The 57,671-nt window shown below is 72.5% G+C and carries 48 protein-coding genes (2 of these 48 cut by a window edge); 23 read left to right on the top strand and 25 right to left on the bottom strand.

Annotated elements, in window-relative coordinates; all coding sequences use genetic code 11:
* On the top strand, positions 1-205 hold the 3' end of the coding sequence (locus Vau01_RS40995; protein WP_204005238.1) for an SRPBCC domain-containing protein. It extends 236 nt beyond the left edge of the window; only the last 205 of its 441 coding nucleotides appear in the window; its start codon lies beyond the left edge, outside the window; it ends in the stop codon at positions 203-205.
* Here the strand turns inward: Vau01_RS40995 and Vau01_RS41000 are convergent.
* Together Vau01_RS41000 and Vau01_RS41005 are read right to left on the bottom strand one after the other, a co-directional pair.
* Complete coding sequence (locus Vau01_RS41000; protein WP_204005239.1) at positions 180-1,265, bottom strand: acyl-CoA dehydrogenase family protein; 1,086 nt, start codon at positions 1,263-1,265, stop codon at positions 180-182. The genes Vau01_RS40995 and Vau01_RS41000 overlap by 26 nt on opposite strands.
* A 9-nt stretch (positions 1,266-1,274) precedes the next feature.
* Positions 1,275-2,438, bottom strand: a complete 1,164-nt coding sequence (locus tag Vau01_RS41005; protein ID WP_204005241.1) for an acyl-CoA dehydrogenase family protein — start codon at positions 2,436-2,438, stop codon at positions 1,275-1,277.
* Positions 2,439-2,545: 107 nt separating this feature from the next.
* On the opposite strand from Vau01_RS41005, the gene Vau01_RS41010 reads away from it, so the two are divergent.
* Positions 2,546-4,054, top strand: coding sequence for an aldehyde dehydrogenase family protein (locus Vau01_RS41010; protein ID WP_204005243.1), 1,509 nt, complete (start codon positions 2,546-2,548; stop codon positions 4,052-4,054).
* Positions 4,055-4,060: 6 nt separating this feature from the next.
* Here the strand turns inward: Vau01_RS41010 and Vau01_RS41015 are convergent, their stop codons facing one another.
* From Vau01_RS41015 to Vau01_RS41025, 3 genes are read right to left on the bottom strand one after another with little or no spacing between them, the layout of a single operon-like run.
* Positions 4,061-5,101 carry an LLM class F420-dependent oxidoreductase gene (locus tag Vau01_RS41015; protein ID WP_204005245.1) on the bottom strand — a complete coding sequence of 347 codons (1,041 nt, stop codon included), beginning with the start codon at positions 5,099-5,101 and terminating at the stop codon, positions 4,061-4,063.
* 8 nt (positions 5,102-5,109) lie between these two features.
* Positions 5,110-6,198: a porin PorA family protein gene (locus tag Vau01_RS41020; RefSeq protein WP_204005247.1), complete on the bottom strand. Its 1,089-nt coding sequence runs from the start codon at positions 6,196-6,198 to the stop codon at positions 5,110-5,112.
* 16 nt (positions 6,199-6,214) lie between these two features.
* Entirely contained in the window at positions 6,215-7,303 is a 1,089-nt protein-coding gene (locus tag Vau01_RS41025) for a Zn-dependent alcohol dehydrogenase (RefSeq protein ID WP_204005249.1), read from the bottom strand.
* Between the two features lie 103 nt (positions 7,304-7,406).
* On the opposite strand from Vau01_RS41025, the gene Vau01_RS41030 reads away from it, so the two are divergent.
* From Vau01_RS41030 to Vau01_RS41040, 3 genes are read left to right on the top strand one after another with little or no spacing between them, the layout of a single operon-like run.
* Positions 7,407-8,168, top strand: coding sequence for a glucose 1-dehydrogenase (locus Vau01_RS41030; RefSeq protein ID WP_204005251.1), 762 nt, complete (start codon positions 7,407-7,409; stop codon positions 8,166-8,168).
* Positions 8,169-8,179: 11 nt separating this feature from the next.
* Positions 8,180-9,103: an SDR family NAD(P)-dependent oxidoreductase gene (locus tag Vau01_RS41035; RefSeq protein WP_204005253.1), complete on the top strand. Its 924-nt coding sequence runs from the start codon at positions 8,180-8,182 to the stop codon at positions 9,101-9,103.
* Complete coding sequence (locus Vau01_RS41040) at positions 9,100-9,564, top strand: pyridoxamine 5'-phosphate oxidase family protein (protein ID WP_373320377.1); 465 nt, start codon at positions 9,100-9,102, stop codon at positions 9,562-9,564. Before Vau01_RS41035 ends, Vau01_RS41040 begins: the two co-directional genes overlap by 4 nt.
* Here the strand turns inward: Vau01_RS41040 and Vau01_RS41045 are convergent.
* The gene (locus tag Vau01_RS41045; protein WP_204005255.1) at positions 9,533-10,474 is read right to left on the bottom strand and encodes an ROK family protein; all 942 of its coding nucleotides are present in this window, start codon (positions 10,472-10,474) and stop codon (positions 9,533-9,535) included. The genes Vau01_RS41040 and Vau01_RS41045 overlap by 32 nt on opposite strands.
* Between Vau01_RS41045 and Vau01_RS41050 the strand changes: the two genes are divergently transcribed.
* The 9 genes from Vau01_RS41050 (at position 10,466) to Vau01_RS41090 (ending at position 20,480) form a co-directional block, all read left to right on the top strand.
* Entirely contained in the window at positions 10,466-10,834 is a 369-nt protein-coding gene (locus Vau01_RS41050) for a DUF1905 domain-containing protein (protein WP_373320378.1), read from the top strand. The two genes, Vau01_RS41045 and Vau01_RS41050, sit on opposite strands and share 9 nt — an antisense overlap.
* Positions 10,835-11,737: a serine hydrolase domain-containing protein gene (locus Vau01_RS41055; RefSeq protein WP_204005258.1), complete on the top strand. Its 903-nt coding sequence runs from the start codon at positions 10,835-10,837 to the stop codon at positions 11,735-11,737.
* Between the two features lie 10 nt (positions 11,738-11,747).
* Complete coding sequence (locus Vau01_RS41060) at positions 11,748-12,467, top strand: histidine phosphatase family protein (RefSeq protein WP_204005259.1); 720 nt, start codon at positions 11,748-11,750, stop codon at positions 12,465-12,467.
* A gap of 146 nt (positions 12,468-12,613) precedes the next feature.
* Positions 12,614-13,066, top strand: a complete 453-nt coding sequence (locus Vau01_RS41065) for a hypothetical protein (protein WP_204005260.1) — start codon at positions 12,614-12,616, stop codon at positions 13,064-13,066.
* Between the two features lie 65 nt (positions 13,067-13,131).
* On the top strand, positions 13,132-13,524 hold the full coding sequence (locus Vau01_RS41070; RefSeq protein WP_239152256.1) for a hypothetical protein: 393 nt from the start codon (positions 13,132-13,134) through the stop codon (positions 13,522-13,524).
* The gene (locus Vau01_RS41075; RefSeq protein ID WP_239152257.1) at positions 13,524-16,001 is read left to right on the top strand and encodes a DUF4132 domain-containing protein; all 2,478 of its coding nucleotides are present in this window, start codon (positions 13,524-13,526) and stop codon (positions 15,999-16,001) included. Before Vau01_RS41070 ends, Vau01_RS41075 begins: the two co-directional genes overlap by 1 nt.
* Positions 16,002-16,028: 27 nt before the next feature.
* Positions 16,029-18,056 carry an ATP-binding protein gene (locus tag Vau01_RS41080; RefSeq protein ID WP_204005261.1) on the top strand — a complete coding sequence of 676 codons (2,028 nt, stop codon included), beginning with the start codon at positions 16,029-16,031 and terminating at the stop codon, positions 18,054-18,056.
* 49 nt (positions 18,057-18,105) lie between these two features.
* Positions 18,106-19,482, top strand: a complete 1,377-nt coding sequence (locus Vau01_RS41085; RefSeq protein WP_204005262.1) for an FAD-dependent oxidoreductase — start codon at positions 18,106-18,108, stop codon at positions 19,480-19,482.
* 41 nt (positions 19,483-19,523) lie between these two features.
* Positions 19,524-20,480: an NAD(P)H-binding protein gene (locus Vau01_RS41090; RefSeq protein ID WP_204005263.1), complete on the top strand. Its 957-nt coding sequence runs from the start codon at positions 19,524-19,526 to the stop codon at positions 20,478-20,480.
* A 13-nt stretch (positions 20,481-20,493) separates the two neighbouring features.
* On the opposite strand, the gene Vau01_RS41095 is transcribed toward Vau01_RS41090, so the two are convergent.
* The gene (locus tag Vau01_RS41095; RefSeq protein ID WP_204005264.1) at positions 20,494-21,879 is read right to left on the bottom strand and encodes a pyridoxal phosphate-dependent decarboxylase family protein; all 1,386 of its coding nucleotides are present in this window, start codon (positions 21,877-21,879) and stop codon (positions 20,494-20,496) included.
* Positions 21,880-22,002: 123 nt separating this feature from the next.
* Between Vau01_RS41095 and Vau01_RS41100 the strand changes: the two genes are divergently transcribed.
* The 3 genes from Vau01_RS41100 (at position 22,003) to Vau01_RS41110 (ending at position 25,584) form a co-directional block, all read left to right on the top strand.
* Positions 22,003-22,419 (top strand): nuclear transport factor 2 family protein, encoded by a 417-nt coding sequence (locus Vau01_RS41100; RefSeq protein WP_204005265.1) that lies wholly within the window; start codon positions 22,003-22,005, stop codon positions 22,417-22,419.
* A gap of 178 nt (positions 22,420-22,597) precedes the next feature.
* Positions 22,598-24,346, top strand: coding sequence for a polysaccharide lyase family protein (locus Vau01_RS41105; protein WP_204005267.1), 1,749 nt, complete (start codon positions 22,598-22,600; stop codon positions 24,344-24,346).
* Positions 24,343-25,584: an alpha-L-fucosidase gene (locus Vau01_RS41110; protein WP_204005269.1), complete on the top strand. Its 1,242-nt coding sequence runs from the start codon at positions 24,343-24,345 to the stop codon at positions 25,582-25,584. Before Vau01_RS41105 ends, Vau01_RS41110 begins: the two co-directional genes overlap by 4 nt.
* Positions 25,585-25,604: 20 nt before the next feature.
* On the opposite strand, the gene Vau01_RS41115 is transcribed toward Vau01_RS41110, so the two are convergent.
* From Vau01_RS41115 to Vau01_RS41150, 8 genes are all read right to left on the bottom strand, one after another.
* A complete protein-coding gene (locus Vau01_RS41115) occupies positions 25,605-28,355 on the bottom strand; it encodes an FtsX-like permease family protein (protein ID WP_204005271.1) in 2,751 nt (916 codons plus the stop codon).
* On the bottom strand, positions 28,352-31,468 hold the full coding sequence (locus Vau01_RS41120) for an FtsX-like permease family protein (RefSeq protein WP_239152258.1): 3,117 nt from the start codon (positions 31,466-31,468) through the stop codon (positions 28,352-28,354). Before Vau01_RS41120 ends, Vau01_RS41115 begins: the two co-directional genes overlap by 4 nt.
* Positions 31,469-31,559: 91 nt before the next feature.
* Positions 31,560-32,213, bottom strand: a complete 654-nt coding sequence (locus Vau01_RS41125) for an ABC transporter ATP-binding protein (RefSeq protein ID WP_204005273.1) — start codon at positions 32,211-32,213, stop codon at positions 31,560-31,562.
* Positions 32,210-33,076: an ABC transporter ATP-binding protein gene (locus Vau01_RS41130; RefSeq protein ID WP_204005274.1), complete on the bottom strand. Its 867-nt coding sequence runs from the start codon at positions 33,074-33,076 to the stop codon at positions 32,210-32,212. The genes Vau01_RS41125 and Vau01_RS41130 overlap by 4 nt, the downstream gene beginning before the upstream one ends.
* A gap of 9 nt (positions 33,077-33,085) precedes the next feature.
* Positions 33,086-34,285: a DUF1444 domain-containing protein gene (locus Vau01_RS41135; RefSeq protein WP_204005275.1), complete on the bottom strand. Its 1,200-nt coding sequence runs from the start codon at positions 34,283-34,285 to the stop codon at positions 33,086-33,088.
* 19 nt (positions 34,286-34,304) lie between these two features.
* The gene (locus Vau01_RS41140; RefSeq protein ID WP_204005276.1) at positions 34,305-35,093 is read right to left on the bottom strand and encodes a carbonic anhydrase family protein; all 789 of its coding nucleotides are present in this window, start codon (positions 35,091-35,093) and stop codon (positions 34,305-34,307) included.
* 37 nt (positions 35,094-35,130) lie between these two features.
* Positions 35,131-36,909, bottom strand: coding sequence for a glycosyltransferase family protein (locus tag Vau01_RS41145; RefSeq protein WP_204005277.1), 1,779 nt, complete (start codon positions 36,907-36,909; stop codon positions 35,131-35,133).
* 91 nt (positions 36,910-37,000) lie between these two features.
* The gene (locus Vau01_RS41150; protein WP_204005328.1) at positions 37,001-38,323 is read right to left on the bottom strand and encodes a hypothetical protein; all 1,323 of its coding nucleotides are present in this window, start codon (positions 38,321-38,323) and stop codon (positions 37,001-37,003) included.
* A gap of 221 nt (positions 38,324-38,544) precedes the next feature.
* Between Vau01_RS41150 and Vau01_RS41155 the strand changes: the two genes are divergently transcribed.
* The 3 genes from Vau01_RS41155 to fdhA all read left to right on the top strand — a co-directional run bounded on the left by Vau01_RS41155 (position 38,545) and on the right by fdhA (position 41,211).
* On the top strand, positions 38,545-38,682 hold the full coding sequence (locus Vau01_RS41155) for a hypothetical protein (protein WP_204005278.1): 138 nt from the start codon (positions 38,545-38,547) through the stop codon (positions 38,680-38,682).
* Between the two features lie 100 nt (positions 38,683-38,782).
* Complete coding sequence (locus Vau01_RS41160) at positions 38,783-39,775, top strand: ADP-ribosylglycohydrolase family protein (RefSeq protein WP_204005320.1); 993 nt, start codon at positions 38,783-38,785, stop codon at positions 39,773-39,775.
* Between the two features lie 218 nt (positions 39,776-39,993).
* Positions 39,994-41,211, top strand: coding sequence for a formaldehyde dehydrogenase, glutathione-independent (gene fdhA / locus Vau01_RS41165; RefSeq protein ID WP_204005279.1), 1,218 nt, complete (start codon positions 39,994-39,996; stop codon positions 41,209-41,211).
* 43 nt (positions 41,212-41,254) lie between these two features.
* Here the strand turns inward: fdhA and Vau01_RS41170 are convergent, their stop codons facing one another.
* From Vau01_RS41170 to Vau01_RS41210, 9 genes are all read right to left on the bottom strand, one after another.
* Positions 41,255-43,732 (bottom strand): DNA gyrase/topoisomerase IV subunit A, encoded by a 2,478-nt coding sequence (locus Vau01_RS41170; protein WP_204005280.1) that lies wholly within the window; start codon positions 43,730-43,732, stop codon positions 41,255-41,257.
* A 13-nt stretch (positions 43,733-43,745) separates the two neighbouring features.
* Positions 43,746-47,234: an ATP-binding protein gene (locus Vau01_RS65785; protein ID WP_239152264.1), complete on the bottom strand. Its 3,489-nt coding sequence runs from the start codon at positions 47,232-47,234 to the stop codon at positions 43,746-43,748.
* A gap of 205 nt (positions 47,235-47,439) precedes the next feature.
* Complete coding sequence (locus Vau01_RS41180) at positions 47,440-48,144, bottom strand: hypothetical protein (RefSeq protein ID WP_204005282.1); 705 nt, start codon at positions 48,142-48,144, stop codon at positions 47,440-47,442.
* 81 nt (positions 48,145-48,225) lie between these two features.
* Positions 48,226-49,140 (bottom strand): hypothetical protein, encoded by a 915-nt coding sequence (locus Vau01_RS41185; RefSeq protein ID WP_204005284.1) that lies wholly within the window; start codon positions 49,138-49,140, stop codon positions 48,226-48,228.
* Between the two features lie 93 nt (positions 49,141-49,233).
* On the bottom strand, positions 49,234-49,695 hold the full coding sequence (locus tag Vau01_RS41190; protein WP_204005286.1) for a DUF427 domain-containing protein: 462 nt from the start codon (positions 49,693-49,695) through the stop codon (positions 49,234-49,236).
* Positions 49,696-49,702: 7 nt separating this feature from the next.
* Positions 49,703-50,899 (bottom strand): hypothetical protein, encoded by a 1,197-nt coding sequence (locus Vau01_RS41195; protein ID WP_204005287.1) that lies wholly within the window; start codon positions 50,897-50,899, stop codon positions 49,703-49,705.
* A gap of 53 nt (positions 50,900-50,952) precedes the next feature.
* Positions 50,953-52,155 (bottom strand): hypothetical protein, encoded by a 1,203-nt coding sequence (locus Vau01_RS41200; RefSeq protein WP_204005289.1) that lies wholly within the window; start codon positions 52,153-52,155, stop codon positions 50,953-50,955.
* A complete protein-coding gene (locus tag Vau01_RS41205) occupies positions 52,152-52,670 on the bottom strand; it encodes a SigE family RNA polymerase sigma factor (protein WP_204005291.1) in 519 nt (172 codons plus the stop codon). Before Vau01_RS41205 ends, Vau01_RS41200 begins: the two co-directional genes overlap by 4 nt.
* Before the next feature lie 84 nt (positions 52,671-52,754).
* Positions 52,755-53,582, bottom strand: coding sequence for a helix-turn-helix domain-containing protein (locus tag Vau01_RS41210; RefSeq protein WP_239152265.1), 828 nt, complete (start codon positions 53,580-53,582; stop codon positions 52,755-52,757).
* A gap of 91 nt (positions 53,583-53,673) precedes the next feature.
* On the opposite strand from Vau01_RS41210, the gene Vau01_RS41215 reads away from it, so the two are divergent.
* Positions 53,674-54,030 (top strand): VOC family protein, encoded by a 357-nt coding sequence (locus Vau01_RS41215; RefSeq protein WP_204005294.1) that lies wholly within the window; start codon positions 53,674-53,676, stop codon positions 54,028-54,030.
* Here Vau01_RS41215 and Vau01_RS41220 read toward each other — a convergent pair.
* Complete coding sequence (locus Vau01_RS41220) at positions 54,017-54,748, bottom strand: alpha/beta fold hydrolase (protein WP_239152259.1); 732 nt, start codon at positions 54,746-54,748, stop codon at positions 54,017-54,019. The two genes, Vau01_RS41215 and Vau01_RS41220, sit on opposite strands and share 14 nt — an antisense overlap.
* A gap of 21 nt (positions 54,749-54,769) precedes the next feature.
* Between Vau01_RS41220 and Vau01_RS41225 the strand changes: the two genes are divergently transcribed.
* Both Vau01_RS41225 and Vau01_RS41230 read left to right on the top strand, forming a co-directional pair.
* On the top strand, positions 54,770-56,611 hold the full coding sequence (locus Vau01_RS41225) for a GMC oxidoreductase (protein WP_204005296.1): 1,842 nt from the start codon (positions 54,770-54,772) through the stop codon (positions 56,609-56,611).
* An 84-nt stretch (positions 56,612-56,695) separates the two neighbouring features.
* Positions 56,696-57,671, top strand: the 5' portion of a protein-coding gene (locus Vau01_RS41230) for a sensor histidine kinase (RefSeq protein WP_204005298.1). Its footprint extends 200 nt past the window's final position; only the first 976 of its 1,176 coding nucleotides appear in the window; the start codon lies at positions 56,696-56,698; its stop codon lies off the right edge, out of view.

Consider the following 57,671-nt stretch of genomic DNA (forward strand, 5'->3'; position numbering starts at 1 on the left):
GTACGGGTACACCGGCTGGCTGCACGACACCGGCCTGATCCGCGGCAGCCGCATCCAGCGGTTGTCGCCGGCCGCCGGCGGCGCCACCCGGTACCACACCGAGGAGCGGCTCCGCGGCCCGCTCACGTTCCTGATCGACCGGGCGGTGGCGGACGGCTTCCGCCGCCACGCCGCCGCGCTCAAGGAGTTCGTGGAGTCCCGCTAGCCAGCGCGGCGCCGATCTGTCGCAACTGGACGGTGGCGCCGCCGAGGGCGAACTCGTGGTGCTTCGCCGCGAGGAAGTAGCGGTGCAGGGTGTGGTCGACGTCGATGCCGACGCCGCCGTGGACGTGCACCGCCGTGTGGGCGACCCGGTGCCCGGCGTCGGCGGCCCAGAACTTGGCCGTCGCGACCTCGGTGGAGCAGGGCAGGCCCTCCTGGACGCGCCACGCCGCCTGCCACAGCGTCAACCGGATCGCCTCGACGTCGATGTACGCGTCGGCCAGCCGCTGCGCGACCGCCTGGAACGTGCCGATCGGCTTGCCGAACTGCACCCGCGTGCGGGCGTACTCGGCGGTCTGTTCCAGCATCCGCTCGGTGACGCCCAACTGCAGCGCGCACAGCCCGACCGTCGCCCGCGTGCGCAGCCATCCGGCGACATCGTCGCCCGTGAGCAACCGGTCGGCCGGAAGCTCCACATCGGACAGTTCCAGCCAGCCGGCGCCCTCGCCGCCGGTGACCCGCTGCGGCTCGACCTCGACGCCGGTGTCGGACGGCGCGACCAGGAACACGCCGGCGTCGGTCGGTACGAGAACGAGGTCGGCGTACGGCGCGGCGGGCACGACCGGTACCGCGCCGTTGAGCGTCCAGGAATCGCCGGCGCGGGCGGCGGTGACCCGGCCCTCGTCGCTCAGCGCGGCGGTCAGCACGAGGTCGCCGCGTGCGGCGGGGACGGCCCAGCGGGCGACCTGGTCGGCGTCGCCGAACCGGGCCACCCCGGCCGCGGCGGTGACGATCGTCGACAGGTACGGCACCGGCGCGACGGCGCGGCCGAGTTCGATCAGCACGGCGCACTGTTCGAGCAGGCCGTAGCCGTCGCCGCCGGCCTCCGCCGGCAGGGCGGCGGCGAGCACGCCCGCCTTCGCCAGGTCGGTCCACAGTGGCCGGTCGAACGGCTGGTCCCCGGTCTCGATCTCGCGGAGCCGGTCGGGGGTGACGCGGTCGGCGAGGATGCCGCGGGTGAGCGCGGAGAGGTCGTGGAACGCCTCGGGCAACGCGAAGTCCACAGTGGCTCCTTAACGACGGGCGGCGGGGAGGCCGAGGCCGGCGAACGCGATGATGTCGCGCTGGACCTCGTTGGTGCCGCCGCCGAACGTGAGGATCAGCGCGGCGCGGTGCATGCGTTCGATCCGGCCGTGCAGCAGCGCGCCCCGCGAGCCGTGACGCACCGCGGCGTTGGCGCCCAGCACCTCCATCAGCAGCCGGTAGGCCTCGATGGCGAACTCGGTGCCGTAGACCTTGGTGGCCGAGGCGGCGGCCGGACCCGGCGAACCCTGCGGGTCGGACGCGAGCCGCCAGTTGAACAGCTTGAGGAACTCGGCCTTCGCGTGCACGCGGGCCAGGTGCGTCCGCACCCACTCGTGCTCGATGGCGCCGGTCTCGTGCGCCCACTCCGTCACCGACGCCAGCGCCGTGATGACCGGCGCGGCCGAGGTGAGCGCGACCCGTTCGTGGTTGAGCTGGTTGGTGATCAGCGGCCAGCCCTGGTTCTCGGTGCCGATCAGCGCGTCAGCGGGTACCCGGACGTCGGTGTAGTACGTGGCGCTGGTGCTGGGACCGGCGACGGTGCGCACCGGTGTCCACGAGAACCCGGGTGTGTCGGTGGGCACGACGAGGATCGACAGGCCCTTGTGCTTCGGCGCGTCGGGGTCGGTGCGGCAGGCGAGCCAGACGTAGTCGGCGTGCTGGATGAGGCTCGTCCACATCTTCTGGCCGTTGATGAGGTACCCGTCGCCGTCGCGGACGGCGCGGGTGCGCAACGAGGCGAGGTCGGTGCCGGCCTCCGGTTCCGAGTAGCCGATCGAGAAATGGATCTCGCCCGCCGCGATCCGGGGCAGGTAGAACGCGCGTTGCTCCGGCGTGCCGAACCGCATGATGGTCGGCCCGATCGTGTTGAGCGTCAGGAACGGGACGGGGACGCCGGCGGCCGCCGCCTCGTCGGTGAAGATGAGCTGGTCGACCGCCGATCGTCCGCCGCCGCCGAACTCCGTTGGCCAGCCGAGCGTCAGCCAGCCGTCGGCGCCGAGCTTCCGCACGACGTCGCGGTAGGCCGTGCCGTCGCCGTATTCGCCATCGACCGGATTGAGCTCCGCGCGCAGCGATGGGGTCATCAGGCCGGCGAAGTACGCCCGTAGTTCCTCGCGGAGGTGCTCCTGCGCGGGCGTGTAGCCGATGTGCACGTGCGCCTCCCGAACGGCGACAGCAAGTAGAACTTGTTCTAGAACTATAGCGAAGTTCGGCGTAATCTCGTCCCGGTAGAACGCGTTCTATTCGCTTGGGGTGCCGGATGTCTCTCTCGATCAAGACGGCGCGCGATGCCGTCGGACTCACCGCCGGACAGCTTTTCGTCGACGGGCAATGGGGTCCCGCGGCCGACGGGCGCACCTGGAGCCACCTGCACCCGGCGACCGGCGAGGAGGTGGGCGAGTTCGCGGTGGCCGGAGTCGAGGACGTCGACCGCGCGGTGCGCGCCGCCCGCACGGCGTTCGACGAGGGACCGTGGCCGCGCACCCGCGCCAAGGAACGCATCCGCGTGCTGCGCCGCGCCGCCGACCTGATCCGCGAGCACTCCGACGAGCTGCTGCGGCTGCAGGCGCTCGACAACAGCGTCCCGTTGTCGTTCGGGTTCGTCTACGCGATGTCGGCGGAGTGCGCGGCCGACATCTTCGACCACCACGCGGGGTGGATCGACAAGCTCGGCGGCACCACGCTCCCCGCGTACCAGGGCGGCGACCACCTGACGATGACGCTGCGCGAACCCGTCGGCGTGGTGGCGGCGGTGATCCCCTGGAACGGTCCGCTGCTGCTGGCCGCGCAGAAGCTCGCGCCGGCGCTGGCGTCCGGGTGCACGGTGGTGCTCAAGCCGTCGGAGTACGCGACGTTCGCCGCGCTGCGCCTGGTACGCCTGCTCGAGGAGGCGGGTGTGCCGGCGGGCGTGCTCAACGTCGTCACCGGGCCCGGCGAACCGACCGGCGACGCGCTCATCAACCACCCGATGGTCGACAAGATCACGTTCACCGGCAGCCGCGCGGTCGGCCACCGGGTGATGCAGGCAGCCGCGACGAGCTTCAAGCGGGTGAGCCTGGAACTCGGCGGCAAGAGCCCGGCGCTCGTCTTCGGCGACGCCGACGTGTACTCCGCCGCGGCCACCACGATGGGCACCGTGACGCTGGGCCTGTCCGGACAGGTGTGCCTGGCACAGACCCGCGCGCTGGTGCACCGTGACGTCTACGACCAGTTCCTCGGGATCGCCGAGGGAATGACCGCGATGGTGAACTACGGCGACCCGTTCGATCCCGCCACCACCGCGTCACCGCTCATCAACCCGCGGCAGCTCGACCGCGTGCTCGGCTACATCGCCCGCGGCCAGGAGGAGGGCGCCCGCCTGGTGTGCGGCGGCCAGCGCGGCGACGGCGACCTGGCGGCTGGCAACTTCGTCACGCCGACGCTCTTCGCCGACGCGACCAACGACATGACGATCGCCCGCGAGGAGATCTTCGGACCCGTGCTCGTCGCCGTGCCGTTCACCGACGAGGACGAGGCCGTCCGCCTCGCCAACGACACCCAGTACGGCCTCGCCGCGACCGTGTGGACCACCGACGTCAAGCGCGCCATGCGGATGGCGAAGGCGGTGCGCGCCGGCACGGTGGGCATCAACGGCTACCAGCTGGAGCCGCACGCCGAGTTCGGCGGCTTCCGCCAGTCCGGAATGGGCCGCGAGGGTGGCCGCACCGCGTTCGAGGCCTACACCGAGGTAAAGACGGTCCTGGTCCCGACGACCGAAGAGATGATGTAGCGCGTTCTACAGGAGGTCGCGGAGGCGGCTCACGGCCGCCACGCGTTCCGACGGGGTTTCCGCGAGTGGGGACACCAGCAGGGTCGTCACGCCGGCGGCCGCGTATGCCGCCAGGCGGTCCTTCACCCAGACGGCGGGGCCGACCAGCGCGGTCGACCGGATGAGGTCGTCGGGGACGGCGGCCATCGCCTCGGCGCGGCGGCCGCTCAGGAACAGGTCCTGGATCAGCGTAGCCTCGCGTTCGTAGCCGTAGCGGCGCACCAGTTCGTTGGAGAAGTTGCGCTCGCGCGCGCCCATCCCGCCGATGTAGAGGGCGAGTTGGGCGCGGTGACCGTCCAACATGGACCATGGGTCGTCGGTGATGGCGAACGGGACCGTGGCCAGCACGTCGAGCGGGCCCAGCGACGGGTCGCGCCGGCGGGTGCCGTCGGCGAGCGGTTCGGCCCACACCGACGCGGCCCGGTCGGGGTGGAAGAACAGGGTCCACCACCCCTCCGCGATCTCGGCGGTCATCGCCACGCTGCGCGGGCCGACGGCCGCGAGGATCACCGGGATCCGTTCCCGCACCGGGTGGTTGATGAGCTTCAACGGCTTGCCCAGCCCGGTTCCGCGGTCGGGCGGCAGCGGCAGCTGGTAGTGCCGTCCATTGTGGACGAGCGGTTCCCGGCGCCAGACCTTCCGGCAGATCTCGACCGTCTCGCGCGTGCGGGCCAGCGGCGCGTCGTACGGCACGCCGTGGAAGCCCTCGACCACCTGCGGGCCCGACGCGCCGAGCCCGAGCGAGAACCGGCCGCCGGACACGTAGTCGAGCCCGGCGGCCGTCATCGCCGTGAGCGTGGGCGTGCGCGAGTACAGCTGCACGATGCCCGACGTGAGCTCCATCCGCGTGGTGCGCGCGGCGACGAACCCGAGTTGGCTGACCGCGTCGAAGCTGTAGGCCTCCGGTACGGCGACGATCTCGGCGCCGGCGCGTTCGTGGTCGACGAGTTCGTCGACCGCGGCGGCGAAGCCGGCGCCGCTGTAGCCCAGCATGATCCCGAGGCGCACGCGCGCCCTCAGCCTTCGTCGGCGGCGCCGACGGCCGTCTTGTCGGCGGCGGACGGCGGGGGCGCGGCGGTCGGTCCGGTCACCGTCTCCGGTGGACGCGGTGCGCGCCGCCGCCTCCGCCGCGCCAGAAACACCGGCAGGAGCACCAGCACGATCGCCAGCACGACGAGCAGGAGCGGGATCACCAGCGAGATGAGCGTGAGCCCGCGGGCCGCCTCCGACGCGTCGTCGGTGATGGACTGCACGGTGTCGGGCGCGAACCGCAGGTCGAGCGAGAACACCGACGCCAGCGGGACCACGATCGGACCCACCGCCATGCTCACGTCGACCTTCTGCTTGCGGGCGACGTCGACGACGTAGCCGGTCGCGATGTCGACCCAGAACGTGTTCTCGCCCTCCGCGGAGTAGCTCAGCGGCAACTGGTCGGGCAGCAGCGACTCGTACTGCTTCAGTTGCTGCTGCTGGTCGGGCGGCAGCGTCGGCGCGAACGCGAGCAGCACCGACTTCGGCAGCGCGGTGGGCAGGTCGCCGACGACGGTGGGGTCGCGCAGCGGCCCGGCGGCCTTCATCTCGTACACGTAGGTGTCGCGGCCGGCGTGCTGCTCGGTGCGCACGTACGCGGCGGTGGCGCCGGTGGCCGTCGGGTAGTCCCAGTAGGTGTAGTCGTTCGGCTCGGGCGGGATCGGGAAGCCGACGGTGAGACCCTCGTGCGGTTCCACGGTGACGCCCGCCGGCGCGGGCGCCGCGGCGAGGCTCTTCCGGTCCACCGCGAACGTGTGCTTCGTGGTCGACAGCTTCGCGTTGTCGGGCCCGGTCAACTGGGTCTCGTCGGTGACCACGACGGTCTGCCCGTGCGAGGAGACGACCCGCACGCGCTGCTCCAGGTTCACCGGCACGCCGGTCTTGAACCCGTTGGCCATGTCGCCCTTCAACAGGGCGGCCTGGTCGAGGATGTCGGCCTTGCCGGTGTAGTGCAGCGTGGTGTCGAGGTCGTCGGGAAGCTGCTGGAGACCCGGCACGATCACGAACCGCAGCGTCGCCGCGAAGGCGAGCACGACGACGGCTCCACCCACGAGAAGAACGGTTGATTTACGCACGACTCTTCCCTCCCGATCAGTCTGTGCCGTGGATGACGACCTGGCGGATGACGTCGCCCCGCCCGAGCGCGCCGAGCGCGTCGGCGAGGTCGTCGAGCACCAGCCGGTGTGTGATCATGCCTTCGAGGTCGAGGCGGCCGGCCCGCCACAGGTCGAGCAGGCGCGGGAAGTCGCGCGGCACGTCGGCGGAACCGAACAGCGACGAGAGGATCCGCTTGCCCTCGAACAGCAGCTCGAACGGGCTGAACTCGACCTGGTGCTCGGCCCGGCCGGCGCCCACCACGACCACCGCGCCGCCGCGGCGCGCGGCCGACCAGGCGGTGCGCAGCGTCTGCGGGATCGCGACGACGTCGAAGGCATAGTCGTACCCCTCGCCACCGGTGACCTCGGTGGTGAGGTCGCTGAGGCCGTCCGGGGTCACGGCGTGGGTGGCGCCGAACCGCTTGGCGACCTCGAGCTTGGCCTCCACCGTGTCGACCGCGACGATCGTCGACGCACCGGACAGGCGCGCGCCCTGGATCGCCGAGATGCCCACGCCGCCGCACCCGATGACCACGACCGAGTCGCCGGGCTTCACCTGCGCGGTGTTGATGACCGCGCCGACGCCCGTCATCACCCCGCAGCCGACGAGCGCGGCCACCTCGTACGGCACGTCGTCGCCGATCTTCACCGCGCCCACGCGGGGAACGACGATCTCCTCGGCGAACGCGCCGACGCCGGCCATCCCGAACACGGGGGTGTCGCCGACCATGAAGCGCGGCTGGACGTAGCCCATCATCACGTGCGCCATGCACAGGAACGGCTCGCCGCGCACGCACGACGGGCAGGAGCCGCACGCCGGCAGCCAGTTGGCGATGACGCGGTCGCCGACGGCCAGGTCGTCGACCCCGTCGCCGACCTCGACGACGTCGCCGGCGGCCTCGTGCCCGAGCACCGCGGGTACGGGTTGGGGGAGCCCGCCGTCGCGGGCGGACTGGTCCGAGTGGCACACACCGGTCGCCCGCAACCGGATCCGGACCTCGCCCGGCGCCGGCCCGATGACCGTCACGTCGTCCCGGATCTCGAACTTGTCGGCTCCGATGGATTGGAGTATGGCCGCGCGCATGCGTCTACCTCCAGAATTGAAACTTGTTCTACTCTAGGGTTCCCCCGTATAACCAAGCAAGCGCTACATTTACTGGAACCTGTTGCCACCCGGGAGGAGTCCGATGGGCCGGCTCGACGGGAAGGTCGCTCTGATCACGGGTGGGGCCCGCGGCATGGGCAAGTCGCACGCCCGGCACTTCGTCGCCGAGGGCGCGCGGGTCGTGATCGGCGACGTGCTCGACGACAAGGGCGAGTTCGTCGCGGGCAAGCTCGGCCCCGACCTCTGCCGGTACGTGCATCACGACGTCACCAGCGAGACGGAGTGGGCCGCCGCCGTCGCGGCGACCGTCGACGCGTTCGGGCGCCTCGACATCCTCGTCAACAACGCCGGTGTGCTGACGCACGCGACCATCGCCGAGACGACGCTGGAGGAGTTCCGCCGGGTGCTCGACATCAACCTCGTCGGCTGCTTCCTCGGCGTGAAGGCGGCGATCGCGCCGATGACGGCCGCCGGCGGCGGGTCGATCGTCAACATCTCCTCGATCGAGGGCTTCGCCGGCGCGGCCGGCCTGTCGGCGTACAGCGCGAGCAAGTTCGGGATCCGGGGCGTCACCCGGGCGGCGGCGCAGGAGTTGGGGCACCTCGGCATCCGGGTCAACTCGGTGCACCCGGGCGGTGTGATGACCCGGATGGTGATGGAGTCGGCGAAGTCGTTCACCGGCGTCGATCCGGAACAGTTCATCAAGAACATGCCGATCCCGCGGTTCGCCGAGCCGGTCGAGATCTCGCGGCTGGTCGCGTTCCTCGCCTCCGACGAGGCGTCGTACACCACCGGGGCGGAGTTCGTCGCCGACGGCGGAATCCTCAGCGGCCCGGGCTACTGAGGGAGTACACAGTGGACGATCCGTTCGGCCTCGACGGCAGCGTCGCGGTGGTCACCGGCGCGGGTGCCGGCCTCGGGCGCGCGGAGGCGCTGGGCCTGGCCGCCGCCGGCGCCCGGCTCGTGCTCAACGACCTGCCCGGAGACGCGGTGAACGCCGTCGCGGCGGAGATCGCGGCGGCCGGCGGCGCGGCCGTCGTCTGCGCCGGTGACATCGGCGAGTGGACGACGGGAGAAGCGCTCCTCGCCGCGGCGCTCGACGCGTACGGGCGCCTCGACGTCGTCGTCAACAACGCCGGCGTGCTCCGCGACCGCATGGTGTTCTCGATGTCGGCGGACGACTGGGACCTCGTGCTGCGGGTGCACCTGCGCGGGCACTTCGTCACCACGCGGATCGCCACGGCGCACTGGCGCGAGCGTAGCAAGCAGACCGGCGCGCCGGTGGCCGGTCGGATCGTCAACACGTCGTCGGAGGCGTTCCTGCTCGGCCCGCCCGGCCAGCCGAACTACGCGGCCGCGAAGGCGGGCATCGTGGCGCTCACCGCGTCGACGGCGCGCGGCTGCGCCCGGTACGGCGTGCGGGCCAACGCGATCTGCCCGCGCGCCCGCACGGCGATGACCGCCGACCTGATGGGCCCGGCGCCCGACGCCGGGTACGACCCGTTCGCGCCGGAGCACGTGGCCCCGCTGGTGACCTACCTCGCCGGCCCGGCCGCGCGGCGGATCAACGGCGAGGTGTTCGTGGTGCACGGCGGGATGGTGGCGGTTCTCGCGCCGCCGACCGTGCGGGCCGCCTTCCACACCGACGGCGGTCGCTCGTGGACGCCGGCCGCGCTGAACGGCGTCCTGGAAAAGCTTTTTCCGAACGACGATCCAGCCGTTGGTTTCGTGTGCGAGGAAACGCTGCCGCTGGCGGCGGAACCGGTGCGAGAACAGTGAGCGACCGGGCCCGGGCCGCGATGACGGCCGACGAGACGATGGAACTGCTGGCGTCCGCCCGCAAGACGCACCTGGCGACCATCAACCGCGACGGCACGCCGCACGTCGTCACGATGTTCTACGCCCTGCGCTCCGAGGCAGGTGGGGAGCGGATCACGTTCTGGACGTACCGCGCCTCGCAGAAGGCGCGCAACCTCGCCCGCGACCCCCGCCTCACCTGCCTGGTGGAGGACGGCGAGGACTACTTCTCGCTGCGGGGCGTGCAGGTGAACGGGATCGCGCACCTCATCGAGGACCCGGCGGGGGTGGCCGCCGTCGGCCGGCTGGTCGCCGAGGGGCCGCTCGGTGTCGCCGGTGACGTGGTCGACGGCTACATCGAGCATGCGGCCCGCAAGCGGGTCGCGTACGTCGTCGAGCCGTTGCGCGTCATCAGTTGGGACCACCGGAAACTGGGCGGCTGATCCCGGTCGCGGCTTGCCGGGCCGCGGCGTGCCAGGCCGCGCCGAGCAGGGGAGCGTCGTGGGCGTTCCGGGCCCGGACGAGGGTCGGCAGGTCCGTGCCGCCGCTCGCGGTGAGCCCGGCGGCGAGCGGCGGCTCGACCAGGTCCCACGCGCCCGACATTCCGCCGCCGACCACGAGCACGGTCGGCCGGAACGCGGTGACCCACGGCGCGAGCGCGCGGCCGAGCGTGTGGAACGCCCGCCGGATCACCCGCGCCTCGGCGGGGGCGCCCGCGCGGGCCAGCCGGGCGAGGTCGCTGACGTCGCCGGTGGCGCCGGGAACCGCGACCCGCCACTCGCGGAGCAGCGCCCGCCGGGACACGGAGTCCTCGACCGGGGCGCCGTCCACAGTGGTCAGATCGATGCGGCCCTCCGGCGGCACCAGCGGGCCGTCGTCGACCATCCCGCCGTCGGCGAGGAACGCCGAGCCGACGCCGGTGCCGAGCGTGACGCCCATCGCCCGCGCGTGCCCGACCGCGTTGCCGGCGATCGCCTCGCCGCGGAGGAACGCCTGCGCGTCCGGAACGAAGCCGATCGGCCCGCACACGCCCCGCGACAGCAGCGCGGCGCCGACGTCGACGCCGTTGAGCGCGTCGAACTTGGCGACGCCCTGGTAGCGCGCGATGCCGCGGGCGTAGTCGAACGGCGCCGGCAGGGCGATCGCGATCGGGATGCCGGCGCCGACCGCCTTCACGCAGTCGGCGATGCCGTCGAGCAGTTCCGGGGCGCCGCCGTCGGCGGACAGCGACCGGTCGGCCTCCGTGCCCGACACCGGACGCCAGCCGGTCGTGTCGACCAGAACGCCCCGTATGTGCGTTCCGCCGACGTCGAACGCGCCGACCCGGGTTGGGTGTTGAGGATCATGGTGCACGGCACTGATTGTCCAGGTGGCGCGGGAAGTGTCGTACCCGGGTGCGATTCTGGCCGGGTGAGATTCGCCTTCGACGCCGAACTGTGGATCTGGGACGCCCGCCGCGACGACAGTTGGACGTTCCTGAGCCTGCCCGCCGACGCGTCCGACGAGATCCGTGATCTCGCGGAAGCGGGCGCCCCGCGCCGCGGGTTCGGGTCGGTGCGGGTACGGGTGTCGATCGGCGGCAGCACGTGGTCCACCTCGGTCTTTCCCGACGGCGCCCGGGGGGTCTATGTGCTCCCGGTCAAGAAGGCGGTCCGGCGGGCCGAGGGCATCGAGGCCGGCGACGTGGCCGGCGTGACGGTCGAGGTGATCTAGGTGGCCGATGATCTTCTGGCCGACTTCGTGGCGGCCGAGCGGGAGCACGGGTTCGGCACGTACGGCATCTGCGTCCAGCGGGCCGGCGAACCGGTCACGGAGCACCGGTTCCGCTCCGACGACCGGGTGAACCTGTACTCGGTCTCCAAGACCTTCACCTCCGTGGCGGTCGGGATGGCCGAGGCCGAGGGGCGGCTCTCGCTCGACGACCGGTTCCTCGACCACATGCCCGAGCTGCGGCCGGTCGCCGCCGACGGCTTCGCGGGGGTCACGCTGCGCCACCTGCTCACCATGACCAGCGGCACCGGCCACAAGTGGTTCGCGGTCGACCGGATCGACGCCGCCGACCTGCTGCACGAGATCGTCGCCGCGCCGCTCGTGGCCGAGCCAGGAACCCGGTTCGCCTACACCGGGTCCGGGCCTTACGCGGTCGGGCGGGTGCTCGCCCGCGTCACCGGTGCCGGCCTGCACGCCTACCTCACGCCCCGCCTGTTCGAGCCGCTCGGCCTGCACAATCCCGCCTGGCACACGTGTCCGCTCGGCTACGCGTTCGCGGAGAGCGACCTCTATCTCAAGACCGGCGAGCTGGCCCGCTTCGCGTCCCTGCTGCTCGACGGCGGGCGGTGGAACGGCGAGCAGCTCGTGCCGGCCGGGTACGTCGAACGGATGCCGGCCGAGTCGGTCGACACCAGCGAGGTCACGTGGGGGCGCCGCTACAGCGACGGGTACGGCCTCGGCGTCTGGCTCGGCCGCGACGGCGTCTACCTGGCGGCCGGCAGCTACGGGCAGTACGTCGTCGTCTGCCCGCGGCGGCGGGTCGCGGTCACGGTCACCGCCCACTCGGAGGGCGAGCGCGAGCACGACCTGCTCGACGCGGTCTTCGAGCGGGTGATCGACCGCTAAGATCGGCGGGGTGCAGCGTCCCGCCCTCCTGGTCCTCGTCCGGCATGCCGAGTCCGCCCGCAACCAGGTGAAGAAGGACGCCGTCTACTTCGCCGACGACGCGGCCCGGCGGGTCCTGCGCGGCCAGCCCGACCACGACATCCCGCTGACCGACGACGGCCATCTCCAGGCCGAGCAGACCGGCCACGTGATCCGCGAGCGGTTCGGCGTCTTCGACCACGTCTACACGTCGGGTTACACCCGCACCATCCAGACGACCGACGGCATCCTCGCCGCGTACCCGCCGGACGAGCGGAAACGGATGCCGGTCGACATGAACATCTTCATCCGCGAACGCGACTCCGGTTACGCCTACGACATGACCGAGGCCGAGGCGACGTCGGCGTTCCCGTGGTTGCACGAGTACTGGCAGACGTTCGGCGGGTTCATGGCCCGCCCGCCGGGTGGCGAGAGCCTTGCCGACGTGGTCGGCCGCATCCACCAGTTCCTCGACCTGCTCGACCGCGACCGGGCCGGCAAGCGCATCCTCGTCGTGACGCACGGGCAGGCGCTGCGGTGCTTCCGCTTCGTCCTCGAACAGTGGGACTACGACCGGGCCGAGCGCTGGCCGCCGGGCCAGGCGCCGGCCAACTGCGGCGTGACGGTGTACGAGGAGGCGGACGACCGCCTGGAGCTGATCGAGTACAACACCGTCCACTGGACCGTCGGGTCCCCGGAGGACGGTTCGTAAATCGGTCCTCCCCGCCTGTCCTCCGGCGGGTTGCCTGGTATCACACGGCAACCCGAGGGGGTAGTGATGCGACGGTTGATGGTGCTGGTGGTCGCGGCGGGGGTGGCTGGGCCTTCGCGACGGCGACGGCCGATGCGACGAAGGTGATGCTGACCCGGCTCCGCCCGGTGTCGGACGCGACGGGGGACCGTTACACGGTCTCGGGCACCGAGTCGGCCGGTGGGATCGCGGGCAACTGGTGGTTGGACGCGTACGCGATCTGCGCCCCGGCGCCGGCCGGGTACGGGATCGTCTCCGCGACGACCCCTCCCTCGTCGTCGAACCCGCGGATCCTGCAGGCGCTCTGCCCGGTGGGGAAGAAGGTCGTCGGCACCGGCGCGCAGCTCGTCGGAGCCGACGGGCAGGTGGGCATCGCGACGGTCCGCACGTTCGACCTCAACCAGACCGAGGCGGTGGCCGTGGAGGACGCCGACGGCACCACCCTCGTGTGGACGCTCGCCGCGTACGCCGTCTGCGTCGAGGTGGACGTGTACGCGGTGGAACCGACGACGATCGCCGGCTCGTGGCGACTGCGGGCACAGGCGATCTGCGCCTCCTGATCCGGAACCGGCCCGGGACCTCGTTCCGGGCCGTTCCTGTCGTAGGGCGTCGTTAGACTCCCGCCGTGTTCATAGTCACCGTCGTCGACGAGACGACTGCCGGAACCCGGGGCGACGCCTGGCACCTCGACATCTTCGAGGAGACCCTCACGCTGCGCGAGCTCATCCGCCGCCGGGTCTTCCAGGAGGTCGCCGAGTACAACGCCAGGCCGGATCCCGTTTTCCAGGGGCTGGTCCGGCCCGACGACGCCGAGGTCACGCTGAACGGGTACCGGCTGCGCTCGAAGCGCCACGTCGATCCCGAGCGGCAGGTGGCGTCGGCGCTGGCGGCGTTCGAGCGCAACGGGTTCGTGGTGCTGGTCGACGACCGGCAGGTGGAGGATCTCGACGCCACGCTCGCCCTGGCGATGGACACGCAGGTCACGTTCCTCAAGCTCGTGCCCCTGGTGGGTGGCTGATGCCGAACGCGCCGCGCTTCGAGGCCGTCCGTCGCCTCGCGAAGGCCCGCGACGTCCCCGGGCTCGCCGCGGAGCTGGTCACCATTGCCGGCACCAACCACGGCGACTGGAGCTACGACTACCGGCACGTTTTCAACACGCTCGAGGCGGAGGTGCGGTCGGGGCTCGCGCTGGCCATCATCGAACGGGCGGCGGAGCTCACCGATCCGAACCACCGGGTCTCGGCGCACCAGTTGGTCGCGGCCGTCGGCGAACGGTTGGGCACGGCGACGCCGCCGCAGGTCGCCGAGGCCATGCTGCGGTCGGCCGGGCGGTTCAGCACCTACTGGCCGCCCGCCCAGCTGCTCGTGTACGCGAAGGTGCTGGAGCACGCGGGCCGACCGCTGACGCCGGAGGCGGTGGCCGTCGTGCGGCGCACCGCGCACGGCGACCGGTACGACAACGGCGACCTGAAGAAGTACGCCCGCACGCTCACCGACCCGCCACTCAACTGCGGCGAGGCGTGGGCCGACGCGGTCAACGCGGCCGTCGGGGGCGGCGGGCCGTGGGCGGAACTCGTCGCGCACGCCGCCACCGCCACCGGTCCGCGTCCGACCGAGACGTGGGCCAAGAAGGCCGTCGAGCTGCTGGCCGATCTCCCCGGCGACGAGGCGGGCGCGACGCTGCGCGGCTGGCTCGGGCTGGTGGGCAGGCCGCGCACGCTGCCCCTCGAACGCAACCCGTACGAGTACGACGTCAACGAGGCGTTCGATCTCCACAACGCCACACCGCTGCGGGGCCTCATCTGGCTCACCGTCCACGTGCCCGAGCACCCCGACACCGCCCGCCTGCTCGGCGCGCTGGTCGACACCGCGCTGCGCAAGGTCGCCGGGCTCGGCCCGCGCAGCCCGAAGACCGCCAACGCGGCCGTGCAGGCGTTGTCGGGGCTGGGCACCGAAGCCGCGCTGGCGCAGCTCGCGCGGCTCACCACGCGGGTCACGTTCAAGGGGACGGTCAAGGAGCTCGACGCCGCGCTGGAGGCGGTGGCGCGGTCGCTGAACCTGTCCCGCGACGAGGTCGAGGAGCTGGCCGTGCCCACCTACGGGCTCACCGGGGTCGGCCGGCGCGTCGTGGAGTTCGGGCCGGAGGGATCCGCCGTGGCCACCGCGGTGGTCGAGGTGTCGGGCGGGCGTGCGGTCGTCACGTGGTCCAATGCGGGTGGACGCGCGGTGAAGGCGCCGCCCGCGGCCGTGCGCACGGATCATGCCGAGGAGCTCAAGGAGCTCAAGGCGTCCGTCAAGGACCTCGACCAGATGCTGTCGGCGCAGGCCGACCGGCTCGACCGGCAGTTCCTCGCGCAACGGGTGTGGACGTTCGACACCTGGCGCGAGCGCTACCTCGACCATCCGCTGCTCGGCACGCTGGCCCGGCGGCTGATCTGGCTCGTCGACGACCGGCCCGTCGCGTTCGCCGACGGCCGGTTGCGCGACGTGAACGACGAGCAAGTCGATGAGGGGGACGAGGTCCGGCTCTGGCATCCGATCGGCCGGCCCGTCGTCGAGGTGGTGGCCTGGCGCACGTGGCTGGAACGGCACGGGATCACGCAGCCGTTCAAGCAGGCCCACCGCGAGGTCTACCTGCTCACCGCGGCGGAGGAGCGCACGGCCACGTACTCCAACCGGTTCGCCGCGCACGTCCTGCGGCAGCACCAGTTCCACGCGCTGGCCGCGGTGCGGGGCTGGCGCAACAAGCTGCGGCTGATGGTCGACGACGTGTACCCGCCGCCGAAGCGGGAGCTGCCCGGGTGGGGGCTGCGGGCGGAGTTCTGGGTCGAGGGGATCGGCGAGGACTACGGCGGCGACGACACCACCGAGTCGGGCACGTACTTCCGGATCGCGACCGACCAGGTGCGGTTCTACTCCGTCGGGGCGGCGGAGAACGAGGCGCACGCCGGTGGCGGCGGCTACGGGCAGCACTGGCACACACGGAACCCGGTCGGCGACCCGGTGCCGCTCGTCGACATCCCGCCGCTGGTGTTCAGCGAGGTGATGCGCGACGTCGACCTGTTCGTCGGCGTTGCCAGCGTCGGCAACGACCCCACCTGGCAAGACGGTGGTCCGCGGGGCCGGCACCGCGAGTACTGGGCCGAGTACGCCTTCGGCGAGCTCGGCGCCACCGCGCAGACCCGGCGCGAGCTCCTCGAACGCCTGGTGCCCCGGCTCGCGATCGCCGACCGCGCCACGGTGTCGGGCCGCTTCCTCGAGGTGCGGGGCACAATGCGCACGTACCGGATCCACCTCGGCTCGGGCAACATCCTGATGAGCCCGAACGACCAGTACCTGTGCATCGTCCCCAAGCAGACACCCGACCGGGCCGGCCCGGTGTTCCTGCCCTTCGACGGCGACCGGGTGCTGGCGCTGATCCTGAGCAAGGCGCTCCTGCTGGCACGGGACGACTCGATCACCGACGAGACGATCCTCCAGCAGATCCGCTCCTGAGCCCCGCCAGGTCGGATAATTGTCGGCATGCCCGCACACCTTGGCGACCTGTTGGAGACCGCTCGCAGGCAGCACTTCGTGGGACGTCGGCGCGAGGTGGCCAGTTTCGACGACGCCATCGCCGGGCGGTCGCCGCGGCGGGTGCTGTTCCTGCACGGCCAGGGCGGCATCGGCAAGACGACGCTGCTGCTGGAGTTGCGCGCGCGGGCCGCCGGTCGCCGGGTCGTGCTGATCGACGGCCGCGACGTCGATCCGTCACCGGAGGGGCTGCGAGCGGCGCTGCGGCCGACCTCGTGGCCGCTGACCGGTGGCGTCCTGCTCATCGACGGGTACGAGCAGCTCGTCGCGATCGACGCGTGGGTACGCGACGACCTCGTCCTCGGGCTGAGCGCCGACGCCGTCGTGGTGCTGGCCGGTCGCGATCCACCGGCGGCGCCGTGGCGCACCGACCCCGGCTGGCGGCATCTCGTGGCCGTGCACCGCCTCGACCCGTTCGACGCGGCGGAGAGCGGCGAACTCCTCGCCCACGCCGGCGTCGCTCCGTCCGACCGGTCGCACCTGATCACCCTCGGCCGCGGACACCCGTTGACCGTGGCCCTGCTGGCGGACCTGACCGCGTCCGGGGAGGTGCCGGCCACCCTCGCCGACGCACCGGATCTGGTCTCGGCACTACTGGAATCGTTCCTGCGTGACGTGCCCAGCGAACTGCACCGCATCGGCCTCGCCGCCTGCGCGATCGCCTGGTTGACCACCGAGGAACTTCTCGCGCGGCTGGTGGGCGCCGACGCCGCCCCGGCGGTGTGGCAGTGGCTGGCCCGGCGTCCGTTCATCACCGCCGGCCCGCGCGGGCTGTCCGCCCACGACCTGGCCCGCGACGTGCTGGACGCCGAGTTCGAACGCCGCGAACCCGAGCGGTACCGCTCCTACCGCCGGATCATCCACGCCCACGCGGTGGCCGCCCTGCGCGCGACCACCGGCCTCGACCGGCAACGGCACGCGCAGCAGATGTTCTTCCTGCTGGGCAACAGCCCGCTCGCCGAGGTGGTCGCCCGCCTGCGGGCGCGGGGCTCGGCGACGGTCGCACCGGCCCGCCCGGACGAACACGAGCCGGTGTGCGCGGTGATCGAACGGTTCGAGGGACCGGCCAACGCCGAACTCGCCCGGGCCTGGATCGGCGAGCAGCCCGAACAGCTCAGCGTGGTGCGCGCCGGCGACAACCTCACCGGGTTCGCCTACCACGTCCTGTGCCCCGGCCGGTCGGAGCTGGAGGACCGTGACCCGGTGGTGCGCGCCGTTCTCGACCACATCGCCCGGGAAGGACCCCTGCGGCCCGGGGAACTGGTCGGCATCACCCGGTACGCCGCCGGAACCCGCGCACACCAGCACGACCCGTACGCCCTGCTCGCCGCGAGTGTCTGCACCCTCATCGAGATGCTGGCCCGGCCGCTGGCCTGGTCGGTGTTCGTCGGGATCGACCCGTTGACCTTCGCCTTCTCCGAGTACATGGCCTTCACCCGGCTCGTCGGGATCGACCACGGCGGCGTGCGGCACGTCGCCTACGGCATCGACTGGCGACGGATCTCCGTCGACGTCTACCTCGACCTGGTCCGCGACCGGGCGCACTCCGGTGAGACCGGACCACCACCGGCCGCCCTGCTCCGCCGGCCACCCATGGACCGCACCCGCTTCGCCGCGGCCGTCAAGGCGGCCCTGCAGACGGTGTGCCGGCCCGACCGGCTCGCCACCAACCCACTGATCGACTCCGCGCTGGCCGCGACCCCGGCCGGTCCGAGCGTCGACCGGTTGCGGACCACCATCGGCGACGCCGTCACCGACCTCGGCAACCGGCCCAGGGGTGATCAGCTCCGGGCGGTCCTCGACCGCACCTACCTGCGCCCGGCACCGTCGCAGGAGGCCGCCGCCCAGATCCTCGACCTGCCCCTGAGCACCTACCGCCGCCATCTCGCCAGGGCTCTCGACGAGCTCACCGACATCCTCTGGATGACGGAGATCGAGCCTCACCGGCGGGACGCGTCACCACTGGACGGCCATTGACCACCATCTGACGTGGAAAGTGAGCGGCGGCGCACCCCATCCTCGACGCATGGACGACAACCGACACCACGCGATCGTGCTGGGAGCGAGCATGGCCGGCCTGCTGGCCGCCAGGGTGCTCGCCGACGAGTACGAGCGGGTCACCGTCGTCGAGCGGGACCCGTTGCCGCCGGCGGCGGACAACCGCCGCGGCGTCCCACAGGGCCGGCACGGTCACACCCTCCTGCCGAGCGGCGCCGACATCATCGACGAGCTGTTCCCCGGCCTGCTCGGCGAACTCGTCGCGGCCGGGGCGCCCAGGCTCGACAACTACACCGCCGTGCGGTTCGTTCCCGACGGCGTGCACCGGCTCGCGCCGCCCGCGCCGCCCGTCGAGTTCCTGCACCAGGCGAGCCGACCGTTGCTCGAGGCGGCGGTCCGCACCCGGATCCGCGGCCTGACCAACGTGGAGATCCTCGATGGCTGCGCGTTCGTGGGACTGGTGACGAGCGCCGCCCGGGACCGCGTCACCGGAGCCCGCGTCTTCCGCCACGGCGCGCCCGCCGAGCAGGTGCTGACCGCCGACCTGGTGATCGACGCCACCGGACGCGGGTCGCGAACTCCCACCCGGCTGGCCGAGCTCGGTTACCGCCGGCCGCCGGAGGACGAGGTCGAGATCGACCTGCGGTACGCCAGCAGGCTGATCCGGTTCGAGCCCGGTGCGGTGCCCGAACAACTCACGCTGATCGGGCCGACTCCCCGACGACCACGCGCGATGGCCCTGTTCGCGTACGAGAACGACACCTGGTTGTTCACCGTCTCCGGCTACGCCGGCCATCACCCGGCCGCCGACTACCGGGCGATGGTGGAGTTCGCGGCGCCGTTCGCGCCGCCGCACATCGTGGCCGCCCTGCGCGACGCCCGGCCGCTGGCCGACGTGTCGACGTTCCGGTTCCGCGCCAACCGCCGCCGCCGCTACGAACGCATGCGCCGCTTCCCGCGCGGACTGCTCGTCGTCGGCGACGCGATGTGCAGCTTCAACCCGATCTACGGGCAGGGCATGTCGGTCGCCGCCAAGCAGGCGATCGTGCTCCGTCACTGTCTGCGCCGTGGCGACGGGCGCCTCGCCCGGCGGTTCTTCCGGTTGGCCGCCCGGCCGGTCGGCACGGCGTGGCGGATGGCAGTCGGCGCGGACCTCGCCCTGCCCCAGGTCGACGGGCCGCGATCGCCGGCGGTGCGGCTCGGCAACGCCTACGTTCACCGGGTGCTCGTCGCCGCCGAGCACGATCCCGTCGTCGCGGCCCGCTTCCTCCGGGTCAGCGCGTTCCTCGACAAGCCGTCGCGGCTCATGGCGCCGTCGATCATCGCCCGGATCATTGCCCGGATCATCATCGGCAATCGACGGGCGGAACCGGATCGGCAGGATACCCGTATCGTCTTTCGATGATGTAGCAGTGGCGGGATCGGTCGGTCGGTGGTGGAGGTGCGATGATCGCGCTGACCGGTGCGTCCGGGCGGCTGGGCCGGTTGGTGCTGCGGCTCCTCCTCGAACGCGTCGACGCCGGCACCGTCGTGGCGCTCAGCCGCACGCCCGAGGCGCTCGCCGGTCTCGGGGTCGCGACCCGGGAGGCCGACTTCGACCGCCCGCACACGCTGCCCCGGGCGCTCGACGGCGTCGAGCGGCTCCTGCTCGTCAGCACCGACGTGTTGAGCCCCACCGACCGGCGGGCGCGGCAGCACGAAAACGCGGTGAGTGCCGCGGCCGCGGCCGGGGTGGGGCACGTGCTGTACACGTCGATCGCGCGGGCCGAGCACGACAACCCGGCATCGGTGGCGGCCGACCATCGCCGCACCGAGGCGACGCTGGTCGAGTCGGGCGTGCCGTACACGATGCTGCGCAACAGCCCGTACACCCAGCTCGTGCTCATGGGCATCGAGACCATGCTCGCCACCGGCACACTGCTCGACAACAACGGCGACGGCGCCACCGCGTACGTCACCCGCGAGGACTGCGCGGCCGTCGCGGCCGAGGTGCTGGCCCGCGGCGGGCATCAGGGCGCGATCCTGGAGGTCACCGGGCCGCGGGCGCACACCCAGTTCGACATCGCCGCGCTCATCAGCGAGTTCAGCGGCGTTCCGGTGCGGTACCTGCCGATCAGCGACGAGGCCACGGTCGCCGACCTGGTGGCGGCCGGCATGGGCGAACCGGAGGCGCGCAACTTCGCCACGATCGGCAAGGCGATCCGCGCCGGCTACACCAACCTCGTCACCGACACGGTGGAGCGGATCACCGGGCAGCCGCCGACCTCGGTCGCGGAGTTCCTGGAGGCGCGCCTGGCCGGCCGCTGGCCGTCCGGCCGGCAGCGGATCACCGACCGCCGCGCGTTCCGGCCCGCGCGGACGCGGCCGGCCACGCGTCGCAGAAGACCGGGTGACGCGCGCTAGCTTTTCAACCGGGTCAGCGTGGCCCGGCGAGCGTGAGCATCGCCTTGACGCTGGCGTCGACGTCGTCGGCGTCGGTGGTCCAGTTGGTCACCGAGATCCGCATCGCGGCCCGGCCCCGCCAGGTGGTGCCGCTGACGAAGCAGGTGCCGTCGGCGCGGAGCGCGTCGATCACCGACCGGGTGCGCTCGTCGGGGCCGTCGAAGCGGACGAGGACCTGGTTCAGCACCACGTCGTTGAGCACGGTGACGCCGTCGGCGGCGCCGAGGCGGTCGGCGAACCGGCGGGCCAGCGCGCAGCACCGGTCGACGATCTCCGCGACGCCGCTGCGCCCGAGCGCCCGCAACGCCGCGTAGACGGCGAAGCCGCGCGCCCGGCGCGAGAACTCCGGGTTGTGGTCGAGCGGGTCCCGGCCGGCGCCGTCGGCGTGCACGAGGTACGCGGCGCGCACGCCCATCGCGGCCCGGTGGGCGGCCGGATGGGCGCAGAAGACCAGCCCCGAGTCGTACGGGACGTTGAGCCACTTGTGCGCGTCGGTCGCCCACGAGTCGGCCCGTTCGACGCCGGCCAGCAGCGGCTTCAGGTCCGGGCTGGCCGCGGCCCACAGGCCGAACGCGCCGTCGACGTGCACCCACGCGCCAACGCCGTGGGCGAGGTCGACGATCGCGCCGATCGGGTCGACGGCACCGGAGTTGACGTTGCCCGCCTGCGCGCACACGATCACCGGCCCGCTCTGCTCATCAAGTGCGCGGCGCAGCGCGTCCACCCGCATTCTGCCCTGGGAATCGGCCTCGACCGCGACGATCGCGTCGGTGCCGAGGCCGAGGAACCGGAGCGCCCGGTCGATGGTGTCGTGCCGGTCGGCGCCGGCCAGAACGCGGACGGTCGGTGCGGCGGCGAGGCCGCGCTTCTCGACGTCCCAGCCGACGCGGCGCAGCATCTCGTGCCGGGCGGCGGCGAGCGCGGTGAGGTTGGCCATCTGCGCGCCGGTGACGAAGCCGACCGACGCGTCCCCCGGCAGGCCGAGGATGTCCAGCAGCCAGCCGCCGGCGATCTCCTCGACCGCGGCGGCGGCGGGGCTGACCGCGTAGAGGCCGGCGTTCTGGTCCCAGGTGGCGGTGAGCCAGTCGGCGGCGAGCGCGGCGGGTGTCACTCCGCCGATCACGAACCCGAAGAACCGGCCGCTGCCGGTGGCCATCAGGCCCGGCCCCGCCGCCGTCGCGAGCGCGGTGATCACGTCGGCGGCCGGCGTCGGCGTCTCCGGAACCGGGCCGCCGAGCGCGGCGCGCATCGCGGCCGGATCGACCGGGACGCCCACCGGACGCCCGGGCAGCCCGGTCAGGTGGGCGAGCGCGTGCCGGTACGCCTCGCCGAGCGGTGTCTCCCAGTCGGGCACCTGCATGTGCGTCCCCTCTCTCTGTCACCACCGATCGTGGCCGACCACCGTGTGACGCACCGTGTGATTCCCCCGCCGTTACCTGACGGGTAATCGACTCTGCTACCGGTCTCCTGCGAGGCTCGGGCCATGAGCGACGAAACACGCGCCGTGGTGGCGGATCTGATGGGACGGATCGTGGCCGGTGACCCCGAGCGGGTCGCGGAGCTGTTCGCCGAGCCGGTCGACTGGCTGCTGAGCTGGCCCGAGCCGGCGGAGCTGCCGTCGGACGTGCCGTGGATCCGGCCGCGGCGGACGCGGGCCGACGTGGCTGACCACTTCCGGACACTGGCCGAGCACCACGTGCCGGAGCTGAACGGGACGACGGTGTCGGACGTACTGGTCGACGGCACCGACGCGGTGGTGGTCGGCGAGATCGTGCAGACGGTGCGCCGGACGGGCGTGGCGTACCGGTCGCCGTTCGCGCTGCGGTTGACGGTCGAGGGCGGGCTGATCACGCGGTACCACATCTACGAGGACAGCCTGACCGTGGCGCGCTCCGTCTAGAGCCATCGATGGCTATGCTTCGATCCAGGAAAGCGCTTGCCTCCCGGGAAGGAGCGTCGTCATCGTTACCCGACGCCAGTTCACCGCCCTCGCCGCTGTCCCGCTTGCCGCTCCCTTGGCGGTGCCCGCCGCCGCCACTCCCGCCGCCGCCACTCCCGCCGCCACCATTCTCGACGTCGTGGAGACCGAGACGGAGATCCTGGTCGACAACGGTCCCGTGCAGCTCACGGTCAGCAAGACCAGCCCGGCCCGCCTCACCGCGCTGCGCTTCGAGGGCCGGGACCTGCTCGGCAGCGGCGGGCGCGGCAACTACGACATGAACAACGCCCGCGAGGGTGACGCGTTGCCGCTCCCGCCGGTGCAGAACACGGTCGAACTCCGGCGGGGTTCCGACAACAGTGGGGATTTCGTCGACATCGCGTTCCGGTACAGCCCCACCAACGGCGGGCCGTTCTGGTTGGAGCGGCACCACATCGTGCGGGCCGGCGAACCGGGCCTGCACCTGGCCACCGTGTTCCAGCACCCGCCGGAGTTGCACGGGTTCCGGTCCGACCAGCACCGGTACGTCTTCTACCTGGACCCGGCGCTGTTCACCCACGCGTCGGTCGAGGACGATCCGATCGGTGACCCGTGGCGGGCCGGCGCCGCGGTCCTGCCGACGCCGGCGGAACTCGCGGCCGCGCCGATGGTCATGGACGCCACGCACGACCTGTCGGCGGTCGGCTCGGCGTACCCGCGCCGGTACTACACCAAGTACGACTGGGCCACGTGGGTCAAGGACCACGTGGTGCACGGCCTGTACGGGAACGGGTACGGGATCTGGTGCGTGCAGCCGAACCGGGAGGCGTTCAGCGGCGGGCCGGTGCGGCAGGATCTGAACCTGCACCAGACCACGAGCCGGCCGGTGCTGCTGGTCGAGCCGCACGCGACGCACTACGGCGCGCCGCCGGTGCGGGTCGCGGCCGGGCAGGAGTGGTCGAAGACGTACGGGCCGTACTTCGTCTGCTTCACCACGGGGACGGACGTGGCCGCGATGCGCGCGTCCGCCGTCGCCCACGACCACCGCGACTTCCACGACCGGCTCGCGTTGCCGGGGTGGGTGCCGTCGGCGGAGCGGTCCACTGTGGACGGTCGCGTCGATCCGGGTCCCGCACCCGCCGTGGCGGTGTTGTCGGACAACGGGATCGACCACCAGCGGACCGTGCTCGGCTACGCCTACTGGGCCGACGTCCGGCGCGACGGTCGCTTCTCGCTGCCCGGCGTGCGGCCGGGCACCTACCGGCTCACCGTCTACCGCGAGGGCGTGTGGGACGACGTCGTGCGCGACGACGTGGTGGTCGCGCCGGGATGCCGGCTGCGCCTTCCGTTCACGGCGTTCCCGCGGTCTGTCCGTCCACTGTGGCAGATCGGCACGCCGAACCGGACGTCGGTCGAGTTCCGGCGGGGGCGGGAGTTCCGGCAGTGGGGGACGTCGCGGTTCTTCGCCGCCGACTTCCCGGACGGCGTGGTGTACACGGTCGGCCGCAGCGGGCCGGCGGACTGGAACTACCTGCAGTTCCAACGGATCGACGGCGTCGAGCAGGCGCCGTGGCGGATCCTGTTCGACGTCCCGCAGCCGGCGAATACCGCGACCCTCACGATCGCCCTGGCCGCGTGGGGCATGGACACCGCGCGCGACATCCCGCCGACGCCGCCGAACCTGACCGTGCACGTGAACGACACCTCGTTCGCGTGGACGTTCGAGCCCGACGAGACGCGCGGCGCCACCTACCGCAGCGGGTGCGGCGGACGGACGTTCCGGCGGTCGTTCCCTGTGGTTCTCCGCCGCACCGGCAACGAGATCGTGCTGCGGATCAACGAGGGGTCGCCGCCGGAACTCGGCAACGACCTGGCGTACGACGCGATCAAACTGGAGCTGGGTCGATGAGACCGGTGCCCGCGTGGTACCGCGACGCGAAGTTCGGGGTGATCGTCCACTGGGGACTGTACTCGGTACCGGCCTGGGCGCCGCTCGACGACGAACTGGTGCGGATCCTCGCGTCCGGGGGGCCGGCGCCGTCTCTTGAAGATTCGGCGGCGGGTGATCCGCTGGCCCGGACCTCGTACGCCGAGTGGTACTGGAACAGCTCGTTGCTCGACGGCCCGACCCGTTCGTACCACGCGTCCGTGTACGGCGGCGGCGACTACGGCGACTTCCGGGAACCGTTTCTCGAGGCGGTACGCGGGTGGTCGGCGGAGCCGTGGGCGTCGCTGTTCGCGGCGGCGGGCGCGCGGTACGTCGTGCCGGTCACCAAGCATCACGACGGTTTCCTGCTGTGGCCGTCCACTGTGGACAATCCGCACCGGACCGGCTGGCGCGTGACGCGGGACGTGATCGGAGAGCTGGGCGAGGCGGTCCGCGCGCACGGGATGCGGTACGGCCTCTACTACTCCGGCGGCCCCGACTGGACGTTCGACCACCTGCCGATCCGGCGCATGGCCGACGTGGCGGCGAGCATCCCGTCGAGCCGGGAGTACGCCGGGTACGTCGACGCGCACTGGCGCGAGCTGATCCGCCGGTACCGGCCGAGCATCCTGTGGAACGACATCGGCCGCCCGCCCGGTTCCGACCCGGGTCCCCTGATCGCCGACTACTACGCCGAGTTCCCCGACGGCGTGGTGAACGACCGCTTCGGCGGCTCCGACCCGGACGTGCGCACCCCGGAGTACGCCCGCCGCGCCGACATCGACCCTTTGCCGTGGGAGTGCGTGCGGGCGGTCGGCCTGTCGTTCGGCTGGAACCGCCAGGAGACGTCGCTGCTGTCGGTGGGCGAGCTGGCGATGCTGCTGGCCGACGTGGTCAGCAAGAACGGCAACCTGCTGCTGGGCGTCACGCCCGACGACCGCGGTGCGATCCCGCCGGCCCAGGTAGCGTTGCTCCACGGCATCGGCCGCTGGCTGGCCGCGCACGGCGAGGCCGTGTACGCCACCCGCCCCTGGGTACGGGCCGACGCCCGTACGGCCGACGGCCAGGAGGTCCGCTTCACCTGCCGTGGCGCCACGGTGTACGGCCTCATCCCGAACGCGGTCGGCGACCCGGTCGAGCTGGCGCGCACGATCGCCGGCGTTCCAGCTGTTCCGTTCCGGCGGGTCGGGAGCGAGGGGTTCGCCTTCGACGCACCCTGACGGGGCTCGTCGTCCATGCCTCAGCCGCCCGCCCGGAGCACCTCGGCCAGGCCGCGCCTCCGGCGCAGCGCGGACTCCACCGGCACCACCACCGCCACCGCCACGAGCAGCGCGACCGCCACCGCGGCCAGCCCCCACCAGGGCACCACCAGCGGCGGGTCGCTCGGCTGGCCGGTCAGCACCCGCACCGACAACGGGCCCAGGGTCAGCCGGGCGAGCAGCAGCCCCAGCAGCGGGCCACCCACGGCGGCCACCGCCACGGGCGGCAGCAGTTCGCCGGCGGCCACCCGGCGGGCGTCGCGGACCCGGAGGCCCAGGGTCCGCAGGCGGCTCAGCGTCTGCCACCGGTCGGGCGCGCCGGCGGCGGCGCCCAGCGCCAGCCCGAGCAGGCCGGCCACCAGCAGCACCGCCGCCGACGTCAGGGTCAGCCGGAGGAGGCCGGCGGTCAACGGGGCGCTCCGGCGGTCGTGCAGGACGGTCGCCCGCAGCACGACGTCCGCGGGAACATCCGCCGCGGCGACGGCCTTCGCCGTACCGGGGCCGACCACCCACACGGTGTCGGGCACCACGGGGACGCCGCGCTCCGCCAGCGCCCGCGCGTCGACGATGACCACGTCCTCGACGTCACCGACCCGGGGCGCCGTGCCCACCGTGCGGAGCGGCACCGGATCGGCGCCCTCGCGGGGGAGTTCCAGCCGCATCCCCGGCCGCAGGCCGCCGTCGGCCGAGCGGACCAGCGCCGGCACATCCGCTGACCCGGCCGCCGCCAGCAGCGAGAGCGCCGGCGCGTCCGGCAGGGGCGTCGACGCCAGCAGCCGCCGGAACGCGGCCGAGTCGACGATCACCAGGCGGGGCGTCACCAGCGTCTGCCCGGTGAGGACGCGGGCGTCGTCGGTCACCTGTGCCGTCACCACCTGCCGCACCCCGGGCCGCGCCGCGAGCGTGCGGGCGAGCTCGGGCACCGCTGGCTCGGCCGCATCGGGGGCGAGGTCGAGCCGGGCGTCGGCGCCGACCGTCTGCCACGCGCCGGCGGCGAGGCCGCGGTTCGCCGTGGCGTCGAGGGTCAGCGCGAACGACGCCAACGCCGCCGCCGCGACCATCGCCAACACCGGCAACGCCCGGCCCGCCGTCGCGGCCGCCCGCGCCGTGCCGAAAAGCAATAGTGGACGCCGTGCGCGCAGCGCCCACGCCAACGCCACGCCCAGCCCGGCGGGGAGCACCCGCAGCAGGAGCACCGCACCGGCGACCGCACCGAGCGCGGGCGCACTCGCGGGCAGCACCCCACCCCCCGAAGCCAGCAACCCACCGGCGGCCGGTGCCGCGGCGTCCGTGGGGGTGGGGAGGATTCCGCGTTGGTGCAGGGCCACGGCGGCGGCTGTCGCGGCGGCCAGCAGCGCCACCTCGAGCGCGGCGCGCCTCAGTTCCGCCGTGCGGTGGATGAAGCGGCGGGCGGAGCGGTTGGCCGGCACGCGCCGGTCGCTGGTGGCCCTGGCCGTGGCCAGGGTGCCGAATCCCGGGCTCGCCGCGGCCAGCGTCGCGGCCACCGGCACGGCCCACCACCAGGCGACATCCGGCGTGACCAGGCGGGCCAGGGCCAGCCCCACGGCGGCGAAGAGCGCGGCCACCAGCACCGATTCGAGGGTGAGTTCCAGGGCCAGGTCGCCGACGGCGGCGCCGCGTCGGCGGGTGATGGTGAGGGACGGGGTGCGGCGGCGCACCAGGAGGTCGGCGGCGAGCAGGAGGACCAGTACCGTACCCGCCACCACGGCGAGCAGCAGCACCGATGCCTGGGCCGCCGCGGCGTCCACCCGGGTTTGTACCTCGCGGAGGATCAGGTCGAGGCGGGACTCCCACTTCAGCGACGCGTCGAGTGTGGCGGAGGAGCCGGAGGTCACCTTCAATTCGACCACGGTCCCGGCGATCGTCCGGCCCGAGTCCGCGGTGAGGGTGGACGGGTCGGGTGCGAACCGCACGGTGCGGTCGAGTTCGTCCTGGTCGAACGCCAGCCGCGCGTCGGGCAGCGAATCGGGGGACAGCAGCCCGCCCAGGCGGGTGGTGCCGACGCCGTCGGAGCCGCTGACCGGGTGGAGCAGCCACGGGGCCAGCCGCCAGCCGGGACCGTCGTCGGGGCGGAAGACGCCGCTCACCTCGACGTGCTTCTCCCGCTTCTGCTCGTCGACCAGCGGGATCCGGTCGCCGGGGCCGACGCCCAGGGCGGCGGCGTCGGCCTCCGACAGGCCGACCTGCACCGGCCACGGCGGGGCGTCGTAGGACATCGTGGCGTCGCGGGTGACGCTCGGTCGCGGTGGTCCGCCGGCCACCCAGGTGACGGCGGTCGCGCTGGCGGCGCCCCGGGCGTCGGCCAGGTAGTTCAGCTGGAAGGTGCGCAGCTGGCTGCCGTCGGTGATCCGCAGCGTCGGGCTGGAGACGATCGTCGTCGGTGGTCGCAGCACCCGGCGGAGGTCGGGGGTGAGCGCGTTCTCGGCCCGGCGGCGGAACTCGTCGACGTCCTCGGCCAGGTCGGGGACCCGGGTCCGGCCGCCGCCGGGCGCGTCGTCGGGGATCCAGCGGGCGTGGGTCAGGACGTCGGCGGTCGGGCCGGCGCGGCGGACGGCGTCGCGCACGGCGTCGTCGGCGGTCGCCCGGAGCAGCGGCGGGGCGGCGGTGGCCAGCAGGGTGACGACCATGAGGACGACGCCGGCCAGCAGGAGGGGACCGGCGTCGGCCCGCGCCCGCCCCCGCACGCTGGGCCAATGCACGCGGGGAATCACGAGGTCACCCGCAAGCGGGCGGCGTCGGCCTGGCGGGACTGGAACGTGGCTACCACCGTCACGGCCAGGAGGCAGCCGGCCAGCAGGAGCGCTACCAGGATCGCCTCGTGGCCCCAGGGCCAGAGGGGTACCACCGGCGGGACCGGTACGGCGCCGGTGTCCGAGCGGATCATCGGGGGTGCCACCCCGTAGGTGGCCAGCGCGCCGACCAGGGCGCCGGCCAGCAGGGGCGGCAGGAGCACGGCCATGTGCTGGCCGAGCAGGACGGTCCGGATCTCGCGGCGGGACACGCCGAGGCCGCGCAGGCGCGCCACCTCCAGGGCGCGGGCGCGCAGGTCGAACGTCACGTGCAGGGCGACGCCGGCGAACAGGAGCAGCGCCGCGGCCGGCACCAGTAGCCGCAGGGCCCCCGGGAGGCCGGCGCGGGGTGGGCTGCCGGTCAGGCGGGCGGCCTCGCCGGCGCGGGTGACGACGGTTCCGAGGTGCAGGTCGGCGACCCGCTCGGGCGCGTCGGGGCGGGGGTGGCCGACCCACCAGGCGTCCATCGGGAACGTCGGGTCGCCGCCGCGGATCACGGCGCGGGACAGGAGGTCGATGTCGGCGAGGATCGCGGCGGCGCCGGGCGCGCCGGGGACGGACGGCACCACCGACGTGACCACCACCGGAACGGGCGTGGTGCCGACCGTGAGGCTGAGCCGCGAACCGACGCGGGCCTTGAGGTCGGACGCGAACCGGGCGGACACCGCCACCGGAACCGGGCCGGGGTTGCCGAACGCGGTGGCCACCAGGGTCCTGGCACCGTCGTAGAAGCCGTAGAACTGGACGTCGGCGGTCATCGTCAGGGTGGTGGGGGTGGCGCCGACGGCGGGATTCGTCAGCATCTGGGGGTCCGGGGGAGCGGAGAACGCGGTCCAGTCCGGGCCGGCGCCGGGCACGGACAGGGTCACGGTGACGCCGGCCAGCGTCCCCGATTCACCGACCGGACCGGAGGAAATCAGCGACAGGAAGACGGCCACCAGGTGCCCCGGCGCGCACGACGGGAACCGGTGCGGCATGCCGTCGAGGGGGAACGCCGGGCCGGCGCACGGGGTGCGCACGCCGGTGCCGTCCTGTAGCAGCAGGCGCGGTGTCGCGAGCACCTCTACGCCACCGGTGGCGGTTCCGGCGATCGTCAGGTCGGCCGGCACGGGCACACCCGCGGCACGGATTTCCGGCGACAGGCCCGCGCCGACGCGCGTCCACGATTGGTTTTCGCCGCCGCGGCCGCGCAGCAAGGCCGCGGACCGCGCCGTGTCGATCGCGACCAGCCGTGGCGCCGCGCCCCCGCCGCCCACCCATTGCCCGACGGCGATCCCGCGGTTCATGGCCGGGCTGACGACGCCGCCGGTGGCCGCGCCGATCGCCGCACCGTCGCCGGCGGACGGCGGGGCCGCGACGCGCAGCGCGAGGTCGGTGCCGACGGAGAGGTCGGCCTGATCGCGCTGCGACCGCTGCCAGGTGGCGTCGAACGCGGTGCCGAACGTGCCGGCCGCGCACGCCAGGGCGATCAGCAGCCCGGCCGCGACCGTGTGCGGCCGGCGCGCGGCCTCGAACGCGGCCAGCGGCAGGGCCAGGCCGCGCGACCGGCGGGCCAACCGGTCGACGGCCGTGAGCACCGGGACGGCCGACCGCAGCGCCAACGCGGCACCGGCCGTGAGGAGCAACGCCGGCGCGGCCACCCGCACGACGTCGGCGCGGGCGCCGGAACCGGACGGCTGCGCGGTGAGCTGCCACCAACCGACCACGGCGAACGCGACGAGCAGGACGTCGACCCCGGAGCGGACGAGGAACTGGCCGCCCGTCGGTGCGGGGCGCACGGCCATGACCACCAGGACCGCCGCGAGCGCCAGCGCGCCCGCGATCACCGCGGCCACCTGCGGGCCGTTCGCCGCCGCGCCGGTCGCGAGCCCGGCACCGGACAGCGGTTGCCGGTGGGTCAGCCACGAGTGCAGCCCGGCCGAGGCCGGCACCGCGATCGCGGCCGCGAGCGCGGCGAGCGCCAGCGCCTCCGCGGCCGCCACCAGCGCGAACTGGTTCCGGCTGACGCCGAGCGCCGACAGCAGCCCGGTCTCCCCGGTGCGGACGCCGGCGGTGAGGCGGCCGGCCAGCGCCAGCGCGGTCGCGGTGAGCACGCAGCCGACCAGCGCGACCGCGAGCACCGCCGCCGCCGTGACCCGCTGCTGCTCGCGGGCCTGCCGCAGCGTCGCCGGCAGGAACGACTCGACCCGCTGGATCCGCACCCGCTCGCCGAGGGTGCGGTCGAGCCGCCGGTCGGCACCGGTGACGGCGCGGGCGACGGCGTCGAGGTCCGTCCGGGACGCGTGGCTGAGGTCGGGCCGGGCGGTGATCTCCAGCCGGTCGACGGTGGAGGCGCCGTCGAGCAGGTCGTCGAGGCCGACGAGAAAGGGGCCGTAGGCGTGGACGGGTTGGGCGGTGCGGCCGTCCTGGAACGCGAAGTCGTAACCGGTGCCGGCGAGGGGGTCGCGGTCCCAGCCGGTGCCGGCGAGCGGACGCGCGATGCCGACGACGGTGACGTCGAGGGCGGGTGCGGGGTCCTGCCGCAGTTCCGATCCGAGGCCGACCCTGGCGCCGACCTTCAGGTCAAGAATCCGCGCGGTCGACTCCAGGATCACCGCCTCGCCCTTCGCCTGCGGCCAGCGGCCGTCGAGGAGTTGGGCGCGGGCCGGGAGGTCCTCGACGGCGGCCAGGTAGGTCTCGGCCGCCGTACCGTTCCCGTCGGCGGGCGCCGAGGGCAGCGACCGGATCGCCGACGACGCGCGGGCGGCGGTGGTCGAGGCGAACGGATCGAGCGTCGTCTGTAGAAGTGCGCGGGTGTCGTCGGCGACCGACCGCACGTCCTTCCCGCGGATGTCGACGGTGAACGCGGTGACCCGCGTGTTGTCCGGGTCGGCGCGGGCGGCGACCACCTCCAGCGCCTGCCCGCCGGTGCGGGTGACCAGCAGCGCGCACGTGCCGAGCAGCGTGGCACCGATCGCGACCACCGCGAGCAGCGCGGCGAGCAGCGGCCACTGCTGGCGGGCGCGGCGCCCGATCAGCGCGATCAGCGCGCTCAACCGACGGGCCCGTCACTCGATGCGGCCGCCCGGCGCCCGACCGGGGCAATCGGCGCGATCAACCGACGCGCGCGGCGCCCGATCGGCGCGATCAACCGACGCGCCCGTCGCTGATGTGCAGCACGCGGTCGGCGAGCGCCATCATCACGGGGTCGTGGGTCGCGACCAGCACCGTCACGCCCTCGGACTCCACTACGCCCTTCAGCAGCGCCATCACCGCCAGGCCGGTCTCGGCGTCGAGCTGGCCGGTGGGCTCGTCGGCGATCAGCAGCCGCGGCGACGCGGCCAGCGCCCGCGCGATCGCCACCCGCTGCTGCTGGCCGCCGGACAGCTCGTCGGGCTTCTGGCGGGCGTGGTCGGCGAGGCCGACGAGGTCGAGCAGCGTCGCCACCCGGCGCTCGCGTTCCTGCGTCGGCATCCGTCCCAGCCGCAGCGGCACACCGACGTTCTCGGCGGCCGACAGCACCGGGATCAGCCCGAACGTCTGGAACACGTAGGCGACCCGTTCGCGGCGCAGCCGCGACAGGCCGTCGTCGTCGAGGTCGGTCACGGTGACGCCGTCGACCGTTATCGACCCGGTGTCGGGGCGGTCGAGGCCACCGACGACGTTGAGCAGCGTCGTCTTCCCCGACCCGGACCGGCCGACCAGCGCGGCCATGGTCCCTTCCGCCAGGTGGAACGACACGTCATGGAGCGCTTTCACGGCGCCGAAACTGCGGCTGACGTTCTCGACTCGAAGGATCATGCGTCGGGCCGGACCTCGACGCGGTCGGCCTCCAGCGCCAGCCGAACCCGCCGCGTCAGCGCCAGCGCCTCGCGGTATTCGCGCGGGATCTGGACGCGGCCGGCCCGGTCCATCACCGCGTACTCCTCGGCGATGACGTGCGTGTCGCCGTTCTCGTGCGTGGTGGTGCGGCGCAATGTCTCGCTGCTGGTGCGCCCGTCACGGATCGCGACCGTCCGTTCCACCTGGCCGCTCACCGCCGGGTCGTGCGTCACGACGACCACGGTGACCCCGAACCGCCGGTTCACGTCGCGCAACGCCCCGAACACCTCCTGCGACGTGGCCGTGTCGAGTTCGCCGGTCGGCTCGTCGGCGAACAGCACCCGCGGTTCGTTCGCGAGGGCGACGGCGATCGCCACCCGCATCTGCTCCCCGCCGGAGAGTTGCGCCGGTCGCCGGTCCTCCGTGTGGGCCACGCCGAGCGCCTTCAACAGCTCGGTGGTCCGGGTCCGTCTTTTATGGGACGGCGTGCGCGCGGCCGCCATGGGTAGATCGATCATCTGCCGGGCGGTCAGGTAGGGGACGAGGTTGCTGGCCGTCTGCTGGCGCACGAACCCGACGGTGTGCCGCCGGTAGTGGACGCGGTCCTTCCGCGACATCGAGAGCAGGTTCCACCGGTCGACCCGGGCCCGGCCGGCCGTGGGCGCGTCGATGCCGGCGAGAATCGACAGCAGCGTCGACTTGCCCGATCCGGACGCGCCGACGACCGCGACCATCTCCCCCCGGTCGACCACGAGGTCGAGCCCCTGCAGCGCCTGCACCTCGATCGAGCCGGACTGGTAGATGCGGACCAGGCTCTCGCAGACGATCAGGGCCTCGGACATTGTTTGATCTTATGGCTCGACGGCCTGGGCGCGTAGTGTCGCCAGCTGCTGGTCGGACATCCACTGCGGGGTCCGGTACCGCGGCGGGTACAGCTTCGGGTGCGGTACCAGGCCGATCGTGTCGACGACGGTCTCGAACGGCACGACGGAGGTGTCGTGGGCCTCGTTGATGACGGCGACGAAGTCGGTCTTCGGCAGCAGCGTCCAGACGCCCTCGCCCCATGTGGACACCGAGAAGACGCTGCCGTCGTCGCGGGTGCCCACCTGGTAGCCGCCGAAGTAACCGCGGACGTAGCCGTCGGGTTCGTCCTCGTCGATGTCGAAGTCGTCGTCGAGCTCCGCCTTCTGGGCGTCGTACTCCTTGGAGGCGAGCAGGGTCTCCGACCGGTGCACGGCGTTCCAGAGCGGGTCGCCGCGGGGAACCGCGAAGGGCACCACGCGTCCGGCGTCGTCGATCGTGTACGCCAGCGGCGACACGTATCTGGCCGACTCGAGGTACTCCTTCTCGGTGTGTTCAAGGAGGGCCTTGACGGTGTCGGGATCGTCGTCGACGATCGTGAGCCCGCTGCTCCGGTGGGGAGTGAAGGCGACCGGCCGGCCGCCGATCTTCTCGCCCATCGCGGCCAGCCACCCGTCGACGAGAAGGTGCGAGACCCAGTAGTCGGAGCCGGTCTCGGGCATCCGCAGGATCGCCTTCCGCTCGAACTTCTCGTCCGGTCGCGGCCAGTTCGCGCGGGTGGCGATGTTCTCACGGGCACGGGCGAACACCTCGTCGGCGCTGACGCCCCACTCGGCGGGCTGATCGACGTGCACGTACTGCATCTGCTTGGGGTGGTCGATGACGACCATCTCGTTCACGAACAGGTGGAACTCGCGGACGAGCAGCCGGATGCCCTCGTACTCGGCCAACTGGGGTGAGTTCAGCACCGGCCGGAGCCGGTCGGCGACCATCTCCCAGGCGGTCAACGACTCCGGGGTGGTGGCCAGGGCGTCGGCGAACCGCCTGATCTCGGCGCCCTGTTCGGCCTGCTTCGCACTGCCCCACTCGTGGTACAGGTTGTGGAGGTTGGCGATCCACCCGCCGGCGCCGCCGGGCTTCGTGTAGCGCAGGCAGAACTCGTCGGCGTCGTATTCGATGTCGGTCCCGCCGGCGACCCGCAGCGCGATGGCCACCTGGCGGGCGAACCGGTCCCTCGCGGCGTCCCCCATGGGTGAGGAACGTACCGGATCACTGCCTCCGGTACCGGATCACCCGGCCGTTCAGCGGCTGGGTCGCGCGGGCGTCCCCGTCGGGGAACAGCCGCCGGAGGCCGGCGATGCCGGTGGCCGCCACGGCCAGCGGCTGCCGCAGCACGAGCCACGACACCGGCTCGGTGAACGGCGCGGTGGTCAGGGATCCCTGGTACCGGAACGTCGACAGGTCCCTCGGTAGGGCTGTTTTGAGGTCCACTTTTGCGTGTAGGTCCGGGCCGCACTCCTTTGGGAGCGGATCGGGAATGACGTCCTTGCGGCCGCCGGGCACGAGGAACAGGCCGAGCACGAGCGTCTCGCCGTCGGGGCCGCTGTGCACGAAGTGCTGCTCCACCGGGTAGCGGTGCCCGTCGAGGGTGTGCTCGGACGGCGTGTGGAAGTGGTACTGCAGCAGGTCGTAGCGGGTGGTTCCGAGCAGCAGCGCGGCGGCGCCGGCGGGGACGTCGGCCTGCACGACGTCCTCCTCGCCCCGGGTGGTACAGCTGTCGTCGCGGCTGACGTACCGGACGGTGACGTCGACTCGGCGCGGGTAGTCGAGGTGGAGACGGGGAAGGTGGGGCGAGGCGACGGCGGTCCGCGAGCGGATGGCGATGGGACTCTGGAACGGCGGCACTTCCGCGCTCGCGGCCCCCGTCGCGCCGCCTGTTGCTGTCGCCGCCGTTGCGGTCGCGGCTCTCGCCGCTGTCGCCGCGGCCCCCGTTGCCGTCGCCGCCATGGCCGCCGCTGCGGGTATGCCCAGGATCAGCGATCGCCTGGAGATCGTCATTTGTTCACTCCCATCCCTCGATGGGGGCATTTTCCCCTTACGTCATCGTGCGACGCCAGACCGCCCATCCCTGGCGCGGCGCGCCGGCGACGAACGCCATTCCCCACGAACGGCCGTCCCACGACGGTCCGCGCCCCGACGGGTCCCACGGCGCGATGACCACGGTCGCCTGCGGCGGCGGGGGGACGTTCGCGTCGAAGAAGACGATCGGTGCCCAGTCGACCTCGCGCATGTGGTTGAACAGGTCCGGGAACCGCACCTGCCACGCCTCGGCGACCGTGTCGCCCGGTCCGAGCTTGAGATCGCGGACGAGCTTCGGTGTGTCGGACGCGTACTGCGGTCCCACCATCGGCATCGTCACCCGCTCCCGGGTCACCTCGGCGCCCACACCACCGAGCAGCACGAGCACCACGAGCGCCGCGGCCGCCATTGCCTTTCCCGACGCCGTCGGCCGGGCTTTCTCTGATCGACCGATCGCGGTGACCAGGAGGCCGCACAGGGCGATGGCGACGATCGTGGGACCCACGAGATCGAGCCGGCTCCACTGCCACGAGAGCAGCGTCGACTCCACGGCGTCGAACGCGATGAACGGCGTGGGCGGAAGGTCGGCGACGTGGAGGCCGACGACGGCCGCCGAGAACACCATGAGGGCGGCGGTGGCCGTCACCGCCTGGATCCGCCGGCGCCGGCTGGCCGTGCGCGCGGCGGCGAGCCCCACCAGCAGCCACACCGGGTACAGGAAGTGCAGGTAGCGCGGGTACGCGAAGTAGGTCAGCCGGTGGTCGGCGAACGGGAGTGACACGGCGCTGCCCGCCGCGATCAGGCCGGTCGCGACGAGCACCGCGAGCAGCGTCAGCGCCCGGGCCTGCCGGCGTCGCACGTCCCCTATTCCCGCCACGGCCGCGAGGAGCCCGACCAGGCCGAGCCCCAATGTGCCGACGCCCATCGCCCAGAACTGCCCGACGATCCGGGTGACCACGGTGACGATCCCCCAGTCGACCGTGAGAGCCGTACCCAACTGGGACCCCGGGCTCACCCCGAGCAGGTGGATCTCGTCGCCGATCCGGGCGAGCAGAACGTTGTTGAGACTCTTGAGCGCCCCGGCCGCGACGATCGATCCGAGGACCGGCCCGAACGTGACCCGTCGGGCCAGCACCGCGATCAGCATGAGGAACAGGTGTGCCGCGAGCACCATCGTCCCGCGGACGTGCACGGTGTAGATGAAACCCGCGAGCGCTCCGGACGCGACCGCGTACGCCCAGCGGCGTCCGCGCGTGTCGGCGGCCAGCCAGCCGTGTCCGAGGACCACCCAGCCGAGGAACAGCGCGGGCAGCACGGCGTCGGTCATCGCCAGGTTCGAATAGAAGGTGACGCCGGGCAGCGTGGCCGCGGCGAACCCGGCACCGACCGCCCACCGGGTCGGCGTGCCGAGCACCCGGCGCGCGAACAGCGCCGCGAGCGGGAACACCGCCGCGCCGAAGAGCGCGCTGATCACCTGTGCCCGGTGGAAGATCGCGAACGCGTCGCCCGGCCACCAGTAGGCCGGCGTCAGCAGCAACGGGTAGCCGACCCGCCGGAATTCCTCGTTCTCCGTCGAGTACCCACCCGGCCCGCCGGTGAGCACGCGGGCGGCGATGAGGTAGCCGTCCTCGTCGGGATGGCCGGCCGGCGCGACGACGCCCCGCGCGAGCCACAACCGCCAGGCAAGCTGCACCACGAACCCGATCGCGATGACGACGCCGACAGCCATCTTCGGTTTCCGGTGTTCGTCGGCTCTCGCCGGTGTCTCGTCGACTCTCGCCAGTGTCTGCTGCATGGTCCCGTCCCCGGATGCCGGCCGGTCCGGCCGGGCCGCGCCACGGGGCGGGCCCGACCGGATCCGGCGACGGTCGTCGATCAGTGGTGGGTCAGTACGCGCACAGCGCGGTGAGCGTCCCGGGGCCGGTCACGCGCGGGTCCGGGTGGCTGATCACCAGCTGGGCCGAGTGGCCCTTGCCGGTCACCGTGAGGGCACGCAGCCGCCCCTGGTTGGAGATAATGACGGTGCCGAGCGAGCTGACCTCGGAATCCTCGTCGCACCGGGTCGAGACCCGGACCGTCCCGTCCGGGTCCTGGTCGGCGGACCGGTTGATCGCGGTGGTGCCGAAGTCCGAGCGCGTGCAGAGCGCGATCACGGCGACATCCTGCGGCAACGGCGTAAAGGCGACGATCCCGTTGATCGGACCGGTCCCGCCACCCCCGGTCGGGTATCCACCGGTGGGGTATCCACCCGTGCCGGTCGGGTAGCCGCCGGTCGGGTAGCCCCCGGTCGGGTAGCCCCCGGTCGGGTATCCGCCGGTGCCGGTGGGGTAGCCGCCGGTGGGGTATCCGCCGGTCGGGTATCCACCCGTGCCGGTGGGGTATCCGCCAGTGGGGTAGCCACCGGTGGGGTAGCCGCCAGTGGGGTACGAGCCGGTCCCTGTCGGGTAGCCCCCGGTCGGGTACGAGCCTGTGCCGGTGGGGTAGCCGCCGGTCGGGTAGGAACCGGTGCCGGTGGGGTAGGAGCCGGTGGCAGTGGGGTAGTCGCCGGTCGGGTACGAGCCGGTCCCTGTCGGGTAGCCCCCGGTGGGGTATCCGCCAGTGCTGGTCGGGTATCCGCCCGTGCTCGTCGGCCAACCGCCGGTCCCCGGGGGATAGCCGCCGGTGCCGGTCGGCCAGCCGCCCGGGCTACCACCACGAAGCACCTCGATCGCGTTCAGCCGCCCGTCGCCGCCGGCCGCCCAGCCGAAGCCGATCAGCTGCCGCCCCGGCGAACACACCGCGGCCGCCACGGTGCTACCCGTCCGCGCCACCGACGTCTGCGCGACGATCTGCGCCGAGTCCTTGACGCACACGGCCTGCACGCGCAGCGTCCACGACGATGTCACCGGCGCCGACGCGGTTCCCCGCGCCGTGGCCGTCCGGCCCTCCGGCCACATCTTGGTGATCCGCACACTCTCGAAGCCGCTGAGCTCGGCCGAGACACCCACCGCGGTGTACCCGCGGTCACACGACGCCGACACCGACGCATCCTGGTTCCGCGTGGTGATCGAGTTCGCCGCCGTCAGTTCCGGGGCCGCCGACGCCGCCGCACGCAGGGCGAACGGCAGTACCGCCATGGTCACCACCGCCGTCACCGTCCCCGCGGTCAGCAGCGCACGTCTGGGTTTGCGCAGCAGTTCACGCATGCGGGCGGTCATGCCCTGTGTCATCTCGGTCCTCCGTGAGTGTTCGATCGGTGAAAGTCACCGTCTACAGCCGCTACACGTGGGACCAGGGGAGGCGGATGCACCGCGCCCATGTCGTCCATCGGACGCAACCGGCACGCGCCTCAAAGCGTTGGCACCTTCCCAGCAACACAGTCCACTGTGGACTGTGTTGTTTGATATAGGCTTAGGAATTATTGTCGTACGTACGTGCGAACATGGCGGGTATGGAAGACCGCCTCGAACCCCTCCTCACCGCACACCCCTGGGCACAATCACCCGACCAGAACGTCGCCAACCTCGCCAACCTCGACAACTCGTGCTCGACGGAGACAGCCAGCAACCGCTACCACAGACGCGAGTGATGACACCGGACCGAACCGCAACACCCCACGCCACAGCAGAAGCCACGCCTCGACTCGCCCGCTACGCTCCGTCGAAGGGGGTGGACGGGTGACGGTGTCGATGGCCGCGTCGGGGTGTCTGTTCGGGTTGGCGTACGGAGACGCGCTGGGAAAGCCGACGGAGTTCCTGTCCGTCGCCGAGATCCGGCGTCGTTACGGCGACGGCGGGCCGCGCGAGCTCACCGGTGATCCGGCGCTGGTCACCGACGATACCCAGATGACGATCGCGGTCGGGCGGGCGTTGCTCGACGTTTCCGGTCCGCCGGCGCCCGCGGTGCCGGAACCGTTGCTGCGGGCCAGGTTCCTCGAGTGGGCGGCCAGCCCCGAGAACAACCGCGCGCCCGGGATGACCTGCCTGCGCGCCTGCGGCGAACTTGCCCGCGGCGTGCCGTGGGTGCGGGCGACCGTCGTCGGGTCGAAGGGGTGTGGCGCGAACATGCGGGTCGCGCCGGTCGGCCTGGTCGCCGGGTACGACGTCGACACGCTGGCCGGCGTCGCGCAGCTGCAGGCCGCCCTGACGCACGGGCACCCGACCGCGCTGGCGGCGAGCGAGTTGACGGCGTACGCCGTCCGCGTTCTTCGAGACGGCCTTGCGCCGGCCGACGTGCCGGCGGCCCTGCGCGACCGCTGCCACGAGCAGCGCACGACCTACCGCGCCGACTGGCTGGGCGACGACCTCTGGCGGCAACCCGCGATCGACACACCGGTCACCTTCATCAGCCGCGGCTGGGACGAGTGCCTCGACGTCCTCGACCGCCTCGACGTCGCCCTCGGCCTCGCCGACGACGGCGGGGACCCGTGCCGGGTCACCGGCGAAGGCTGGATCGCCGAGGAGGCCATGGCCACCGCCCTCCTGTGCGCGATCCGCCACGCCGACGACCCGGTGGCCGCGCTGGCGCGCGCTGCCACCACGTCCGGCGACTCCGACTCCATCGCCTGCCTGGCCGGCGCGTTCCTCGGCGCGGCGTACGGCATGACGGTATGGCCGCCGGAGTGGCTCGACCGCATCGAGTACGCAGCGGACCTCGCGACGCTGGGCCGCGCCTGGGACTAGTAGGACACCGGGCCGCGCTCGGGACCGATAGACGCCGCGCCTCGGATCAAGGCGCCGGCCCCGGACCGAAGCGCCGGGGCGTCGGAGTTGAGGCACAGGCCGGCCGGCCCTCGGCGGAAGGCTGAGTTCGCGACCTTGCGCGGGCGGGCGTAGCGTCAGCAGGAGGCCACACGACGAGCGCGCGCGTCACCGGAACTCTCCGGAAGGAGCGCTGAATCATGTCTGGAAACAAGGCCGTCGCCTACATGGGGCCCGGCAAGGTCGAGGTCCGGACTACCGAGTACCCGACGTTCGTATTGAAGGACGGGCCCGGCGTCAACCCGGCGAACGTCGGCCGTAAGACGCCGCACGGCGTGATCCTGAAGAGCGTCGCCACCAACATCTGCGGAAGCGACCAGCACATGGTGCGTGGCCGTACCACCGCGCCGGAAGGCCTCGTGCTCGGGCACGAGATCACCGGCGAGGTCGTCGAGACCGGGCCGGACGTCGAGTTCATCAAGGTCGGCGACCTGTGTTCGGTGCCGTTCAACATCTCCTGCGGCCGCTGCCGCAACTGTAAGGAGGGTAAGACCGGTATCTGTCTCAACGTCAACCCCGACCGGCCCGGTTCGGCGTACGGATACGTCGACATGGGCGGCTGGGTCGGCGGGCAGGCCGAGTATGTCATGGTTCCGTACGCCGACTGGAACCTGTTGCGGTTCCCCGACAAGGACCGGGCGATGGCGAAGATCCTGGACCTCGCCATGCTGTCCGACATCTTCCCGACCGGGTACCACGGCTGCGTCACCGCGGGCGTCACCACCGGATCGACGGTCTACGTGGCCGGCGCCGGACCGGTCGGTCTCGCCGCGGCGACGTCGGCGTTCCTGCTCGGTGCGGCGGTGGTGATCGTCGGCGACCTGAACGAGCAGCGGCTGGCGCAGGCCCGCAGCTTCGGCTGCGAGACGATCGACGTGTCGAAGGGCGACCCGAAGGACCAGATCGAGCAGCTCCTCGGCGAGCCCGAGGTCGACTGCGGGGTCGACGCGGTCGGGTTCGAGGCGCGCGGCCACGGCGGCGACTCCGCCCGCGAGGCGCCGGCCACGGTGCTGAACTCGTTGATGGACATCGTGCGCGCCGGCGGCGCACTCGGGATCCCCGGACTTTATGTGACCGGTGACCCGGGCGCCGTCGACGACGCCGCCAAGGTGGGATCGCTGTCGATCCGGCTCGGCCTCGGCTGGGCCAAGTCGCACGCGTTCTACACCGGCCAGTGCCCGGTGATGCGGTACAACCGCGCGCTGATGATGGCGATCCTCAACGACCGGGTGTCGATCGCGAAGAACGTCAACGCGACGCCGATCCCGATCGACCAGGCGCCGCAGGGATACCAGGAGTTCGACGAGGGCGCCGCCCGCAAGTACGTCCTCGACCCGCACGGCATGATCAGCGGCTGACCCCGCGGCGGTCCACCCCCGGGGCCACCCCCGGGGGTGGACGTCAGCCGTGTTCGATCAGGTGGCCGACGAGTTCCGGCCGCGGGTTCGGGGTGCCGGAACCGTCGCGGCGTTCGTCGACCTCGGGCAGGTCGACGGCCTCGCCGGTGCGCTTCGACGCGACCGGACGCGGACCCACCCAGGCCACCTCCAGCCGGGTCTCCCCGCGCAGGAAGCGCTGGGACCGCACCCCGCCGGTCGCGCGTCCCTTCGCGGGGTAGAGCGCGAACGGCGTCACCTTGACCCCGTTACCGGTGGACGTGACCACCATGGGCTCGCCGTGCTGCGGATCGTCGGTGATCACCGCGCCGAAGAACACCACCTCGGCCTCGGCCGCCAGGCTGATCCCGGCCATGCCGCCGCCGCGGAGACCCTGCGGCCGCACCAGTTTCGCCGGGAAGCGCAGCAGCGACGCGTCGGACGAGACGAACACCAGCGCCTGGTCGGGGTCGGTGAGCCAGGTACCGCCGACCACCTCGTCGCCCTCGCGCAGCCCGATCACCTCGAACTCGTCGGATCGCACCGGCCAGTCGGGCGCGCAGACCTTCACCACGCCCTGCCGCGTACCCAGCGCCAGCCCGGGGGAGTCGGCCTCGCCGAGCGGCGCCAACGCCACCACCGTCTCGCCCGGGTGCAGCGGGACCAGTTCGGCCGCCGACATGCCGCCGCGCAGCGACACCGTGCCGACCCGTTGCGGCAGCACCGGCAGCGACAGCACGTCGGTCTTGAACGCCCGCCCCGCGCTGGTGACGAGCAGCACCTGCGCCCGCGCCGTGGTGTGCACCATCGACCGCACCGCGTCGTGCCGGTCGCGGCCGCTGCGGCGCCGTCCCTCGACCGCCTCCTCCGACTCGGCCGCCGTCCGCGCGACCAGCCCGGACGCCGACAGGATCACCTGGCACGGATCGTCGGCGACCTCCAGCGGACCGGCCGGCGCCGACGCCGCCAGCACCTCCTTGAGGTCACCGTCGATCAGCGCGGTGCGCCGCTCCGTGGTGAACTGCTTCGCCACCGCGGCCAACTCGTCGGAGACGACCTTCTTCAGCACCTTGTCGTCGTCGAGGATCCGGCTGAGCTCCGCGATCTCGTTCTCCAGCTTCGACTTCTCCGCCTCGAGCTCCAGCCGGTCGAACTTCGTCAACCGGCGCAGCGGCGTGTCGAGGATGTACGTCGCCTGGATCTCCGACAGCTTGAACGTACGCATCAGCCCGTCCTTGGCCGCCTGCGCGTTGTCGCTGTTGCGGATCAGCCGCACCACCTTGTCGATGTCGAGCAGCGCGATCAACAGCCCCTCGACCAGGTGCAGCCGGTCGAGACGCTTCTGCCGGCGGAACCGGCTGCGCCTGGTGACCACCTCGTACCGGTGGGCCAGGAACACCTCCAGCAACGCCTTGAGCCCCAACGTCTGCGGCTGCCCGTCGACGAGCACCAGGTTGTTGATGCCGAACGACTGCTCCAGCGGCGTCAACCGGTACAGGTCGGCGAGGAGCGCCTGCGGGTTGACGCCCACCTTGCACTCGATGACCAGCCGGATCCCGTTCTCCCGGTCGGTGAGGTCCTTCACGTCGGCGATGCCGGTGAGCCGCTTCGTGCGGTTGACCTCGTCGGTGATCTTCTCGATCACCTTCTCCGCGCCGATGCCGTACGGCAGTTCGGTGACCGTGATCGCCTGCCGGCCGCGGCTACCCTCCAGCGGACCCGTCTCGGCGCGCGCCCGCATCCGGACCACGCCCCGGCCCGTCTCGTATGCCTTTCGCACTTCGTCGAGCCCGAGGAGCGAACCGCCGGTGGGCAGGTCGGGCCCCGGCACGAACTCCATCAGCTTGTCGAGCGTCGCGTCGGGATACCGGATGAGCCACCGCGCGGCCGTGACGATCTCGCCGAGGTTGTGCGGGATCATGTTCGTCGCCATGCCGACCGCGATGCCGGACGTGCCGTTGACCAGCAGGTTCGGGAACGCCGCCGGCAGCACCGTCGGCTCGCGGAGCGACCCGTCGTAGTTCGGCTTGAAGTCGACCGCGTCTTCGTCGAGCTCGCCGACCAGGCGCATCGCCGCCGTCGACAACCGGGATTCCGTATAACGCTCGGCGGCCGGTCCGTCGTCTGGCGAACCGAAGTTTCCGTGACCGTCGATCAGCGGCACGTTCAGCGAGAAGTCCTGCGCCAGCCGCACCATCGCGTCGTAGATCGCGTCGTTGCCGTGCGGGTGGTACTTACCCATCACGTCACCGACGACGCGGGCCGACTTCACGTACGCGCGGTCGGGCCGGTAGCCCTGCTCGTACATCGACCAGAGGATCCGGCGGTGCACCGGCTTCAGGCCGTCGCGCGCGTCGGGCAGGGCCCGGGCGTAGATGACGGAGAACGCGTACTCCAGGTACGACGTCTCGATCTCCGTGGTGAGCGGATTGTCGATGACCGTCGCGCCCGCCCGGTCGAACGACGAGAGGTCGACCTTCGGGCCGGTGTTCTTACGTGCCATGTGGTTCGCCTCCCTATGCGTCGATCGCGTCGCGGTCGACCCGCTTGGCCGACTCGACCAGCCAGTTCCGCCGCGGCTCGACCTTCTCGCCCATGAGCAGGTCGAGCGTGCGCTCCGCGGCGTCGATGTCCTCCAGCGTGATCCGGCGCACCGACCGCGTGGCGGGGTTCATCGTGGTGTTCCACAGCTCGTCGGCGTCCATCTCACCGAGTCCCTTGAAACGCGGAACCGGCGTGATCACCTGGCGCCCGGCCTTGTTCAGCCGGGCGACCGTCTGCTCCATCTCGGCCTGCGTGAACGTGAAGATGGTCTCGGCGTTGCGCCCCTTGGTCTGCACCTTGTGCAGCGGCGGCATCGCCGCGTACAACCGCCCGAGCTCGATGACCGGCCGCATGTACTTGGCGAACAACGTGATCAGCAACGTACGGATGTGCGCCCCGTCGACATCGGCGTCGGCCATGAGGATGATCCGCCCGTACCGCAGCTGCGCCGGCTCGAACGTGCGCCCCGTGCCGGCCCCGAGCACCTGCACGATCGACGCGACCTCGATGTTCTTGAGGGTGTCGGCGAGACTCGCCTTCTGCACGTTGAGGATCTTGCCCCGGATCGGCAGCAACGCCTGGTATTCGGCGGCCCGCGCCATGCGCGCGCTGTTGTGGACGAACACTCCGGCTTCCAACGCGAAATTGTGGTAGCCGTCGACGGTCAGGTCGTACACGTCTTCGGTCTCGCTCACCGGCGTGACCGCGACCACCCGGTGGTTGACAAGCGACGCGGCCTCCCGCAGCCGACCCAGTTCACCGTCGTAGTGCTGCAGGAGACGGTCGAACCGCAGGCCGGTCTTCGGTCGCTCGATGTCGTACGCCGTGGCGAGGGCGTCATCGGACAGGTGGATCAGGCCGGAGATGCGCCTGAGCGCGGCAATGCGGCGCCCCTCGTTCTGCCGGGCGACCCGCTCCTCCCGCGACACGGTCGCCACGTACCGTGCGCGTCCGGCCTGGACTTTGGCGAGGTGACCGGTCTCGGGATCGGTCATCCGCCGGGTCATCCGCGCCGAGTGCTCCGCGCCGAATTCGGGGTGTTCCCGGTGCCATTCCGTGACCGCGAGCCGCTGCCGTTCCCGCTCGGCCGGGTCGGCGAACTGCGCCCTGCTCGTCTCCGAACGCCACTGGCGGAGTTTCTGGTCTTGCCACTGCGCAATCGACCGTTCACTCCACTCGGCGCGTCGGGCCGGATCACCGAAGAACCTGCGGACCCGTTCGGCGGCAGCGGCCCGGTGCCCGGGTTGTGACCAGTACGCCGCCTGCCGTTCCCGCATCCGTTCCGCGTACGCGGCCCGATCCTCATCGCTGAGCGACGCGTACCACTCCTGGAATTCGCGCTCGATCTTCGCGCGGAAGGCGGGTGACGCGTTCAACCGGGCCAGGCGGGCCAGGCACGCCTCCCGGAAATCGGGTTCCTGCCACTGCTTCGTGAGCATGGCCGACTTGAACGCCAGCCCGCCGGCTGCCATCCACTGCCGGTAGCCCTCGTGGACGTGCTCGCCCATCATCGAAGCGTGCAGGGCGGCGTGGTCCTCCCACGTCATACGCCGCAGATTGCGCGGGTCGTTGTTGCGCTTGTCGACGTCGACGTGGTGGCGGACGTTGCCGTTGGCGGCGCTGTCGAGCCCGTGGCGGAGGTTGTAGGCGTCGGCGAGGTAGTGGGTGTTGACCCACTCGTCGCGGTCGTTCATCCAGACGCGCTCGTAGCCGTCGAGGTTGTGGCCGGCCGCCTTCGAGGACAGCGACCGGTACAGGGGCATCAACGAGTCGCCCGGGGTGAGGGCGTCGGCGCGCCGGTAGGAGCCGTCGCGGAGCCGGAACAGGTGGTCGGGTGTGCAGCGCACGGACTCACCGTTGTCGAGCGTCACCCGGACCAGGCCGGCACCGCGTCTGGTGAGCCGCGGCTCGACGAGCGGGACGACCACGACGCGTCCGGCCTTGTTGGTGGCGTATCCGAAATGGGTGACGCCGTTCGCCCAGTCGGCCGTCAGCTCGGCGAACGAACGGGCCTTCCCCGAGGCCAGCGCCACCATCGTGTCCCCCGTGAAGCAGCCGAGGGCGGAGTCGCCTTCGACGATGAACAGCTCGCTGCGATCGACGCCCGTCGACCGGCAGTCGACCAGTTTCGGGGGCATCGAGGCGCCCTCGAGCGCGGTTTTGCGGCGTGCCGCGTCCTTCTGCTGTTTCTGGGTGAGGCGGACGCGTGCGGCCTCGACGATCTTGGTGAGGACGACGCGGGCCTCGGTGCGGGTCTTGCGGTCGTCGACCCACTTGCGCAGCGACTGCTCGACCACGGCCTGGGTGACCTTGGTGATGGCGGCGGTGCTCAGCTCGTCTTTGGTCTGCGACGTGAACTGCGGTTCGGGGAGACGCACGTGGAGGACCGCGGTGAGGCCTTCGAGCACGTCGTCGATCGTGGGCGGGTCCTCCTTGGGGCGGAGCAGGCCGCGCGTGTTGCGGATGGCGTCGGTGAGGGCGCGGACCGCGGCCCGCTCGAAACCGCGGCGGTGGGTGCCGCCGTGGAGGTTGCGGATCGTGTTGGTGAAGCACTCGACGGTGCGCTCGTAGCCGGTGTCCCAGCGCAGCGCGATCTCGATCTCGGCGAGCCGCTCGACGTTGGCGCGCATGACGCCGTGGTCGTCGGCGGCGTTCTCCTTGTACCGACCCTCGCCGGTGATCATCACCGTGCCGCAGACGGGCTTCGCGCCGGACGGCGTGAGGTAGTCGACCATGTCGAGCAGGCCGTGCGGATAGGTGAAGGTCTCCTCGCCTTCCGGCGTGCGCAGGGTGTAGGTGACGCCTGGCACGAGGAACGCCGTGTTGCGCAGCTTGTCGCGGACCGCTTCCACGTCGAGCGCGGCGCCCGGCTCGAAGTACCGCCGGTCGTACCAGTACCGGATCGACGTGCCGGTGGACGCGTTGCGCTTCATCCGCCCGGCGAGGCGCAGGCCGGGTTCAGGGGTGAAGGGCGCGTCGGGCCCGTCGCCGTCGAAGATTCCGGGGACGCCGTTGCGGAACGACATGTAGTGGACCTTGCCGGCCTGGCTCACCCGGACGTCGAACCGCAGCGACAGCGCGTTGACCGCCGACGCGCCGACGCCGTGCAGGCCGCCCGAGGTCTTGTAGCCCGACCCGCCGAACTTGCCGCCGGCGTGCAGCCGGGTGAGCACCAGTTCCACACCCGAGAGGCCGGACTTGGCGTTGATGTCGGTCGGGATGCCCCGCCCGTCGTCGTCGACCTGCACCGATCCGTCGGGATGCAGGGTGACCATGACGCGCGCGGCGAAGCCGCCGGCCCCCTCGTCGGTGGAGTTGTCGATGATCTCGTTCGCGAGGTGGTTAATGCCACGACTGTCGGTGGACCCGATGTACATTCCGGGACGTTTCCGGACGGCATCGAGCCCCTCGAGATGCGTGAGGTCATCTGCCCCGTACAGGGCCTCGGACTGTGCGGTCAAGACGGAGTACTCCACTTCCGGGCGGATAGTGCCCGGCGAGCCTAACCAGGAGGTACGACAACTTCACCCACGGGAGGCCGGGCGTGTCGAGTTTCACCGGAATTGGCAGTGCTCCGGTTACGGTGCGTCAGCGTGTCCGGAACGCGTGGTGGGCTCACGCGACCCGTGGAGGCCCCGGGCGGGACCTCCACGGTCGTCGATATTTTCAGTGACGGGCACCAGCGCGGTAGGACGCCGCGCCGGCCAGCATCAGCAGCAGTGCCAGCAGGACCAGGCCGACTGCGGGTGCTCCGGTGCGTGCCAGCGCGCCACCGCCGATCGCCGCCCTCCCGTCAGCGGTCGTCGCGCCGATGACGCCCAGCGGATCTGTGTCCGGGACGGCGTCCAGGCCCGATCCTGTTGCGCCGACGTCGCCCGTCTCCGTCTCCGGATCCGTGCCGGTGTCTCCGGAGCCCGCGCCGGAGCCGGAATCGTCACCGGTTCCGGTCGGCCCAAGCACCACCGCTGCCCGCACCGCCGCGGCTGCCGGCTCGGCGAGGACAACCGCCTCGACCTCGGCCGCCGCGCCTCCGTCCACTGTGGACCGACTGACGGTTGCCGTCGCGTCCACTGTGGACCGGCTGACGGTCACGGTCGCGTCCACTGTGGTCGGTGCGGGACCGTCCGATGTGGACACCGGTGCGACCACGGCGGTCACCGCGATCGCCGCGACCGGTGGCCGGGCTTGTCGCTCGGCCGGGCGGCCGAGCGTGACGTCGACGCCGAGATCCGCCGTGATACCACGGGATTCGCCTCCGTTCGAGGTGACCGGGAAGTCGATGCCGACATGAGCGTCGACGGTGGTGTTCGTGTCGGCGGACGCCGCCGTCGAGCTGATGGCCCACGCCGCACCGGCGATGCCGGCGGTCACGAGGCCACGGAGTATCCAACGATTCATCATGCACCTACCAGGATTGTGGAACGGACAGGACTCGTCTCGGACCCTGGTGGCTCAGCCCGGCCGGTCCGGTGGGCCGCGCGCCGGCTGCCCCGCGGGCCTCGCGGACCGCGCGACGGCTGTCGTGCTGTCGGAAACCGGCCACGCGGGTGCCCGCCCGAGCACGGCGGCACCACCCGGCGCGGCCCGGTCGTCACCGCCGGCGAGCCCGGCCGCTTGTCCGGTCGCCGGCGCGGTGGTGGCGGGCACCGCGGGCTGCGGCGCAAACGGCTCCAAAGGCAAGGGGACGCGGGTGCTGCCGGCCCCCGGTGCGGACGCGCCATTCCGCCCCGTGGTGAGTGGGCCGGGGCGGCTCACCGGTGAGGCCCCGGTCCCGGCGGCTGATCCGCCGAACCGGGGAGGAGGGAGCGGTCCGGGGAGTCCCGGCGTTCCCGCGGTCGACTCGATGGTCACACCCGGTCCGGGAATCGACATGCCCGGGACCGGGACCCCGGGAACCTGGACGGGTGGCACCGAGACGGCCGGAGAAGCAAGGCCGGGCACGGCGAGCGGCGGCACGGAGACCGATGGGACCGAGATCGGCGGCACGGTGAGCGGCGGCACGGTGAGCGGCGGCACGGTGAGCGGCGGCAAAGCGAGACCGGGCACGGTGAGTGGCGGCACGGCGAGTGGCGGGGCCGAGATCGGCGGCACGATGAGCGGCGGCACGGGACCCGGCGGCACCGGAACCGGCAGCGGCGGCGCCGGCACGGATGGCACCTTCATCGGCGGCACGGACACCGGCCGCACGGACACCGGGGGCGCCGCGATCGTCGGTGGTGGAAGGCTCGGAAGCGCGTCTGCTCGGGTGGGAGTGCCCCACGACCCGAGTACCTCGAGCGCCAGCGCGACCAGGGCGCCGCCTCCGCCCGCGACCAGCAGTCGGACCAGCTGGCCCGATCTGCCTCGCGGGGGGATGCGACGCTTCATGACCGCGAAGTGTGCTCGCCCAGCTACGCACAGTGCAATGCTCGCACCCGGATTGCACCCGAGGCCGGCTCACGGATCGACGCGCAGAGGGGACTACCAGCCCTGGGTGCCGGGGGCGCCCTTGATCGGGCCGTGGATGTCAGCGGTCAACCAGCCGCCGTAGAAGTCGCCGGGTTGGGGGGTGACCGGTTCACCGTCCACTGTGCACTCGTCCATTGTGGACGGATAGAACGCCAGCCGCCCGGCCAGGATCTCGTAGCCCGGCGACGGGGTTTCGTACGACCAGGCTGCCCGCGGCACCACGGTTCCGCCGGCGACGAGGTCCCAATACGATGCGACGCCCTTGAACTCGCACACCGTGCGGTGCCCGTTCACCCGTAGTTCCGCCGCCACCTCGGCGCGCGGGACGTAGTACACCGGCGGGTGCGACGTCTCCAACACTCGCACCGCCTCCCGCGTGTCCACCACCGTGATGCCCTGGTGGCGTACGGCGATCCGGCGCGTGGTCGGCTCGACCCGGGGTGGTCGGGGGTAGTCCCATACGGATTCGGCCATTGGACCATTATCCCCGCTTGCCCCGGGCCGCCAGGTAGACCGCGCGCACCGCCAGCGTCCGCTCGACCTCGTCGAGGATCGGGGTGAAGAACCTGCGCCGGTTCTCGGTGTCGAACATCGACGTGACGGCGAAGTACATGCTGCCGAACCCGGCCAGCAGAACGGCGTTGCGGGGCAACGCCACCGGCACGTTCGGGAACATCGCCAGCGGGCGGGGAGGCTCGCCGATCCACTGCTCGGCGGTGGCGCCGTCGACCACGAGAAGACCGAGCACGACGAAGAACGCGAACAGCCACAGCCCGACGACGATCGCCTGCACCAACTGGCGGGACGCGAGCATCACCAGCAGGCTGCCGATCTGCCGGTCGGCCAGGGGTGGCGGCTCGATCGGCGCCAGGTCGTCGACCGACACCTCTTCGAGCGGGGTGCCGCGGCACGCCTCGGTCAGCTTCGGCGGCTGAAGGTCATTCTCGACGCGTCCGATCTCCTCGCGCAACCGGCCGGCGGCGGCCAGCACCGTGACGCCGGCGAACAACGCGAGGACGAGCACCAGCCGCCACCACGTCAGCCGGTTCATCGCCTGCCACAGCTCGCCGGTGAAAAAGAAGAACAGGGTGACGAACAGCAGCATCGGCAGGGCGCGACTCTGCAACCGCAGCGTGTTGCGCAGATCCTGCCAGGCGTTGCGGACCGACCGGGCCAGCAGCGGCAGGATCCCGTACAGCGTGGTCAGCCGGGCCGCCTCGAACAGCACCCCGAAGATGACGCCGAAGCCGACGACCGCCCAGAGAAATCCTGTCCGTCCCTCGGTGATCTGGCCCGCACCCACGTCGGGCGAGGCGACCGTGCGGGAGACGGCCAGGTCGAGCAGCGGGATCAGCAGCGGCATCGCGCCGTACGTCACCAGGACCAGGATCACCGCCCGCCGGGGGAACACCGGCAGCCGCCGGAACCGGTTGAGCAGGATCCCGGCCGCGACCCCGCCGACGAGCACCGCGGCGACGGCCACGAACCGCCCGACCGGCGATAGTTCCTCGCGCAACGGCCACAGCAGACCCGTCGCCGACACCAGCGCGAGGAACGGCACCATGCGCGGGAGGACATGGCTCGAGAAACTGTAGTCGGCGATGAGCAGCGGCATCCCGCGCCGGATCAACCAGTTCTCGGTCCGCCGGATCACGGCCGGGGAGACGGTGGCAGCCACGCCGCGATCATCGCCGGTTCGGCGCCGGCGCGCACGCCGGGGAGCGGACGCCGTCAGCGGGTGCAGTTCCAGGTGACGGGCGTGGGGTCCGCGAAACCGGCCAGCGTCGTGCCCGCGGCGGCGACCGCGCGTACCCTGCCGCCGTCGATCGGGAACCGGTGGGTGGTGCGGTCGGGGGCGACCAGCACGAGCTTCCCGGCGAGGTCCTCGGCCGCGACGAACCAGCCGCCGGGGCCGCCGACCGGCGCGCCGTCCAGGGCGTCGAAGACCTCGATCAGGCCGGTGCGCAGGTTCCACCGGACCGGGTACAGGTACGGGTTCGCCAGGGATGTCACGCCGTCGCTGTAGGTTATCTCGTTGTTCGCGTACGAGCTGTACAGGAAGTCGCCGTGCACGGTGGCGTTCAGCATCGAGCCGTGGCCGGTCAGTTCGCGCGGCACCGGGATCGACGTGCGGGTGCCGTTGGGCCGGTTGATGGTGATGCTGCCGGCGCCGAGGTCGGCCTCCGACCGGATCCGGGCCGAGACCGTCGTGCCGTCGTCGCGGACGGCCAGCGGTTGCGAGTCCGTTTCGCGGATGATCCGGGGCCGGTCGGGGTGGTCGGCCGGCCAGACGACCAGCGCCGACTGCGGGGCGGTCCGGTCGGCGGCCCCGTCGAGCAGGCCCAGCGCGTCGCCCTTGCTGTTGACGTGCAGCACCCGCGCCCGGTTCCATCCGGCCGGTGCGGCCAGTTCCTGAACGGCGCCGTTCGTGATCCGCCAGTTGAGGCCGGAGTCGTGGGCGACCACCGTTCCGTTGCCGTTGACGGCGGTGGCCGTCACCTCTGTCCGGACGGTCGGGACGGTGATCACCGTGGGTTCGGCCCGGGTCCAGACGGTGGGGCCGCCGATCACGTAGGTGCCGGTGGGGTCGGCGGCGGTGACGGTGTCGCCGCCGGGCTGGCCGGCCGGCGTGGGCAGCGGCGTGGGGTCGCACCACAGCGTTCCGGCGACGGTCGTGCCGCGGTGCACCACCCGCGGCTTCGTCGCGAACCGGGAGTTTGCGGGCTGCTCGCGGTCCCGATCGATCCGCGCCGCGATCGTCACCGCCGGCACCGCAGCCGCGACCACCGCGAGCGCCGCCGCCGCGATCGTGGCGCGGCGCCAGCGCCGTTTCGACCGCCGGCCGCGCGCGAGCAGGAGGTCGGCGTCCAGCCGGGTCGGTGGTACAGGGGACGCCCGCAGCAGCGTCCGGACGTCATCCTCGTCGCTGATCACGTCGATCTCCTCAGCTCGGATGCCGCGGACACGGCCGGCTCGACCCCGAGAATCCGGCGCAGCATGGTGAGGCCCCGGCTGGTGTGGCTCTTCACGTTCCCGTCCGAGCAACGGAGGATCCGGGCGACGTCGCCGACCGGAAGATCACAGAAGAACCGCAGGACGAGCACGGTGCGTTGGGCCGTGGTGAGCTGGGCGAGCGCCAGCCGCAGCGAGTCACGCTCCTCCACGTGACCGTCGTGACCGTCGGAGCGCTCCGGTACCCGGTCGGTGAGCAGGACGCGGGCCCACCGCATCCGGCGCTCGTCGACATATTTCCGGATCAGGGTGCGGTGCACGTACGCGTCGACGTTGTCGGCCTCCCGTACCCGGTGCCAGTGGCGGTAGAGGGCCGTGGTGGTCGCGGAGACGATGTCGTCGGCCTGGTGCGGGTCGCCACAGAGCAGGTACGCCGCGCGATGCAGTGCGGGCAGGCGCGCCGACACGTACTCGACGTATTCGCGGTCCCGGTCCATGTCCGCCTTTCCGACAGTTCTCCCCCCGTCAGACGCGCGACCCTGGGGTGGCGGTTGCGATGCGGACAAACCGGGCGCTGACAGCTACGTGTCAAGGAGGCGACGGACGGCGCTGGGCGGGTGGCCGAGCTGGTCACGCATCGTCCGGCACAGGTGTGCCTGGTCGGCGAACCCGAGGTCGGCCGCGAGGGCGGCGAGGTCGGCGGCGCCGGCCTCCAGGCGGTCGAGCGCCCGTTCCACCCGGACCCGGTTCCGGTACCGGGTGAGGGAGACCCCGAGGTGCCGGCTGAAGGCCCGGCTGAGCCGGAACGGGGAGACGTCGAGCAGCGCGGCCAGCGGCAGCAACCCACCGGCGGCCGGGTCGTCGGCCCGGATCGCCTCCCGGGCGCGATCGACGAGCAGCCGGTCGCGTGCCGCCCGGTCGCGCGCCGCCCGGTCGCGCGCCGCCCGGTCTTGCGCCCGGTCGAGCGGGGTGCCGGGCAGGACGGTGCCGGCCAGCAGGGTGACCAGGTGTTCGACGACCGCGAAGTCGACGTCGCCGGTGGACGCGGCACGGAGGAGGCGGCGGTGGGCCAGGTCGACCCGGGCGTCGATGTAGACGGGGCGGCCGGTCGGGTCGGCGTCGCCGGTCAGAACGGACCACACCGGGGGGCGCAGGCTGATCGCCGTGCAGACGTCGCCGCCGGCGGGGTGGGCGAAGTGCTCCTCGTCGCCGGGGAGGGCGAGGAAGCCGACGGTGGGGTCGAGGTCGGCGACCCGGCCGTGGACGCGGCGCCGGAAGCGGCCGCGCCGGACCAGCACCACGCGGTAGTCGGACCCCGCCTCGGGTGGGGACCATCCGGTGTGGTGCTGGCCGCAGGTCACCGCCGAGACGGCCAGGCCGGGCCGGGCGGCGAGCCGCACCGCAGACATCACCCGGCGGACCCTACGCCACCGGTACGACAGTTTTCCGCGCGCAAGGATGTTCAAGTTTTTGTCGGTCCCGGCGGGCAGGCTCCCTGCCATGACAGCGATTGCGACCGTGAGCACGATCATTCTCGACTGCGCCGACGCGAAGGCGCTGGGCGAGTTCTACCGCACGGCGACCGGGTGGGAGGTCGCGTCGGCCGACGACGACTTCGTGTACCTCGACAACGGCGGGCCGGTGCAGCTGGCGTTCCAGCGGGTGCCCGACTACGTGGCGCCTGGGTGGCCCGACGCCGGCAAGCAGGCCCACCTCGACCTGAAGGTGGCCGACCTCGACACGGCGACGGCCGACCTGGTGGCGGCCGGTGCCACGAAGCCGGAGTTCCAGCCCGGCGACGGGTGGGTGGTGCTGATCGACCCGGCCGGGCACCCGTTCTGCATCAGCGCCGGGTGAGTTCGAGCAGGGGGAGCAGTGCGGCCGGGTCCTCGACGTGGGCGTTGTGGCCCAGGCCGGGGAGGTCGACCGGGTCGGGGACGAGGGCGGCCAGGTCGGCGGTGCTGACCATCGGATCCCGCTCGCCGCGGGCCAGCACCACCGGAACCGGTGCCGCGGCGAGCAGGGCGGCCACGCCGGGCTCGCCGACGGCGAAGGCGGCCGGGTCGAAGGTGGGGCGCCAGCCCGCATCGGTTCGGGTGACGGCGGTGGCGAGGGTGGGGTCGTCGGGGTCGACCAGGCCGTCGAGGCCGGCGACGCGCAGGTGGCGGCGGACCGCTTCCGCACGGGTGGGGTACGTAGGGGCCGGCCGATTGCCCACCTCGACGGCCCTGGCCAGCTCTGCGCCCGTCCAATTGACTTTGATGCCGAGACCGACGACGGCCCGGACGCCCGGCCGGGCCGCGAGGTGCAATCCGACCGCGCCACCGAAGGAGTGACCGACGACGACCGTGCCGCGCGGGTCGACCAGGCCCGCGACGGCGGCCGCGACGGATGCGAACGAGTAGGCCGGCAGGTGCGGTGAGCCGCCGTGGCCGGGGAGGTCGGGTGCGATCCACGCCGAGTCACCGAGGAGGGAGGTGAGGCCGGCCCACACGTCGCCGGTGGCGCCGAGGCCGTGCAGCAGCAGGAACGCCGGCGGTTCGGTGCCGCCCGTTCGGACCAGGAGGTCGGTCACGGTCACCAATACTATGCGGGAATGGACGTGGAGCGGCTGCGAACCGCGATCGACGCGGTGGTGCCGCGCGACGACGTGGCGTCGGCGTCGGAGGCCGGCGGGTTGCGGTTCCTGGACAGCGTGTGCCTCGACCGTCCGGAGTGGACGGAGCGCATCAGCGCCGTGCTCGACGGGATCGACGCGGGGGTGGTGGGGCCGGATTTCGAGTGGTTCGCCGACCTGGTGAACACGGGCTTCTACGCCGATCCGGGCAACCACGGCAATGACGGCGGGGTCTCGTGGCGGATGCTCGGCTGGAGTCCGTGGCCGTCGACGGTGCCGGATCACACGGCAACAAAGCCGGCGGTGGTCACGACGGTGGCCAGGCACTATGACGCGGTCGTGATCGGCTCCGGCGCGGGCGGCGGGGTGGCGGCGTGGGCGCTGGCCCGGTCGGGGCGGTCGGTGCTGCTGGTGGAACGCGGCGGGTTTGCCGCGGTGTCGGGCGATCACCTGGACAACCGACGGGTCGACGGCGGCAACGCCTACACGTTCGGCGGCGGCACGCGCGTGTACGGAGCGCAGGCGTGGCGGTTCGTGCCCGCGGACTTCGCGATGGCGTCCACGTACGGCGTGCCCGACGGCAGCGCGCTCGCCGACTGGCCGATCGGCTACGACGACCTCGAACCGTTCTACACGATGGCCGAGTACGAGATCGGCGTGTGCGGGTCGGACCCGGGGTCGCCCCGGCGGTCGAGGCCGTATCCGATGCCGCCGGTGCCGCGCGCCGGGTGGGGCCGGCGCCTGGAACGGGCCGCCGGAACGCTGGGGATGGGCACGGTTGCGGTGCCGCTGGCCGTCAACTCGGTGCCGTACGACGGGCGGCCGGCGTGCGGCGCGTGCCGCGAGTGCGTCGGGTTCGCGTGCCGGGTCGACGCCAAGAACGGGTCCCACAACACGGTGCTGGCGCGGGCCGCCGCCACCGGGAACCTCCACGTGCGGCTCGGCACGCGAGTGCGGCGCATCCGCACAGACCGGCGGAGGGTGACCGGCGTCGAGCTCACCGACGGCAGCGTCGTGACGGCGGACGACGTCGTGGTCGCCGCCGGCGCCGTGGAATCGGCCCGGCTGCTGCTGTGCAGCCCGAGCGACCACGAGCCCGACGGGCTGGGCAACAACCACGACCAGGTCGGCCGCTACCTGCAGGGGCACGTGTACGGCGGTGCGATCGGCGTCTTCGACGACGAGGTCGTCGACCTGGTCGGGCCCGGCCCGTCGATCTCGACGCACGACTTCCGCCATCACGTCGACGGTTTGGTCGGCGGCGGGATCATCGTCGACGAGTTCGTGCCCACCCCGCTGGGCACGTACCGGTACCTCCGCGCGGCCGGGCTGATCGGCGCGCACGGGCTCGCGGCCAAACAGGGGATGCGGCACCTGGCGCGGCGGATGCAGCGGGTCGTCGGCCCGGTGCAGGAGCTGACGTCGGCCGGATCGCGGGTGCGGCTCGACCCGTCGGTGACCGACGCCGACGGCGTCCCGGTGGCCCGGTTCAGCGGCGGCCTGCACGCCAACGACCTTGCCGCGCAACGGTTTCTCGGCGAGCGCGCGGCCGACTGGCTCCGGGCCGCCGGTGCCCGCACCGCGATCCCCTACGGCCCGCCGCCGGCCGACCGGCCGAGCGTCGGCCAGCACCAGGCCGGCACGTGCCGGATGGGAACGGATCCCCGGTCGTCGGTGACCGACCCGGCGGGACGGGTGTGGGGGCACGACAACCTGCGCGTGGTCGACGCGTCGACACACGTCACGAACGGCGGGGTGAACCCGGTGCTGACCGTATTCGCCAACGCGTTCCGCGTCATGCACGACTGGCTCGGCGAGTAGGGCGGGCACCGGTACCCCGGTAGGGGGTGCCGGTGCTACCCGGGTATGCCGACCCGGACCCGGCCCGCCCCGTAGCCTAGCGACGTGGATTCACGCACGATCCGGGACGACCTGAGGGTCGTGGCGACCGGTGCGGGGCTGCCGGGAACCCCGCCCCGCCGGCCGTGGATCGTGCGCCGGTACGGGCTGCCGCTGCTGCTGATGTTCACCCTGGCGCTGGGCATGGGTGCGGTGTCGGGCGTCCAGAAGGGTGGTTGGGCGGTCCAGATGCTGGCGTTCGCCGGCGTGGTGCCGCTGGCGCTGCTCTGGTACCGCCCGCTGGTCGCCTGGCGGATCGCCGTGGTCGTCGCCGCGCTGTGCGAGCTCTCCGCCGCACCGGGCTCGACGATCTGGCCGTGGCCGCCGGCGTCGATCCCGGTGTACCTGGTGGTGTTCTTCGGGGTCGCGGCGACACAGCGGGCGATCGTGACGATCGGCGTATGGGCGGTCTCGTGCGGGCTCGTGATCTGGCAGGTGAACGGCGAGAACGAGCCCGGCATCATCATCTTCCTCACGGTGGTGGCGCTGGTCGGCGACCAGGTTCAGCGTCGCCGCCGGGCCCAGCGCGAGCTCCGGTCGGCCGAGGAGCGCGGCGCCGCGCTCGCCGAACGCACGCGGATCGCCCGGGAACTCCACGACGTGGTGGCACACCACATGTCGATGATCGCCGTGCGGGCCGAGACCGCGCAGTACCGGCTCGGCGACGTGGCGGAGCCGGTCCGCGACGAGTTCGGCCAGATCTCGGCCGCCGCGCGGGAGGGCCTGGTCGAGATGCGGCGGCTCCTCGGTGTGTTGCGGTCGGAGAACCAGGAGACGCTCACCGCACCGCAACCGGGCCTCGCCGACCTCGCCGATCTGGTGGACACGGCACGCGCCGCCGGTGCCACGATCACGCTGTCGCCGCTCGGGGACCCCGACGGGGTGCCGCCGGCGGTGCAGCTGACCGCGTACCGGATCGTGCAGGAGGCGCTGTCGAACGCGGGCCGGCACGCACCGGGGGCGCCGGTGTCGGTCGTGCTCA

This window comes from Virgisporangium aurantiacum (genome assembly GCF_016863635.1).
Lineage (GTDB): Bacteria > Actinomycetota > Actinomycetes > Mycobacteriales > Micromonosporaceae > Virgisporangium > Virgisporangium aurantiacum.

Bases quoted from the DNA above. Each gene is read 5' to 3' on its own strand.
- Vau01_RS41010 (WP_204005243.1), top strand. From the start codon at position 2,546: ATGTCTCTCTCGATCAAGACGGCGCGCGATGCCGTCGGACTCACCGCC.
- Vau01_RS41025 (WP_204005249.1), bottom strand. From the start codon at position 7,303: ATGCGCGCGGCCATACTCCAATCCATCGGAGCCGACAAGTTCGAGATC.
- Vau01_RS41030 (WP_204005251.1), top strand. From the start codon at position 7,407: ATGGGCCGGCTCGACGGGAAGGTCGCTCTGATCACGGGTGGGGCCCGC.
- Vau01_RS41050 (WP_373320378.1), top strand. From the start codon at position 10,466: ATGGTGCACGGCACTGATTGTCCAGGTGGCGCGGGAAGTGTCGTACCC.
- Vau01_RS41065 (WP_204005260.1), top strand. From the start codon at position 12,614: ATGCTGACCCGGCTCCGCCCGGTGTCGGACGCGACGGGGGACCGTTAC.
- Vau01_RS41075 (WP_239152257.1), top strand. From the start codon at position 13,524: ATGCCGAACGCGCCGCGCTTCGAGGCCGTCCGTCGCCTCGCGAAGGCC.
- Vau01_RS41080 (WP_204005261.1), top strand. From the start codon at position 16,029: ATGCCCGCACACCTTGGCGACCTGTTGGAGACCGCTCGCAGGCAGCAC.
- Vau01_RS41085 (WP_204005262.1), top strand. From the start codon at position 18,106: ATGGACGACAACCGACACCACGCGATCGTGCTGGGAGCGAGCATGGCC.
- Vau01_RS41090 (WP_204005263.1), top strand. From the start codon at position 19,524: ATGATCGCGCTGACCGGTGCGTCCGGGCGGCTGGGCCGGTTGGTGCTG.
- Vau01_RS41095 (WP_204005264.1), bottom strand. From the start codon at position 21,879: ATGCAGGTGCCCGACTGGGAGACACCGCTCGGCGAGGCGTACCGGCAC.
- Vau01_RS41100 (WP_204005265.1), top strand. From the start codon at position 22,003: ATGAGCGACGAAACACGCGCCGTGGTGGCGGATCTGATGGGACGGATC.
- Vau01_RS41110 (WP_204005269.1), top strand. From the start codon at position 24,343: ATGAGACCGGTGCCCGCGTGGTACCGCGACGCGAAGTTCGGGGTGATC.
- Vau01_RS41125 (WP_204005273.1), bottom strand. From the start codon at position 32,213: ATGATCCTTCGAGTCGAGAACGTCAGCCGCAGTTTCGGCGCCGTGAAA.
- Vau01_RS41130 (WP_204005274.1), bottom strand. From the start codon at position 33,076: ATGTCCGAGGCCCTGATCGTCTGCGAGAGCCTGGTCCGCATCTACCAG.
- Vau01_RS41135 (WP_204005275.1), bottom strand. From the start codon at position 34,285: ATGGGGGACGCCGCGAGGGACCGGTTCGCCCGCCAGGTGGCCATCGCG.
- Vau01_RS41140 (WP_204005276.1), bottom strand. From the start codon at position 35,093: ATGACGATCTCCAGGCGATCGCTGATCCTGGGCATACCCGCAGCGGCG.
- Vau01_RS41145 (WP_204005277.1), bottom strand. From the start codon at position 36,909: ATGCAGCAGACACTGGCGAGAGTCGACGAGACACCGGCGAGAGCCGAC.
- Vau01_RS41150 (WP_204005328.1), bottom strand. From the start codon at position 38,323: ATGACACAGGGCATGACCGCCCGCATGCGTGAACTGCTGCGCAAACCC.
- Vau01_RS41155 (WP_204005278.1), top strand. From the start codon at position 38,545: ATGGAAGACCGCCTCGAACCCCTCCTCACCGCACACCCCTGGGCACAA.
- Vau01_RS41160 (WP_204005320.1), top strand. From the start codon at position 38,783: ATGGCCGCGTCGGGGTGTCTGTTCGGGTTGGCGTACGGAGACGCGCTG.
- fdhA (WP_204005279.1), top strand. From the start codon at position 39,994: ATGTCTGGAAACAAGGCCGTCGCCTACATGGGGCCCGGCAAGGTCGAG.
- Vau01_RS41170 (WP_204005280.1), bottom strand. From the start codon at position 43,732: ATGGCACGTAAGAACACCGGCCCGAAGGTCGACCTCTCGTCGTTCGAC.
- Vau01_RS41185 (WP_204005284.1), bottom strand. From the start codon at position 49,140: ATGAAGCGTCGCATCCCCCCGCGAGGCAGATCGGGCCAGCTGGTCCGA.
- Vau01_RS41190 (WP_204005286.1), bottom strand. From the start codon at position 49,695: ATGGCCGAATCCGTATGGGACTACCCCCGACCACCCCGGGTCGAGCCG.
- Vau01_RS41205 (WP_204005291.1), bottom strand. From the start codon at position 52,670: ATGGACCGGGACCGCGAATACGTCGAGTACGTGTCGGCGCGCCTGCCC.
- Vau01_RS41210 (WP_239152265.1), bottom strand. From the start codon at position 53,582: ATGTCTGCGGTGCGGCTCGCCGCCCGGCCCGGCCTGGCCGTCTCGGCG.
- Vau01_RS41215 (WP_204005294.1), top strand. From the start codon at position 53,674: ATGACAGCGATTGCGACCGTGAGCACGATCATTCTCGACTGCGCCGAC.
- Vau01_RS41225 (WP_204005296.1), top strand. From the start codon at position 54,770: ATGGACGTGGAGCGGCTGCGAACCGCGATCGACGCGGTGGTGCCGCGC.